Below are 57,671 nucleotides of genomic sequence, written 5' to 3'. Positions count from 1 at the left end.
ATCAAGAAGGCAATAGGGTCGGCCTTCCCTGGCTCCGAAGTCAAGGAGATGGAAGTCAAGGGCCGCAACCTGTCGGAAGGCATCCCGCGTTCCTTCACCATCTCGTCCAACGAGATCCTGGAAGCGCTGACCGACCCGCTGAACAACATCGTCTCGGCCGTCAAGAACGCCCTCGAGCAGACCCCGCCGGAACTGGGCGCGGACATCGCCGAGAAGGGCATGATGCTGACCGGCGGCGGCGCACTGCTGCGCGACCTGGACCGCCTGCTGATGGAAGAGACCGGCCTGCCGGTGCTGGTGGCCGAGGATCCGCTGACCTGCGTCGTGCGCGGTTCGGGCATGGCGCTCGAGCGCATGGACAAGCTGGGCTCGATCTTCTCGTACGAGTAACCCGGCCGTGGCTGCGCGGATAGGGCGTGTGACCGTTCCGGCGATCCTGCGGGGACGCTCCACGTTGCACGCGCTGCCCGCGTTTGGTGTCGCCCGTCTGCCGCAACCCCGCGCCGGGCGTCTGGATTGACGCGGGCGCCGGTCGCCCGCATTATTGGAAGTCATGGAATACAGTCCTCCGCCGCTGTTCAAGCAAGGCGCCCCCGCAAGGGTCAAGGTGACCGTGTTCGCTCTCCTGTCGATCGCGCTGCTCGTGGTCGACGCCCGCCTGCACGCGCTCACCGCCGTGCGCCAGGTGGCGGCAACGGTCCTGTACCCGTTCCAGATGGCTGCCCTGGCCCCGCGTGACGCGCTGGCCAACATGGGCACGTATTTTTCCTCGATCTCCGCGCTGCAGAAGGAAGTGCGCGACCTGAAGAGCCAGCAGGTCGCGATGGCCCAGGCCATGCAGCAGGCGCAGCTCCAGATGGCCGAGAACACGCAGCTGCGCCGCCTGATGGATGCGCGCGAGCACCTGCCCGTGCATTCGATGATGAGCGAGATCCTGTACGACGCGCGCGATCCGTCCACGCGCCGCGTGGTGCTCGACCGCGGCACCCGCAACGGCGTCAAGCTCGGCCTGCCCGTGATCGACAACGCCGGCGTCGTCGGCCAGGTCACGCGCGTGTTCCCGTTCACGTCCGAAGTCACGCTCCTCACCGACAAGGAGCAGGCGATCCCCGTGCAGGTGCTGCGCAACGGCCTGCGCAGCGTCGCGTATGGCCGCGGCCAGTCGGGTCTTCTCGACCTGCGCTTCGTCGCGCCGAACGCCGACATCCAGGTCGGCGACGTGCTCGTGACGTCCGGCCTGGACGGCGTCTACCCGGCCGGCCTCGCGGTGGCCAAGGTGATCCAGGTCGAGAACGTGGCGCAGGGCGCCTTCGGCCGCGTCGTGTGCCAGCCGCTGGCCGGCATCGACCGCCACCGCCAACTGCTGATCGTGATGTCCGACCAGCCGCTGCCGCCGCGCCCGGCCACGGATGCGCCGAAGGCCAACGCCGGCACCACGTCGAAGAAGAACCTGCCGCGCATGGAACCCGTGCCGCCGCTGCCGCTGCCGCCGCAACCGCTGGCACCGGCCGTCGCGCCGGCCGCGAACGGCGCCGCGCCCGCGCGCCCGAATCCGGCCGCTGCTGCGCGTACGCCGGCTGCAACGCAGGCCGCCGCGCCGGCCACAACGCCAGCCGTGCGGGCGCCGGCGACGACGCCCGCCGCCGGCGCGCCGGCCGCGGCAGCGCCCGCACGTAATCCAGCCACCGTCGCGCCGACCCAGCCTGCACCGGCTGCGCCGAAGGAGGGGACCTGATGCCGACGACAAACCGTCCGCACTACATCCTGTTGCCGGTCAGCCCGCTGTTCATCGCGTTCAGCCTGGTCTGCGCATTCATGCTCAACCTGCTGCCGTGGGGCCGCTGGGTCGGCGCGCCGGACTTCGTCGCGCTGGTGCTCGTGTTCTGGGGCATCCATCAGCCGCGCAAGGTCGGCATCGGCATCGCGTTCTGCATGGGCCTCCTGATGGACGTGCACGACGCCACGCTGCTGGGCGAGAACGCCCTCGCGTACACCTTGCTGTCGTACCTGGCGATCATGATCCACCGCCGCGTGCTGTGGTTCCCGCTCGTCACGCAGGCGATGCACGTGTTCCCGCTGCTGCTGCTCACGCAGGCGATCCAGGTGATGGTGCGCTTCTTCGTCACGGGCCGCTTCCCCGGCGCGCTCGTGTTCATCGAAAGCGTGATCGCCGTCGCGCTGTGGCCCGTGATCACGTGGCTGCTGCTGGCGCCGCAGCGCCGCGCGGTCGACAAGGACCATACGCGTCCGATCTGAAGACTTTTGATCGCATTCCCGAATGACCGAGATTAAAGACAGTGATCGCGAGATCCACCTGTTCCGCATGCGCCTGACGGCGATGGTGTTGTTCGTCTTCATCTGCTTCGGCCTGCTCGTCGCACGCTTCGTCTGGCTGCAGGTCGTCAAGCACAGCCAGTACATGGCACAGGCCGAGGACAACCGCATCGCACTGGTCCCCATCGTGCCGAACCGCGGCCTGATCGTCGACCGCAACGGCGTCGTCCTGGCCAGCAACTACTCCGCCTACACCCTCGAGATCACGCCGTCGAAGCTGGAAGCGAACCTCGATTCCGTCATCGACGAACTGGCGAAGCTCGTCACGATCGAACCGAAGGACAGGAAACGTTTTAAACGCCTGATGGAAGAGTCGAAGAATTTTTCCAGCGTCCCGATCCGCACCCGCCTGACCGACGACGAAGTGGCGCGCTTCACCGCGCAGCGCTTCCGCTTCCCCGGCGTGGAAGTGCAGGCGCGGCTGTTCCGCCAGTATCCGCTGGGCGAAGTCGCCTCGCACGTGCTGGGCTACATCGGCCGCATCAACCAGGCCGAGGCCAAGGTGCTCGATGCCAGCGACGATGCCGCCAACTACAACGGCACGGACCACATCGGCAAGGAAGGCCTGGAAAAGAGCTACGAGCGCCAGCTGCACGGCCAGACAGGCTACGAGGAAGTGGAGCGCTCGGCCGGCGGCCGCGCGATCCGCACCCTGTCGCGCACGCCGCCGACGCCGGGCAACAACCTGATCCTGTCGATCGACATCGAGCTGCAGAAGGTCGTCGAGGAGGCGTTCGGCAATTACCGCGGGGCGCTGGTCGCCATCGAACCGGCGACGGGCGACGTGCTCGCGTACGTGTCGCGGCCCGGCTTCGACCCGAACCTGTTCGTCGACGGCATCGACAGCCAGAGCTGGACGGAACTGAATACGTCGCTCGACAAGCCGCTGATGAACCGTCCGCTGTCCGGCACCTACCCGCCCGGTTCGACGTTCAAGCCGTTCATGGCGCTGGCCGCGCTGGAGCTGGGCCTGCGCCGTCCCGAGTACGGCATCAGCGACCCCGGCTTCTTCGTGCTGGGCGGCCACCGCTTCAACGACGACAAGAAGGGCGGCCACGGCTACGTCGACATGTACCGCTCGATCGTGATGTCGTGCGACACGTATTACTACCAGCTCGGCAACGAGATGGGCATCGACCGCCTGCACGACTTCATGCAGCCGTTCGGCTTCGGCGACAAGACCGGCATCGACCTCGAACACGAGAAGACGGGCGTGCTGCCGTCGCAGCAATGGAAGCGCGACCGGTTCAAGAAGAACCGCGCGGCGCAGAAGTGGGTCGGCGGCGACACGATCTCGATCTCGATCGGCAACGGCTTCAACAGCTATACGCCGCTGCAGATGGCGCACGCCGTGGCGACGCTCGCCAACGACGGCGTCATCATGAAGCCACACCTCGTCAAGCTGCTCGAGGACGGCGGCAATCATGCGCGCACGCCGACCGTGGCAAAGGAATCCGGCCGCATCGCGCTCAAGCAGCAGAACATCGACGTCATCAAGCGCGCCATGGTCGGCGTGACGGCGGACCAGAGCGGCACGGCGTTCATCCCATTCCGCAACGTGCAGTACACGGTGGCCGGCAAAACGGGTACGGCGCAGGTCGTGGGCCTGCGAGGCCAGAAATACAATGCCGCCGCGACGCCGGAACGCCTGCGCGACAACGCGTTGTTCGTCGCGTTCGCCCCGGCCGATCATCCGCGCATCGCGCTCGCGATCGTCGTGGAAAACGCCGGCTTCGGCGCGACCGTGGCGGCGCCGATCGCGCGCAAGGCGCTCGATTACTACCTGCTCGGCAAGCGTCCGGGCGACGCGGACAAGCCGGCGCCGAAGCCCGTCGACCCGGTCCCGGCCGACGAAGACCAGGTGGCGCCCACGGCCGGTGCCGATTTCAGGCCGGGCGGCGAGACCCCCGGCAACAAGGACTGAACCATGGCGCATTTCCCCGAACGCCGCTCGCTCAGCCGGCGCCTCAAACCGTATTTCACCGTCTTCGATCCGGCCCTGTCGCTGATCCTGTTCCTGCTGCTGTGCACGGGCCTCGTCACGCTGTCCTCGGCCGGCCACGACTTCCCCGGCCGCCTGGAAGGCCAGATCCGCAACATCATCGCGGCCTTCGTGTTCATGTGGGCGGCCGCCGTCGTGCCCCCGCAGACCCTGCTGCGCCTCGCCGTGCCGATCTATACGTTCGGCGTCGCGCTGCTGCTCGCCGTGGCCACCGTCGGCATCATCAAGAAGGGCGCGCGGCGCTGGCTGCACGTGGGCGTGGACATCCAGCCGTCCGAGATCATGAAGATCGCCACGCCGCTGATGCTGGCCTGGTATTTCCAGACCCGGGCCGGCATCCTCAACTGGAAGTCGTTCGCGGTGGCGGCGCTGCTGCTCCTGATCCCCTTCGGCCTCATCGCCAAGCAGCCCGACCTCGGCACGGCGCTGCTGGTGGGCGGCTCCGGCTTCTTCGTGATCTTCCTGGCCGGCCTGTCGTGGAAGGCGCTCGGCGCGCTGTTCGCGGCCGGCTGCGCGGGCCTCCCGGTGGCGTGGTCGATGATGCACGACTACCAGCGCGAACGCGTGATGACGCTGATCGATCCCACGTCCGATCCGCTCGGCAAGGGCTTCCACATCATCCAGTCGACCATCGCGATCGGCTCGGGCGGCGTGACCGGCAAAGGCTATATGAAGGGCACGCAGGCTTACCTGGAGTTCATTCCGGAACGCACCACCGACTTCATTTTTTCGGTATATTCCGAAGAGTTTGGTCTGGTCGGCAACCTCGTGTTGCTGTTCCTGTACCTGCTGCTGATCGGGCGCGCGATGATGATCGCGGCCAATGCGCCGAACCTGTTCACGCGCCTGCTGGCCGGATCGGTCGCGATGATGTTTTTTGTGTATGCCTTTGTCAACATGGGCATGGTCAGCGGCATCCTGCCCGTGGTCGGAGTTCCGCTTCCTTTCATGAGCTATGGCGGCACCGCGCTGATTACTTTGGGGCTCTGCAGTGGTATATTGATGAGTATTCAACGACACCGCAAACTGGTGCAGACCTGATATGCAAGAGAACGCGATGGCCGTTCCGAGGTTGCTCCCAGCGGTCATTGCGATGTTGGCAATGATGGCGGGGTGCAGTACCACGGACCAGAACGGCGAACACAAAAGCCTGATTCCCCTGCCGTGGAAGCACAAGGTCACCCGCGTGGACCCGAAGCTTCCGAACCTGCCGGCGGCCGGCTCCGGTCGCGGCGGCTACTACCAGGACGACGGCCCCGGCGCGAATCCGCCGCCGGGCCTGCTGGACACCCCGGACGCCGTCGTCAAGTACGAACCCTACGCCAAGTTCGCCAACAGGCCGTACGCCGTGTTCGGCCAGACCTACACACCGCTCATCAACGACGAACCGTTCACCCAGCGCGGTGTGGCCAGCTGGTACGGCGTCAAGTTCCACGGCCAGCGCACGTCGTCGGGCGAGGCCTACGACATGTACAAGATGACGGCCGCGCACCCGACGCTGCCGATTCCCTCGTACGCGCGCATCACGAGCCTGGAGAGCGGCAAGTCCGTCGTCGTGCGCATCAACGACCGTGGACCGTTCCATTCCGACCGCGTCATCGACGTCTCGTACACGGCGGCCCTCAAGCTGGGGCTGCTGGGCAAGGGCAGCCACCAGGTCCAGGTCGAGCGCCTGTTCCCGGGTGACGTGATGCAGCTCGCGTCCGCGCGCCGCGCCGCCGCATCCGAGGCGCAGGCGTTGCCGGCACCGCCCGCCATCGCCGCCCTGATGCTGGAAGACCGCGTCGACATGGACAGCGCCGCCGTCGCGCGCGCACAGGCGCCCGCTGCCTCGACTTCGGCCTTGGCCTCGGCTGACAAGGCCGCACTGGCGCCGGGTTTCTATCTGCAACTGGGCGCCTATGGTCGCGACGGCAAGGCCGAGGAGATGGGCGAGAAACTGAAACAGGCAGGCGTCGACCTGACTGTCGAAGTCGTCCGTTCCGGCAACGTCAACCGCCTGTATGGCGGCCCCTTCGAAACCCGCGCACTGGCGCAGGAAGCGGCGCGTGCGCTGCCGGCCGGACTCGGCCTGAAACCCATCGTCGTGCGGCGCTGAGCGGGCAGGGACCTTGCCGTCCCGTGCCGCTTTCCAGCCTGTTCCAGCTCCCCTCCCATAGCGCGCCCGGCGGACCGGCCGGGTTTTGCCTGTTCCTGTCCAGACATCAGATGTCTGACCAACTCGGCGGCATTTCAGTATCCGCGCATGACAATGTGCGATGTCAATTGCATTAAAACCACAGAAATATGGCTGAAATTGCGGCTTTCCTTAAATGTTATCGTCAGATGTCAGACATCTACAACGATTTTTGATTTGCTATACGCTACCATTTGTTGTACTGTATATGTGCTACTTCATTAAATTTAATTTGGGTTTTTGACCGAAATTCCAGAATAAACACCAGGCCTAACGCTATGGTTGCGCAAAACATTTATGTTTGCTCAATTGACACTCATAACATTGAGCTCCTACACTGATTTTGCCTAGTCATAAGACCATGCCTACCGGTATGTCCAGGCCCAGATAAAAATACAGGAGACAGCAAATGATCGAGAAGTCCGTAGCGCGGCGTCGTCACCAGGGCCGCCAAGTTGTGCTTGGCCTGAGCGTAATCGCCGGCCTCATCCAGCAGGTGTATGCCCAGGAAGCCCCGGCCGCAACTGCCGACGCGGCCGTGGTGACCGTGACCGGCTACCGCGCCAGTCTGCTGTCGTCCGCCAAGGACAAGAAAGAAGCCGTCGGTTTCCAGGACACCATCAGTGCCGAAGACATCGGTAAATTCCCCGACAAGAACATCGCCGAATCGCTGAGCCGTATTCCCGGCGTGCAGATTGCGCGCGACGTGACGGGCGAGGGTGTCAACGTGCAGATCCGCGGCCTCGGTTCCAGCTTCACCAAGGTGCTGCTGAACAATGCGCAGATCGCCGTGGCATCGTCCGGCCCGATCGACGGCGCGAACACGAATCGCGAGATCGACCTCGACATGCTGCCGACCGATCTGTTCACCAAACTGACCGTCAGCAAGAGCCCGACGGCCGACATGATCGAAGGCGGCGCGGCCGGCGTCGTCAACCTGCGCAGCGCGCGTCCGTTCGACAATCCGGGCACGCACGTCTCGTACGGTGCCACCGCGCAGAAGCAGAAGATCGCCGATGGCGTCGGCGGCCGCGCTTCCATCCTCGCCAGCAAGACCTGGGGCGACACCTTCGGTATCCTGGCCGGCTTCGCCGTCAACCGCCAGAAGGCACGCACGACCGGCTACGAGACGGTGGGTCTCACCAACGCCAACCTGTCGGCCACGCAGAATACGACGGGCACCCGCAACCCGACCGGTGGCGGCAACTGGACCATCCCGGCCACCGTGCCGGCCGGCGCCGGCGCGGGCCTGGTGGCAGGCACCCCGATCAACCAGGCATTCCTGCTGGCGAACAACCCGGGCCTGAACATCGGACAGATCGACAACGCGATCCTGCCGCGCCTCGGCCGCTACATGGATTACTTCGGCACGCGCGACAAGGGCGCGGCGATCATCAGTGCCGAATGGCGTCCGCTCGACAACCTGCATTTCTATGTCGACACCATGTACAGCAAGAAGGACGACGACATGTCGCGCATCGGCTATACCTGGGCCGTGCGCAACAACTTCGAGATCCCGCTGAACATGCAGGTCGACAAGAGCGATTGCGCCGCCGGCTGCACCGTCACGCAGGGCACGTTCGCCAACTCGCGCTACTTCATCGAATACGGTCCGCGCCGCGACAAGACGACCTTGAAGGGCATCAACCCGGGCATGGAATGGAAGATCAGCCCGACCCTGAAACTGGAAGCGCAGGCCAACGCGACCAAGTCGTCGTTCTCGCACGAAGCGCCCACCATCATGCCGATCACGGCCGATGGCAGCGGCCTCGTCGCGACGTTCAACGGCAACGGCGGCGCCATGCCGAGCATCACGTTCAACCAGGACGTGAACAACCCGGCCAACTTCGTCTGGGCCGGCGGCCGCGTCAACATCCAGAACGAGCTGCGCGAAACGAGTACCAAGGGTTTCCACTCCGACCTGACCTGGGGCGACGCCAAGCTGAACGTGCGCGCCGGTATCGCCTATGACGATATCGACCGCCGCATCCGCGGCCAGGACAACTCGGCCGCCTGGCAGGCTGCCGTGTGCGGCAACAATCCGAGCGTGTTCCTGCAGGGCCCGAACGGCGCGCCGACCTGCGACGGCGCCTCGACGCCGGGTGCCAGCGCCAGCGCCCTGTACCCGGGCTACGGCACCGGCTATACGGCCGGCCAGACGGCACCGCTCACGTACCAGGGTTCGCTGATCCCCGTGAACAAGCTGGGCAGCTACCTGGTGCCGGGTCCGTACGGCCGCCTCGTGATCGACTGGGACCGCTTCCGCAAGGATTCGAACTACGACGCCTACAACTCGTCGGCGCCGGATTCCACCAGCTCGTCGACGGGCGCCAGCTCGGGCTACGTGCGCGAACGCAGCACGGGCTTCTACACGGAAGTCAACGGCCAGACGAACGTCGCCGGCTTCCCGCTGCGCTACAACGCCGGCGTGCGCTACGTCCGTACGAAGCAGGAAGTGGGTTCCCTCAACTCGTTCAGCGATCCGCGCAACGCCACGCTGACCCAGAACGGTTCGAAGTACCCGAACCAGACCGAGTGGGTGTACCAGAACACCACCTACAACAACACGCTGCCGTCGGCCACCGCGGCCCTGTCGCTGCGCAGCGACGTCGTGGCCCGCCTCGCGCTGTCGAAGACGATGACCCGCGCGAACCCGAACTCGCTGCGCCCGGGCATCAACTTCAGCTCGCCGTCCGCCGACATCGGCACCATCGGCAGCCCGGAACTGAAGCCCTACCTGTCGAACAACATCGACCTGGGCCTGGACTGGTACACGGGCCGTGAAGGCTACGTCAGCCTGACCGTGTTCCAGAAGCAGGTGAAAGGCTTCACCGTCATCGACAACCGCACGCTGCCGTTCTCCGCGCTGGCCGCCTACGGCATCACCTACAACAACCTGATCCCGACTCAGCAGGTGGCCATCAATTCGCGCGGCGGTCCGGACGCCGCCACGGTCGTGATGAGCCAGGAGCGCAACGCAGGTGGCATCCTGCGCGTGCGCGGCCTGGAGATCGGCTGGGTCCAGCCGCTCGACAAGCTCCTGCCGATCAAGGGCTTCGGTTTCAACGAAACCGCGACCTTCATCAACCAGAGCGCGACCGGCGAAGGCACCAGCGGCTTCGTGGCCCTGAACGTGCCGAAGAAGAGCAACAACTTCGGCATCTACTACGAAAACCACGGCTACATGGCGCGCATCTCGCACCAGTACCAGCAGGGCAGCCAGGCCAGCACGGCCAACCAGAACGGCATCACCCTGGCGTCGCTGTACGGCCGCTCGTACAAGCAGGCCGACTTCTCGTCCAGCGTGGACCTGGAAAAGGTCTTCGACCGCGACGGCTGGCCGACGGTCACGTTCGACATCGTCAACCTGAACAAGGCCAAGCGCGAAGCGTACTTCCAGTTCCCGAACGCGGCGTTCTCGTCGTACGACCCGGGCCGCACCTTCCAGCTGGGCGTGCGCGGCAAGTTCTGATCACATAGCAGTACCCTTTACGTCCCCTGTCCCCGCTTTCGACCGGCATGCAACGCGCCGGTTGCGAGCGGGGCTTTTTCTTTTGCGTTAGCTCACACCGCTTCCGTTTCCCCTTCAGGATCCGGAACTGTCGGCCTGGCGTTCGTGTCGAACCGCATATCGACGCAACGATGCGACAGGAGGCAGGGGATGGGGGCACGACTCGTGGAGCTGGTCACGCGCTTCGGCGGCCGGCTGGAAGGCGACCCGGACATCGAAGTAGCGCGCATCGCCCCGCTGGACCGCGCGGGCGCCACGGACATCAGCTTTCTCAGCAACAGCCGGCTGCGCGCCGTTGCTGCGCACAGCCGCGCGGCGGCGCTGATCCTGGCGCCGCTCGACGAGCCGGAGGTCGCGGCCACGTACGCGGGCGCGCGCATCGTGACGAACAACCCGTACGCGTATTTCGCCCGCACGGCGCAATACCTGTGTGCGCCCGAACATGCGCCCGCGCCGGGCATCCACCCGACAGCCGCCGTGCACCCGGGCGCGCGCGTGCACCCGACTGCCGTCATCGGTCCGCACGTCACGGTGGAGGAGGGCGCGGCCATCGGACCCGGCGCCGTGATCGACGCGGGCTGCTACATCGGCCGCGACGCCAGCGTGGGCGAGGGCACGCATTTCTTCGCCAACGTGACCTTCCACGCGCGCTGCGTCATCGGCGCGCGCGGCATCATCCACTCCGGCGCCGTGATCGGCGGCGACGGCTTCGGCTTCGCGGTGGACGGCGGCGTCTACATCAAGATCCCGCAGACAGGCCGCGTCGTCATCGGCGACGACGTCGACATCGGCTCGAACACGGCGGTCGACCGCGGGGCGCTGGACGACACGGTCATCGAGGACGGCGTCAAACTCGACAACCTGATCCAGATCGGCCACAACTGCCGCATCGGCGCGCACACGGCGATGGCCGGTTGCGTGGGCGTCGCGGGCAGCGCGAACATCGGCCGGCACTGCACGTTCGGCGGCGCCGCGATGATCAACGGGCACATCGACATCGTCGACAACGTCCACGTCACGGCCGGTACGCTGGTGCCGAATTCGATCACGGCACCGGGCCGCTACACGGGCTTTTATCCGATGGCGCCGAACGCGGAGTGGGAACGCAACGCGGCGCTGCTGCGCAACCTGTCGGCGATGCGGGAAAAGATCAAGGTGCTCGAGCGGGCGGTGAAGGTGCTGGGTGGCGAGCAGGCGGGGCAGCAATCCCGCGACGCGTCAGCGCTCACCCGCAGCTCTTGACGTCCGCACCTTCATAGCGCTCCGCATAGCCTTCGATGCGCTTGCGGGTCGCGGCATCGATGCTGCGTACGCGGTAGACGTAATGGTTGGTCTGCGGCCCACGCGGCGCGATGCGGGCCGAGTGTACGCCCTGCTTGCCCAGTTGCGCGAGCATCGCCTGGGCGCCGCTTTCGGTCTTGAACACGCCCAGCGAGATCGCGTATTTCAAAGGGGTGTCGTTGTTGATGACGTAGAAATTGGTCACGCCCAGGTTGCGCAGTTCGGCGGCCTTCTTGTCGGCGGCTTCCTTGGTGCCTTGCGACGGGATGTGCACGAGCCAGCTGCTGACGTCCTGGGCCTGGATCGTCTGGCGCGACTGGCGGTCGCCGAGGTCGAGCGCGGCCAGGCGCGCTTCGAAGCGGCGGGCGTCGGCCGAATCGAACGGGCCGATTTCCGTGCAGGCGAAGGCGGGTGCCGGCGCAGGGGTGGGCACGGCACCGGTGGCCACGACGGCAGGCGCGCTTGCGGCCGCGCTTGCCGACGCTGCGCTTTCCACCGCATCGCCACCCGCCGGCGGCGCGGCAGCCTTCGCGGCGGCCTCGGCCTGGTCGCGCGTCAACAAGGTCATCTTGGCCGTGTTGAACTGGCGCTTCAGGCGCGCCGGTTCGTGCTCATTGCTCCTGGCGGTGCCGAGCAGGCCCTGGGCGTACGCGAACAGGGCGGCGTTCAGGAACAGCAGGGACCAGAAGGCGAGTCGTAGCACGAGTGTCCTCAAGTAGACGCGGGGTTGGAATCGAGCGAAGGTGCGGCCGCGTGCAGGCCCACCAGGACAATATTATCCAGCATCCAGTGCGGGACGGACAGCAGCGGGGCCACGCTGGCCGCCGCGCCGCCGGAGACGATGCACAGGTCGGCCGGCAGTGCCGCGCAGGCGCGTTCGATCGCGCCCGCCTGCGCGGCCAGGCAGCCGGACAGGATGGCGTCGCTCGTGTGGTCGGCGAACGTCGGCGGGGCTGCAAAACCATTCGCGCCCGGTCCCACCTGCGGCAGCTGGGCCGTGCCGCGTGCCAGCGCGCCCAGCATCAGGCCCAGGCCCGGCAGGATCATCCCCCCGAGAAAGTCGCCTGCGGCGCTGACGGCATCCACCGTCGTCGCCGTGCCGCACGTGGCCACGACGAGGTTCTTGCCGGGTGCGAGGCTGCGTGCGCCGAGGGCGGCGGCGAAGCGGTCGCTGCCCAGTTGCGTGGGATTGCGGTAGCGGTTGCGCAGGCCTGCCAGCCCGGCGCGCGACGTAAACCATGCCGGCGGTGCGGGCAGCAGCGGCGCGAGCAGGGCGGTCAGCTGGGCCTGCATCGCAGGGCCCGCCACGTTCGAGACGATTGCGCGCGTGAGACCCTGGCCCGCCCAGGCGGCCTGCAGACGCTCCAGTTCCGCATGCGGCACGGCGCCGTGCGCGGTCCAGTCGCCCGGCGCGGCGTCAGGCGCCGCGATCGCCCATTTGATTCTCGTGTTCCCTGCATCGACGAGCAATAGCATCACGTTCTCCCGCAGATCAATCCCTGGTGCGCAGCGACACGTCGCCCGCGACGATCGTCACGCGTCCCGCCGCCGTGTCGAGCAGCAGGCGGCCCGTGTCGTCGACGCCGGCAGCGAGACCCTCGTGCTGGACCTCGCCGCGGTCGAGCAGGACGACCGGCCGGCCCTGCCACGCGTGCAGCACGTTCCAGCGCGCGACGAAGGCGCTGAAGCCGTCGCGTGCGAACAGCGCCAGGGTCTCGGCCAGGCCGTCGAGCAGCGCGGCCATCAGCTCGTCGCGGTCCATGCGCGCGAGCCACGGCATCGCGGCGGCGCTGCGACCGATCCTGTCTTCGAGTGCGTCCGGCATCACGAGGTTCACGCCGATGCCGACGATGGTCCACGCGGCGCCGTCCGCCGCCACCTGCGTTTCGACGAGAATGCCGGCCAGTTTGTCGCCATCCTTGAGCACGTCGTTCGGCCACTTCAGCTGCACGGGTTGGCCAAGCTTGCCGAGCGTCTCCGCCAGCGCAACGCCGATCGCGAGCGGCAGGCCGGCCAAGCCGCGCAGGCCGCCGGCGAAACGCCACGCGAGCGAGAACGTCAGCGAGTGGCCGGGTTCGGACAGCCAGCTGCGGCCCGCGCGGCCGCGCCCCGCCGTCTGGTGTTCGGCAACGAGCAGCACGGGTGCCGTCAACTGCGGCGCGCGCGCCAGCAGGTCGGCGTTCGTCGATCCCGTTTGCGCCACCACTTCGACGGCGACGCCGGTCCGCGACAGCGCCATGATGCGATCGGCGTTCATGGCGCCACCTTGCCGGATTTGGTCGGCGCGTGCGTGAACAGCGCATCGAACAGGACGTTGGGCAGCAGGCGCAGGATCTTGGCGACGACGCCCATCGGCCACGGGATCACGCGGTAGCTCGTGCCGGCGTCGATGGCGCGGGCGGCCGCGGCCGCGAAGCGGTCCACGGGCATCAGGAAGGGCATGGGAAAACGGTTCAGGCGGGTCATCGGGGTGTCGATGTAGCCGGGCGCGATGGTCACGACCCGGATACCGTGGGGTTGCAGTTCGAGGCGGAGCGATTCCGCATAGGCGTGTATGGCGGACTTCGACGCGCAATAGGCGCCGGCGCCTTTCATGCCGCGGATGCCGGCCACGCTGCCGATGGCGACGAGGCGGCGCGGCCCGGTGTCGTTTTTCATGGCATCGACGAACGGCGCGAACGTGGCGACGGTGGCCGTCACGTTGATGGCGAAGATCTCGGCGAACTGGGACAAATCGCCGGGCCGTTCCGTCAGCGTGCCGGCCGACACGCCGGCGCTGGCGATGACGACGTCGGCGCCGCCTTCACGCGCGATGAAGTCGGCGGCGGCCGCGGCCAGTGCAGCATGGTCCGTCACGTCGACGGTGTAGATGTGATGATCGCCGAAGGCGGGCAGAGAAGCGGCCAGCGCGCGCAGGGCATCCTCGCGGCGGCCGAGCAGGCCGAGGACGGCGCCGCGCGCCGCATACTCGCGCGCCAGGGCGGCACCGATGCCGCTGGACGCGCCCGTGATGAATACGCGCAGCCGGCGGCTCCGCGCAGCGGTCATTTCTTGTCCGCTTTCGCTTTCGCGACGAGGAAGTCCATCACTTGCAGGGCCGTCTGCTGTTGCTGGGCTTCGGTCGTGCCCTCGGGCGCGCCCGCGCCCGCGTGCGACGGCGACGTGACGAAGCGGCCGTCGACGACGACGAGCGGCCAGCGGTCCACGCCGTACGCATCCATCATCGCGGCGGCTCGGCGCAGCCTGGCCTGGATGCCGAACGAGCGGTACGTGTCGACGAACTTCGCGCGGTCGATGCCGTTTTGCGCCACCCAGTCGAACACCTGCTCGTCGCTGGACAGGCGCAGATGCTGCTGGTGCATGGCGTCGAACACCTTCTGGTGGTACTGGTTCAGCAGGCCCATCGCGTCCAGCGTGTAGAACAGGCGCTGCTGCGGCAGCACGCTGGCGCCGCCCTGGATGTGCACGCGCTTGAACACGATGTTGTCGCCCTGTTTTTTCACCCACGCTTCGAGCGTGGGCTCGAACGCGTAGCAGTGCGGGCAGTAATAGGCGAAGAACTCGATGACTTCGACTTTTGCGCCGGTATCGGTCGGCTGCACGGAAGGCAGCACGAGGTATTGCGACCCGGCCTGCGGGTCGGCGGCCGATGCGGACAGCGTGGTGAATCCGGCCGCTAGGCCGAGGAGGGCGGTGCAGAACAGACGGCGCGTCAGAGACATCGCGACCCCTTAACGTTGGTTACGCACGATGGCGACGTCGACGCCGCTGTCGAGCAGCTTGGCGCGCGCCTTGTTCATGGCTTCGACCTGGTTGTACGGGCCGATGCGCACGCGGTGCAGCACGCCGCTGTCGCTCGTGCGGTCGCTGATCGCCGCTTCGAAGCCGAGCAGCGCGAGCTTGGCGCGGGTCGCTTCCGCATCCGACAGGTCGCGGAACGCGCCCGCCTGCAGGTAATAGATGTACTCACCGGCGGCAGCAGCCGGTGCCGGCGTGGCCGCAGGCGCAGCTGCTGCAACGCGCGTCTCCGGCTTCGGTTCGACCTTTGCGGGGGCCGGTGCCGGCTCCTTCATCGCGGCGATGGCCTTGCCCAGAGGATCGGCGTCAGCCGGCCTGGCGGCCGGTGCCGGCGCCGGCTCCGGCGCGGCGTCGTTGCCGCCGGAACGCGCGGCGGCCTTTTCCGCGATCTCCTTGTTCGCCACGCGCGCGGCGTCGCGGTTGGCGTACATCGGCTTGTTCGGGTCCTGGGCCTGGCCCGGCGCGGGATCGGCCGGGCGGCCCGCTTTCACCGTCTTGTCGGTGAACGGCGAGGCGCCCTTGGTGATGGTCAGCGCGACCGCGACCGCGATGCCCAGGCCGACGATCAGGCCGATGATGAGGCCAGTGAGCGTGCTGCCCCGCTGGCGCGTGAAGGATGATTGCGAGCGATTACGGAAAGCGGTCATGTAGTACGGGTGTGTAGATAAAACGCTTACATCTTCTCCGGCGCCGAGACGCCGATCAGGGCCAGGCCGTTGCGCAGCACCTGGCGGATGGCGGCTGCCAGCGCGAGGCGCGCGAGCTTGGTCGGCTCGTCGTCGTCGAGCAGCCACTTGTGCGCGAAGTAATAGCTGTGCAGTTCGCCGGCCAGTTCGCGCAGGTAGAACGCGACCTGGTGCGGGCCCAGCTCGACGAGCGCGCGCTGCAGCATCTCCGGGTACGTCGACAGCTTCGCCAGCAGGCCGGATTCGTGCGCATTCGTCAGCGGGGACAGGTCGACGTTGGCCAGCTGGGCGACATCGCCGCCCCAGTTCGCGAGGGCCGAGCAGATGCGCGCGTGGGCGTACTGCACGTAGTACACGGGGTTCTCGTCGTTGGTGGCGAGGGCGACGTCGACGTCGAACACGAATTCCGTGTCGGCCTTGCGCGAGATGAGGAAGAAGCGCACGGCGTCGCGGCCGCGGGTCACGTCGCCGTTGCCCGACCATTCGATCAGGTCGCGCACCGTCACGTACGAACCGGCGCGCTTGGAGATCTTGACCTCCTCGCCGTTCTTCATGACGGTGACCATCTTGTGCAGCACGTAGTCGGGATAGCCCTGCGGGATGCCGATGTTCACGGCCTGCAGGCCGGCGCGCACGCGGGCGATGGTGCCGTGGTGGTCGCTGCCCTGGATGTTGATGGCCTGGTCGAAGCCGCGCTTGAATTTCTGGATGTGGTACGCCACGTCCGGCACGAAGTACGTGTACGTGCCGTCGGACTTGCGCATCACGCGGTCCTTGTCGTCGCCGTAGTCCGTCGTCTTGAGCCACAGGGCGCCGTCCTGCTCGTAGGTCACGCCGGCGTCGACCAGGGCCTGCACGGCCGCCTCGACCTTGCCGTCGGTGTACAGCGAGGACTCGAGATAATAGTTGTCGAACCTGACCCCGAACGCCTGCAGATCCTGGTCCTGCTCGTTGCGCAGGTACGTGACGGCGAAGCGGCGGATCGATTCGATGTCGTTCGTGTCGCCGCTGCCGGTGGCGGGCTGGCCGTCGCTGGCCGACACGGTCTTCCTGGCGAGGAAGTCGTCGGCGATGTCCTGGATGTAATCGCCGTTGTAGGCCGATTCCGGCCATTCGATGTCGCCCGGACGGAAACCGCGCGCACGGGCCTGGACCGAGTTGGCCAGGGTCAGGATCTGCACGCCGGCGTCGTTGTAATAGAACTCGCGCGTGACCTGGTGGCCCTGCGATTCGAACAGCGACGACAGCGCGTCGCCCAGCGCCGCCTGGCGGCCGTGGCCGACGTGCAGGGGGCCGGTCGGGTTGGCCGACACGAATTCGATGATCACGTGGTGGTCATGGCCCGACTCGCCGCGGCCGAAGGCGTCGCCCTGCTGCAGCACGGAGCGCACGACGGACTGCTTGGCGGCGGCTGCCACGCGCAGGTTGATGAAGCCCGGGCCGGCCACGTCGGCCGATTCCACGAGGCCCGCTGCCTTCGGATCGGCCAGCAGCGCGGCGACGAGGCGGGTGGCCAGTTCGCGCGGGTTCGTTTTCAGCGGCTTGGCCAGCTGCATGGCGATGTTGCAGGCGATGTCGCCGTGCGACGGATCGCGCGGGCGCTCCAGGACGACGTTTGGAGAGAGGTCGCTGCCGGCGACGATGGGGGCCAATGCGGCCTGGAACAGGGCAACGATCTCTTGTTTTTGTTGGGCGAGCATGAACTGTGGTCGAAAATATAATGGACGGTGCGGCGCGGTGGCAGTGCCACTGGCAGGCTAAGCGATCATTATACTGGTTTGCCGGACCGCGCAAACCATCCGGGGACGCGGGCACAAGCCTCGCTTAAGCCTGCGCAACGCGTAACCGTTACAATGTGCGTCTTTATGCATTGATCGATTTGCCATGACCGAAAAGCGCCCGACGCTCACTCTCAAACCCAAGGCCGGCGGCCGCAACGGCGGCAAAAAGGCCGGCCCGGCCCGGCCTGGTGGCGCACCTGGCAAGGGACAGACCGCCCCGCGCGGCCCTGGCGGCACGCCGCCGCGCGGTACGCAACCGGTCGAACCGGCCCCGCGCGACGCCGGCTATGCGCCGTCCCGTCCCAAGGACGAGGGCGCGCGCCTGCGTCACAGCCATGAGGTCAAGGCCCACGTCCAGCTCGATTACAGTCCCGACCTGCGCACCGATTCCCTCGCGTTCGCCCTGCTGGGCGCGGCGAGCAGCCTCGCGCGCGTGCGCGCCGGCACGGCGCTCCCGCAGGCGCTGGCCGAGGTGTTCCAGGCGTACGACGCCCCACCGCAGGCGCGCGGCGCCATCCAGGACATCGCCTACCGCGCCATGCGCCAGCTGGGCCGCAGCGGCATCCTGCTGGGCATGATGACGAGCAAGGCGCCCGAACCCGCCATGCTGGCCGGCCTGCTGGAATGCGCGCTGGCGCTGCTCGATCCGCCCGAAGGCAGCGAGCCGCCTTATGAAGCCTTCACAGTCGTCGACCAGGCGGTCTTCGCCAGCTCCGCCCACCCGGATTTCGCGCACGCGAGGGCGATGGTGAACGCCGTGCTGCGCCGCTTCCTGCGCGAGCGCGAGCAACTGGTCGCCGCCGCGCTGCGTGACCAGGTCGCCCAGTGGAATTATCCGCAGTGGTGGATCGACTCGGTGCGCACCGCGTACCCGGCCGACTGGCAGGCGATCCTCCAGGCGGGCAACCGCCAGCCGCCGCTGACCCTGCGCGTGAACCGCCGCAAGACGGACGTCGACACCTATCTGAAAACGCTGGCCGCGGCCGGCATGCGCGCGGAGCAGGTGGGGCCGAGCGCCGTGCGCCTGGCCCAGGCCGTTAACGTGGCGCAGATCCCCGGCTTTGCCGACGGCCTTGTCTCCGTGCAGGACGCGGGTGCCCAGCTGGCCGCGCCGCTGCTCGACCTGAAAGACGGCATGCGCGTGCTGGACGCCTGCGCGGCCCCGGGCGGCAAGAGCGGACACATCCTGGAGACGGCCGACGTCGACCTGACGGCGCTGGATGCCGACGCGCGCCGCCTCATGCGCGTGGACCAGAATCTGCAGCGCCTGGGCCTGTCCGCGACCGTCAAGGCGGGCGCGGCGGAAGCGACGGATTGGTGGGATGGTCGTCAATACGATCGTATCCTCGCCGACGTGCCGTGCACGGCCTCCGGCATCGTCCGCCGCCACCCGGATATCCGCTGGTTACGACGCAAGAGTGACACCCACCAACTTGCAACACTTTCCAGCAAAATACTCGACAATCTTTGGCAGATGCTGCGGCCCGATGGTAAATTGCTGTTCGTGACATGTTCGCTCTGGCCGCAGGAATCGGAAGCGCAGGCCGCCGCCTTCGCGGCGCGCCACGGTGCGGTCCGTCTCGATGCGCCGGGCCAACTGCTTCCTCGAAGTGGCGCCGGGCAGGATCATGACGGTCTGTTCTACGCCCTATTCCAGAAGGCCGGAGCGTGAGCAATCCCGACAACGCTTTTTAAGGCTCTGGCCCTAGTGACTGTACGATTTTTCCTCCTCCTCGCCTGCCAGCTGCTGCTGGCATTGACATGCGCCACGGCGCAGGCGGCCGAAGGGATCGAAATCACCCGCGCCAGTATCCAGGCTTCCGACGATGGCTACCGTCTCGACGCCAGGTATTCGTTCGACCTGACGCCCGGCCTCGAGCAGGCCATCCAGCACGGCGTGCCGCTGTCGTTCACCACCGAGATCGAGCTGACCCGGCCGCGCTGGTGGTGGACCGACGACCATGCCGTGTCCTCGCGCCGCACGCTCAAGCTGAACTACGACGTGCTGTTCCGGGTCTATCACGTCTCCGCCCCCGGCAGCATCCAGCAGAACTTCGACACGCTCGACGAAGCGCTGCTCGCGATCCGGGCGCCGGCCCGCTGGCTGATTGCCCGCAAGGGCGATCTCAAGCCGGGCGAGACCTACAATGCCACCGTGCGCATGTTCATGGACCGCGAATACCTGTTGAAGCCGCTCCAGGTCGATGCCCTGAATAACTCCGATTGGCGCCTGGCCTCGCACAAGAAGACCTTCACCTACCGTGCGGAGTAAGCCGTGATCCGGGCCCTGCGCTATGCCCTCGTGATCGGCAGCGCGATCGCGTCGATCCTCGTTTTCCTTCTCGCCTCCGCCTCCAGCAACACGGGCTTCTTCGCCCGCAATTTCGCCTGGCTGTTCGGCCTGATCATCGTCGTAGCCGGCGCGCTGTTCGTGCTGGTGATGGTCGCGTTCTGGCGTCTCTATTCGCGCTACAAGGCGGGCAAGTTCGGCTCGCGGCTGATGGTGCGGTTGATGGTGCTGTTCGGGGGGATCGGTATCCTGCCCGGGCTCGTCGTCTTCATGGTGTCAGTGCAGTTCGTCTCGCACTCCATCGAGTCGTGGTTCGACGTCAAGATCGAAGCCGCGCTCGACTCAGGCCTCAATCTCTCCCGCGCCGCGCTCGACGAAGCCCTGGCCGACCTGAGCGCCAACGCCGGCACCGTCGCCGCCACCCTGGCGGGGCAGGGCGAACAGGATGCGCAGACGATCCTCGCGCGCGCGCTCGACGACGGCAACGGCATGCAGAGCGCGCTGCTGCTGAATGCGGCCGGCAAGCCCGTTGCCAGCGCCACCGAGGACCGCCGCGCCGTCGTCGGCCCCTCCGACCTGCCCACGCCGCAGATGCTCAAGCAGGCCGCGATGCCGGGCGGTTACGCGCGCCCGGAAGGCGGCATCGACGACGACTTCCGCGAGGCGCACGACGAGGCGCCCACCGCCCTCGACGCCGCCACGGGCCTGCGCCTGCGCGTGGTCGTCGCCGTGCCCGAACCGCCCGGCATGGCGCCGCGCTACCTGCAGCTGACGCAGTCCGTGCCCGTCAACCTGGCGTCCAACGCCGCCGTGCTGTCGACCGCCTACCGCGAATACCAGGAACGCTTCGCGGCGCGCCGGGGCCTGAACAAGATGTATATCGGCGAGCTGACCTTGACCCTGCTGCTCGCGATCTTTTCCGCCATCGGCGCCTCGTTCCTCATCGCCGGCAATCTGGCGCAACCGCTGCTCGTGCTGGCCGAGGGCACGCGTGCGGTCGCGGAGGGCGATCTGTCGCCGCGCCCGATCGTCGAGACCAACGACGAACTGGGCACGCTCACGCAATCGTTCAACGCGATGACGGGCCAGTTGTTCGAAGCGCGCTCCGCCGTCGAACGCAACCGCGCGGCGCTGGAAAGCGCCAAGGCCCACCTGGAATCCGTGCTGGCCAACATGTCGGCCGGCGTGATCGTGATGGATGCCGACGGCGTCGTCGTCAACTCGAACGATGCCGTGCACCGCATCCTGCAGGTCGACGTCGCGTCGCTGGCCGGCCGCCCGCTCGACGAGATCGAGGGGCTGGAGGTGTTCGCCGGCGCCGTCACCCGCGCCTTCTCGGCGCAAAGCGCGCAATCGGCCGCTGGCCGCGGGCGGGGGCGCGCGCACTGGCAACAGCAGATCGAGATCCCGCGCCGTGCCGGCACCGGCGACGACCACGACCTCACGCTGCTCGCGCGCGGCTCGCGCCTGCCGGTGGGGGCGGGCAGCGGCTTCATCGTCGTGTTCGACGACATCTCCGACGTGATCTCGGCCCAGCGTTCCGTGGCCTGGGGCGAGGTCGCGCGCCGCCTCGCGCACGAGATCAAGAACCCGCTCACGCCGATCCAGCTGTCGGCCGAACGCCTGCAGATGAAGCTGGCGGACCGCGTCGACCCTGACGCCGCGGCCCTCCTCAACAAGGCCACCGACACCATCGTGAGTCAGGTGGCCGCGATGAAGCGCATGGTCGACGACTTCCGCGACTACGCGCGCACGCCGCCGGCCGTGCTGCACCCGCTGGACCTGAACGACCTGATCGACGAGATCCTGAACCTGTACCTGTCCGAGGACGGCTCGGACGTGATCCATCCGTCGCTCGCCCCCGGCCTGCCGCGCGTGATGGGCGACGCGACCCAGCTGCGCCAGGTGATCCACAACCTGCTGCAGAACGCGCAGGACGCGCTGGCCGACCGCCCGCCGCAGGACGACCCGCCCCGCATCGACATCGTGACGGAAGCCATCCACTACGTCGGCGCCGACGGCGGCACGGGCACCGCGGTGCGCCTGGCGATCGTGGACAACGGGCCCGGTTTCGCGCCGAAGATCCTGTCGCGGGCGTTCGAACCGTACGTCACGTCGAAGGCGCGTGGCACCGGCCTGGGCCTGCCGATGGTCAAGAAGATCGTCGACGAACATGGCGGCCGGATCGACGTCGCCAACCGCGCCGACGGAAGTGGCGCTTCGGTATCGATTTTGCTGTTAAAGTTAGCGCCAGAGGCGAACTTGGCCGAAGCGTGAATCGCGCATAGAATCTTGGCTGTATAAAGGAGCGCGCGTCAGCGTTCGAACAGCGTCTCCGTAGAGAGAGTCAGATTAAAAAGGCATAACAAGATGGCGAACATACTCGTAGTTGACGATGAAATGGGCATCCGCGAGCTGCTCTCGGAAATCCTTGGCGACGAGGGACACGCGGTCCAGCTGGCGGAAAACGCGCAGCAGGCCCGCCAGGCGCGCCAGCAGGGCGCCCCCGACCTGGTGCTGCTCGACATCTGGATGCCCGATACCGACGGCGTCACCCTGCTCAAGGAGTGGCAGCGCGACGGCCTGTTGACGATGCCGGTCATCATGATGTCCGGCCACGCCACCATCGACACCGCCGTGGAAGCGACCCGCATCGGTGCCCTGAATTTCCTGGAAAAACCGATCGCCCTGCAAAAACTGCTGAAAGCGGTGCAGCAGGGCCTGCAGCGCGGCCAGGAAGTGGCGCGCGCCCCGGCGATCGCGCCGCGTCCGATGGCGACCGTCGCCTCGGTGTCCTCGCCCGTGCCCGAGCCGAGCGCCGCCGCGCAGCCGATGTATGCGCCGCAGCCGCAGGGCGGGTCGATGGGCGCGTCGATGGGCATGGCCCGTCCGGTCAGCAACGGCGAGGCGCATGCGCACGGCTACACGCTGTCGTTCGACCTGCCGCTGCGCGAGGCGCGCGACGCGTTCGAGCGCATGTACTTCGAACACCACCTGGGCCGCGAAGGCGGTTCCATGACCCGCGTGGCCGAAAAGACGGGCCTGGAACGTACCCACCTGTACCGCAAGCTCAAGCAGCTCGGCGTCGAACCGGGCAAGCTGGGCAAGAAGAGTGCACAGTAATCCCGGAGGTGGGGACGATGCGCGCACCGTCCTGACGCTCGTCACCGGTCCGGGCGCCGCTGCGCGCGAAGCGGCCATCGCCGCCCACCTTTCCGATCTGCATGAAGACCGCACGCAGGCCATCATCCTTGAAGGCCTCGCGTCCGGCAGCTCCCCCCTCGACGACCTTCCATCCGGCCAGACAGTTGCGCGGATCGCGCCCGGTTGCCTGTGCTGCACCGGTAATCTGGTTTTGCGTGTAACATTGAATCGCCTGCTGCGCCAACGACCCCGCCGTATCTTCATCGGTGTCGCGGACAGCGAGCATCTTGATCAGTTGCGATCGTGGCTGCAGTCCGAGCCATACGATCAGCTGTTACGGCTGACTTCCGACCTGAAGGCCTGAATCTCCCGCAGCGTGTTGATGGCATTCGTAACAAGTTGTAGAGGTTCTTGAATTCGGTTCCAGTGGCCCCACCTCTTAATCGAAGTGGAAAGAAAGTGGAAAGTGCGCCGTCCGCCGCCGGGCGGCCCTTGCACCCATCTGATCGAGTGAAGGAGTCATCATGAACATGATCTATAACAGCGAACAGTACAGCGTTGTCGAATTTGGCGTCGATCACAACCTCGAAGCCCTGCGCTTCGGCGGCTACGAGATCGTCGACAAGTCCGGCCGGCGCGAAGCTTTCATCGGCGGCAAACTGGCGCAAGCGTTCCGGCGTGATGTCAACAACCTGATCGCGAGCGAGCCGACCATGGAGGAAATCGACGATTTCCTGGGTTCGTACGATACCCTGATGAGCCAACCGGTCGTGCTGCACTGAGTCTCCCCCCGGGCCGGACATGCCGTCCGACCACCGCTCTGCGTGACGCAGCCTTGTTCGGGCCGGCGACGCAGGGCACCATCTTCCTTATTTCCAAACACTTTTTCCTCATACCGGCTTTGCGTTCGCGCATGGTAAGCTTGACCCATGTGTCAGCTACTCGCCATGAATTGCAATGTCCCGACGGACATTGTGTTTAGTTTCACCGGCTTCGCCCATCGGGGCGGACGCACGGACACGCATCACGACGGCTGGGGCATCGCGTTCTTCGAGGGATCCGGCGTGCGCCATTTCGTCGATCACCAGGCCGCCATCGCGTCGCCGATCGCGGAACTGATCAAGCATTACCCGATCAAGTCGCTGAACGTCATCGCCCATATCCGCAAGGCCACGCAAGGCCAGGTGGCGCTGGAAAACTGCCACCCGTTCGTGCGCGAGATGTGGGGCCGCTACTGGGTGTTCGCCCACAACGGCGACCTCAAGGGCTTCGATCCCATCCTCGACGGGCCGTACCGCCCGGTGGGCAATACCGACAGCGAACAGGCCTTCTGCTTCCTGCTGCAGCAATTGCGCGACCGCTTCGGCGACACGCCGCCCGCCATGCCCGTGCTGCGCGCCGCGATTGCCGACCTCGTCGCCATCATCGCCCGCTACGGCACGTTCAACATGATGCTGTCCGACGGCACGGCGCTGTTCGCGCACTGCTCCACGAAGCTGTGCTACGTGATCCGTCAGTACCCCTTCGACAAAGCCTGCCTGGCCGACGAGGACTTGTCCGTCGACTTTTCCCAGGTGACGACGCCGAACGACCGGGTCGCCATCATCGTCACGACGCCGCTCACGACCAACGAAACGTGGACGGAATTCGCGCCGGGTGAATTGAAGGTTTTCGTGGACGGCCTGCCGCAATCCTGACAAAGTTTTTTACAGGAAATCATTTTCACATAGTCACCGGGCGGCGGAATGCGTTAAAGTATCTACGTTCCCTTGCTACAAGAGTCCATGATGACCGATACCGCCGCGAGCCTGGACCACGCGAACTATCCCCTGCGCGTGCGTGACTTCTACCTGGGGCGTCAGCCGGTGCTCGACCGCAACCAGGCCCTGTATGGCTACGAACTCCTGTTCCGCAGCGCGCGCCAGGGCGAGGCCGACGAGACCGGCCTGTCCGCGACCGCCGCCGTGATCGCCCATGCGGCGCAACTGGGCCTCGCGCGCGCGATCGGCGACGCCACCTGCTTCCTGAACGTGGACGCCGAAGTCCTCGCAAGCGACATCTTCGCGTTCCTGCCGCGCGACCGGACGATCCTCGAGATCGTGTCCGACGTCGTGCCGGACGACGACCTGCTGGCGCGCATGCGCGCACTCGCGGGCCACGGTTTCCGCTTCGCGCTGGACGGTGTCGACGGCGACAGCCTGCGCCTGCAGCGCCTGCTGCCGCTGGCCGCCTTCGTCAAGCTGGACCTGCGCAGCGTGCCCCCCGCGCAGCTGCCGAACCTCGTGCGCCGCCTGCACGGCATGGAAAAGACCGTGGTCGCGGAAAAGGTCGAGACGCGCGACACCTACCAGGCCGCGATGAACCTCGGCTTCGACTACTTCCAGGGCTATTATTTCGCGCGTCCGTCCGTGCTGGGCGGCCGCAAGCTGTCGCCGTCGCAGCTGGCCGTCGTCGACCTCATGAACCTCGTGATGTCGGACGCGGACAATGCCGACATCGAAAAGGCCGTCAAGCGCGACGTGACGCTCGCGCTGAACCTGCTGCGCCTCGTGAACACGCCGGCCGTGGGCGCGACGCAGCGCATCGATTCCGTCAGCCAGGCCCTGCTCGTGCTGGGCCGGCGCCAGTTGCAGCGCTGGCTGCAGATCATGCTGTATGCCGAACCGGCCACGCGCGGCCACAACCAGACGCCGCTGCTGATGCTGGCCACCACGCGCGGCCGCCTGATGGAGCTGCTGGCCCAGCGCCTGCGTCCCGGCCAGCGTGCCGTCGCGGACATCGCGTTCACGGTCGGCATCATGTCGCTGATGGACGTCCTGTTCGGCATTCCGATGGGCGACATCGTCGAACAGATCCCCGTCAGCGACGAAGTGCGGCAAGCCCTCGTGGGCCGCGCCGGCTTCTTCGGCGAGCTGCTCAAGCTGTCCGAGAGCATCGAGCAGGCCGACGAGAACACGGAACTCGTGCTGCCCACCTTGAAGGAGCTCCAGATCTCGGGCGACGACATGATCGAGCTGGAGATGTCCGCATTCCAGTGGTCCGACTCCGTGGTGCGTTACGCCATCTGAAGGGGGCTCGCCTGACCAGCTGCGCGTTGCAGCTGCGGTCTGCGATGCTCGCCGTACGCAAGTACGGCTGCGCTTCTCGACCGCATCTGCCGCCGCTCGCTATGGTCATGCGATGCCCCGACACGTTCCGTGTCTTCATCGATTGCGAGTGTCGTGTCCGCGTCCTTAATGTAGCCGCACCGTCGCCCTCGCGGCCTCGTCGCGGATCGGCATGGCGGCATCGTCGAACGACGGCGGACCGAAACGCCCGCGCGCGTCGCGGCTGAATCCATAGTTCTCGCTCGGGATGCCGATCAGGTTGCGGTCCAGTTCACCGTTGCTGTTCTCGTCCTGGTAGGCCAGCACGGCCCACGTCCCCGCCGGCACCCCTTTGATCGTCACGACCGTCTCGCCGTCGCGGGCGGGCACGGAGCCCGTGTACGCGCACTGCTTGAGGAAGCGCTCGCGGTCGCACACGGCCACGTTGACGTTGCCCTTGCCGCCGGCTGTGTTGGTGACGTGGACGTCGATCGTCGCGGCGCGGACGATCGCGGGCAGGGAGAAGAGCAGGAGGGCGGCGATACGAAGTGTCATGGGGTCCTCGCGGGAATTATGTTAGGCTCGGCGCATCTTCAATGAGGTGCGCGCCATGCTGTGGAATACCGTCATCGTCGTACTGACCGTCATCGCGATGGAAGTGTTTTCCATCGTCGCGCACAAGTACGTGATGCACGGCTTCGGCTGGGGATGGCACCGCTCGCACCACGAACCCCGCACGGGCTGGTTCGAGAAGAACGACCTGTATGCCGTCGTGTTCGCGGGCGTGGCCATCGCGCTCATCTACGCGGGCACCGAGGGAAGACATCCGCTCGAATGGATCGGCGCCGGCATGACGGCCTACGGCGCGCTGTACTTCGTCGCGCACGACGGCCTCGTGCACCAGCGCTGGCCGTTCCGGTACGTGCCGCGCCAGGGCTATCTGAAGCGGCTGTACCAGGCGCACCGGATGCATCATGCGGTGGCGGGCAAGGACGGCGCCGTGTCGTTCGGCTTCCTGTATGCGCCGCCCGTCGCCACCCTCAAGCGCCGGCTGCATGCGCTGCACGGTGGTGCGCCGCGCGCCACAGTCCGGCCGGACGAGACGCCGGCTTCCTGAACCGCGACGCGAGCGCGTCGATCCCGCCCAGTGCCAGCAGGCGCAGCTTCGTCGCGCGCGACGTGCCCGCGCGCGTGTCCCAGGCGCGTGCGCCGCGGCGCTTCACTTCGATGCCGATCTGGCGATACACGCGGCGCGCCGTCGCGATGGCCCAGGCCGAGCGTAGCGGCAGGGCGGCGACGCCGTCCATCGCCGAATCGTAGTAGGGCTCCGCATGGTCGACGAGGCGCGCGGCCACGCGCGCGAGCGCCTCGCGGTGCCGTTCGTGCGCGACGTCGGCGACGGGGATGTTCGCCTCGCGCAGCCACGCCGCGGGCAGGTAGACGCGGCCGATACGCGCATCCTCGACGATGTCGCGCGCGATGTTCGTCAGCTGGAACGCGAGGCCGAGGTCGCACGCGCGGTCCAGCACCGCAGCATCGCGCGCGCCCATGATGGATGCCATCATCAGCCCGACGACGCCGGCCACGTGGTAGCAATAGCGCAGGGTGTCGTCGATGGTCTCGTAGCGCACGTCCGCCGCATCCATCGCGAAGCCGGCCAGGTGGTCGAACGCGTGGTGCGGCGAAATCGCGTGGCGCAGCGCGACGTCCTGGAACGCGGCGAACGCCGGGTCGGATTGCGGCTCGCCCGCGTAGGCACTGAGCGTCAGGTCGCGCAGGCGCCCGACCTGGGACGTGGCATCGACGGGTGCCGTCGTGTTGTGGCCCAGTTCCTGGCCGTCGACGACGTCGTCGCAATGGCGGCACCACGCGTACAGCATCAGCACGCTGCGGCGCGTGTCCTTGTCGAACAGCTTCGCCGCGGCGGCAAAGCTTTTCGAGCCGACGCGGATGGTTTCTGTCGCGTGATCCAGCAGCGCTTCACTCATGCCTGCGCCTCCAGCATCAGGCCAGCCGTCGCCTTCGCGGAGCCGATCACGCCGGGCACGCCCGCGCCAGGATGCGTGCCTGCCCCCACGAGGTACAGGTTAGCCAGGTCCGCGTCGCGGTTGTGCGGCCGGAACCACGCGCTTTGCGTGAGGATCGGCTCGAGCGAGAACGCGGAGCCGAGGTGCGCGTTCAGCTCGTCGCGGAAGTCGAGCGGCGTGAAGATGCGGCTCGTGACGAGCTGGCTGCGCAGGCCGGGCATGTAGCGCTGCTCGAGATAGTCGAAGATGCGGTCGCGGTAGCGCGGCCCTTCGACCGTCCAGTCGATCGGCGCATTGCCCAGGTGCGGCACGGGCGCCAGCACGTAATGGCTGCCGCAGCCGGGCGGCGCCAGCGACGGGTCCGTGATGCACGGCGCGTGCAGGTACAGCGAAAAATCGTCGGCGAGGGCGTTGCCGCCGAAGATGTCCGTAATCAGCTCGCGGTAGCGTGGGCCGAAGCAGACCGTGTGGTGGCGCAGCTGGTCGTGGTGCCGGTCGAGGCCGAAGTACAGCACGAACAGCGAATTCGAAAAGCGCTTCTTGCGCAGCGTATCGGCCTGCGCCGCGCCGCGGGGATGTGCGCCCAGGAGATGCGCGTACGTGTGCACGACGTCCGCATTCGACGCGATGGCATCCGCCTTGAACAGCCGGCCGTCCTCCAGCCGCACCCCGGTCGCGCGCGCGCCGCTCGTTTCGATCGCGGCGACGGGCGCATTGAGTTCGATGCGCCCGCCCAGGTCTTCGAACAGTTTTACCAGGCCGCGCACGAGCGCGCCCGTGCCGCCGCGCGGGAACCACACGCCCCACTGGCGCTCCAGCGCGTGGATCAAGGTGTAGATCGACGACGTGGCAAACGGATTACCGCCCACGAGCAGCGAGTGGAACGAAAACGCCTGTCGCAGGTGCTCGTCCTGGATGAAGCGCGACACGATCCCGTACACGCTGCGCCACGCCTGCAGGCGCGCCAGTTGCGGCCCGGCCGCGATCATGTCGCGGAACGACAGGAACGGCACGGCGCCCAGTTTCAGGTAGCCTTCCGCGAACACGGCCTGCGAGTACGCGAGGAAGCGCCGGTAGCCAGCGACGTCGGCCGGGTTGCGCGCGTGAATCTGGCGGTCCAGCGCTTCCTGGTCGTTCGCGTAATCGAAATAACTGCCGTCTTCCCAGCACAGGCGATAGAACGGAGAAACGGGCAGCATCTCCACGTAGTCGGCCATGCGCCGGCCCGCGGCCGTGAACAGTTCTTCCAGCGCGGACGGATCCGTGATCACGGTGGGGCCGGCGTCGAACACGAAGCCTTCGTCTTCGTACACGTAGGCGCGGCCGCCCGGCTTGTCGCGCTTTTCCAGCAGCGTGGTCTGCACGCCCTGCGCCTGCAGGCGGATGGCCAGTGCCAGGCCGCCGAAGCCGGCGCCCACGACCACGGCGGTATTCGATGCGTTCATGCGGATGTCCCGATCTGGTGAGGGTGGATGCGGCGCGCCGCGTCCAGTGCCTGCAGCACGGGGACGGGCGGCTTGCCGGACAGGATGCGCGCCTTGTCAAGCAGGGTCGTGCTGCCCGCGTAGAAGCGGGCGATCAGCGGCGCGGGCAGGCGGTAGAAGCGCTGCATCACGCGCCAGCGCGCGTCCGGGCTGCCGGCCAAAAACAGCATGCGGTTCAGCAGGCGATAGAAACCTTGCTCCCGCCACGTGGCGCGCGCATCGGCGCGGATGGCACCGAACAGCGCGGGCGCGTCCACGGTGAACAGGCCGGCGAGACGCCGCGCCAGCCGCACCGCGTGCGGCAGCGAGTAGCCGGTCGTGAAATGGAACAATCCGGCTCGCAGGCCGGATACCGGCTGGCCGCGCAGGTTGTCCCAGTAGCGCTCGACGTCGCCCGCCAGCACGATCGGCAGCGCGCCGTGTTCTTCGCGCAGCACCTCCGTGATGCGCCAGCCACGCTGCGCTGCATACGCCGCGATGTTGGCGCGCAGGCGGTCGGCGTCGCGCGCGGCGGCGTCGACGTAGTGCGTGTCCTCGATCAGCAGGCGGTCGCGTGCGAATGGGAGCACGTAGACGAAACGGTAGCCGCCCTGCTGCGCGACGCTCGCGTCCATGATGACCGGCGCCACCAGCCCGTGCGGTTCGGCGAGGCGCACTTCCTGGCCGAGGAACGTCTGCCAGCCCAGCGCGAGCCCCGCATCGGGCAGGGGACCGCGGCCGTCGATCACGGCGCGCGCGTGCAGACGCACGCCGCCGGCCAGCTCGACGTGCGTCGGCGCCAGCGCGGCGATGCGCGTATTCGTGCGCAGGGCGGGGCCCAGCGCCCCTTCGATGACGCGCGCGAAATCGCGCGAGGCGATGCTGCAATAAGCGCCGGTCAGCGTGCGCGCATGGTCGGGAAAGAGCACGTCGTAGCGTGGCCAGCGCTGCGTCACGAGCGGCGCGATCCAGTCCCGTTCGTCCGCATCGAGGTCGCTCGCATGGAACGACCACGTGTGGTTGCCGCCGATGTGCGCGTCCTGTTCCAGCAGCAGGATGCGCAGGTCGGGACGGTGCGTGCGCAGGCGCCACGCGATCAGGCCATTGGCGAGGCCGCCGCCCGCGAGGATCAGGTCGTAGTCGCTCATCGCAGCGCCGCTTCGACGATGTCGGCCGCGCGTGCCGTGCCGCCGGCTTGCGCCACCTTGGCGGCCAGCGGTTCCAGGCGCTGTGTGAACGTCGGGTCGTCCAGCAGGCGGACGAGGTGGCGCGCGAGCCGGCTCGCGCCGGTAAAACGCGCCGACGCCTGGATGCCCACGCCGGCGTGGCGCATGCGCGCGGCGCCGCCCGGGTGGTCGAACGCGATGGGCAGCGCCAGCATCGGCGTCTGCGCGGCGACGGCGTCCATCACGGTGTTCCAGCCCGCATGCGAGATGACGGCATCCGCGCGCGCGAGCGCGGCCTGCTGCGGCGCGAAGTCCGTGACCCAGGTCGCGCCGGCAGTCTTCAGCGCGTCCGCCTGGCGCGCATCGAGGCCACCGCAATGCGCGAGCAGCAGCTGCACGTCGGCGGCGCGGCACGCCTGCGCGATGCGCCGGAACAGGCCGAAGCGCCCGCCCTGCATCGTGCCCAGCGACGCGAACACGAACGGCCGGTCGGCGGCGATGGCCGGCAGCGTACGCGTATCCGGACGGTCCGTCACGGGCCGCAGCGGCCCCACGTGATGGAAATGCGACGGGAGCGCGCGGCGCGGGAACTCGAACGCCTCGACCGTCTGGCTGATCTGCGCGTGCGGCGACAGGAACTCGTGCAGCATGCCGCGCACCGGCACGCCGAGGCGGCGCGCCTGCGCTTCGACGGCGCGGCGGTGCGGCCGCATCATCCAGTCGTACACGCGGGTGCTCTCTTCGACGATCTTCAACGACTTCGCATCGGTGCCGGGACCGAAGGGCATCACGGGCAGCGGGATGCCGGGCTCGCGGTTCACGGGCAGGGCGCAGGCGATCGAGATGAAGGGCAGGCACAGGGCCTCCGCCACGAGGCCGCCCGCCGCTTCCATCTGGTCGGCGAGGAGGACGTCGACGCGCAGCCGTCCGACGGCGGCCGGCAGCGCCTCGCACAGCATCGTCGTCGAGCGGGCCATGTCGCCGATCACGCGGGACACGCCCAGCGGGCCGCCGGGATTCGCCGCGAGGCGCATGGACGCCGCCAGCGATCCCGGGGGATGCGTGGCCGTGCCGACGGCGTGGAAGCCGATGCGCGGGTCGCGCACGAACATGGCCGCGTCGGGCCGGTGGATGAACGTCACCTTGTGGCCGCGGTCGACGAGCGCGCCCGCCAGCGCACCCAGGGTCGTGAAGTGGCTGAGGAAGGCGGGAGCGACGACGCCGAAGTGGGCCACGTCAGTTGGGCGCGCCCGCCGGCACGCGGCCGAACAGGCCTTCCACGAAGCGGCGCGTGTCCGGGCGGGTGCCGAGGGCGTCGGCCAGGTGGCGCTCGGCGTCGTGCAGGTGCAGCGCGAGCCGGCGCCGCGCCTCGTCCTGGCCGACGGCGTTGATGAGCGTCGCCTTGGCGACGTCCTTGCCGGTGTCCTTGCCGGTGACGGCGCTGTCGTTGCCCGCCACGTCGAGGAAGTCGTCGCGCAGCTGGAACGCGTGGCCGGCCGCAAGGGCGAACGCGCGCAGCGACGCGGCGACGGTATCCCCGGCCTGGGCGATGATGGCGGCCATGTCGACGGCGACGCCCAGCAGCACGCCCGTCTTGAGTTCATTGGTGACGGCGATGTCGTCTTCCGTGCCGCGGTTCCCGCGCAGGTCGAGGAACTGGCCTTGCACGAGGCCCTGCGTGCCGACGGTCTCGGCCAGCCGCGCGACGAGGCGCGCACGCACGGCCGGCGGGACGTCCTGCGCGGCGGCGAGGATGCCGAATGCGCGGCTGAGCAGGGCGATGGCGGCAAGGATCGTCACGTCCTCGCCGAACTGCACGTGGATCGTGGGACGGCCGCGGCGCAGCAGCGCATTGTCCATGCACGGCATGTCGTCCAGGATCAGCGAGGCGGCGTGCACCAGCTCGACGGCGCAGGCCACGTCGACGAGGGCCGGCGACGTGCAACCGAGGTCGCGCGCCACGAGCATCACGAGAAGGGGGCGCATGCGCTTGCCGGCGCCGAGGGCGGCCGCGCGCATGGCGGAGGTGAGCAGGTCGGCGCGCGCGGCATCGTGGTTCAGCCAGTGGCCGAGGCGGTGCTCGATCGCCTGGCGCAGCGTGTCGAGCTCGTTGGGCGGCTGGACCGGGAATCCGTCAAAAATGCCGAAGTCCTCATGCCGCCTTGCTTGTATGGACATCTCCACCCCCTCCCGCGCGCGCTGAATCGCCAGAATTGACGAATCCAGCCGATCATACCTGAACAATCTTGGCGAATCGCCAAGTATTTCAAGCGTGCGCGGGACAAAGGCGGGTCAGACTTCCCTTACGACAGGTTCGGCGCCAGATACCGTTCCAGCTCGTCCTTGGCCAGGCCCCGACGCCTGGCCATGTCCTCGAGCTGGTCCTGGCCGATCTTGCCGACCACGAAATACTTCGACTCCGGATGCGAGAAGTAAAAGCCCGACACGGCGGCGCCCGGATACATCGCGAACGATTCCGTCAGCTGCATCCCGATCTCGTCGGCCTGCAGCGTCTTGAACACATCGGCCTTGACGGTGTGTTCCGGGCATGCCGGATAGCCCGGCGCCGGACGGATGCCGACGTATTCTTCCTTGATCAGCGCCTCGTTCGACAGCTTCTCGTCCGCGACATAACCCCACAGGTCCGTGCGGACGCGCTCGTGCATGTATTCGGCGAAGGCTTCGGCCAGGCGGTCGGCCAGGGCCTTGACCATGATCGACGAGTAGTCGTCGCCCGCGGCCTCGAAGCGTTTCTCGATCTTGTCGGCGCCGATGCCGGCCGTCACGGCGAACATGCCGATGTAGTCGGCGATGCCGGACGATTTCGGCGCGATGAAATCGGCCAGGCACTGGTTCGGGCGCTGCACGCCGTCGACCACGGGCTTGACGCCCTGCTGGCGCAGGCCGTAGTACGTGAAGGCGACTTCGCTGCGGGTGTCGTCCGTGTAGATCTCGATGTCGTCGTCGTTGACGGTGTTCGCGGGCAGCAGGGCGATGGCGCCGTTCGCGGTGAGCCAGCGGCCGTCGATGATCTTCTTCAGCATCGCCTGGCCTTCCTCGAACACCTTGGTCGCCGCTTCGCCCACCACCTCGTCCGTCAGGATCGCGGGTACGGGCCGGCCAGGTCCCACGTCTGGAAGAACGGGCCCCAGTCGATGTAGCGGGCGAGGGTGCCCAGGTCGACGTTCTTGAAGACGCGGCGGCCGACGAACTTCGGTTTCACCGGCGAAAACGCGAGCTGCGCCTTGTTGGCGCGCGCCTGCTCCAGGCTCACCATCGGCAGCGCCTTCTTGTTCGCGTGCTGTTCGCGGATGCGCACGTAGTCCTCGGCGATCTCGGCGACGTAGCCGTCGCGGGTCTCGGCCGTCACGAGCGACTGGCCGACGGAAACGGAGCGCGACGCGTCCGGCACGTACACGACCGGGCCTTCGTAATGCGGCGCGATCTTGACCGCGGTGTGCGCGCGGCTCGTCGTCGCGCCGCCGATCAGCAGCGGAATGCGGCGGTCGCGGAACCACGGGTCGCGCTGCATCTCGCGCGCGACGTGGGCCATCTCTTCGAGCGACGGCGTGATCAGGCCGGACAGGCCGATGATGTCCGCGTTCTCCGCCTTGGCCTTCGCGAGGATCTCGGACGCGGGCACCATCACGCCCATGTTGACGATCTCGAAGTTATTGCATTGCAGGACGACGGAGACGATGTTCTTGCCGATGTCGTGCACGTCGCCTTTCACGGTGGCGATGACCATCTTGCCCTTCGGTTTCGCGACGATGCCCGTGCGCGCTTCTTCCGCCGCCTTTTCTTCCTCGATGAACGGGATCAGGTGGGCCACGGCCTGCTTCATCACGCGCGCCGATTTCACGACCTGCGGCAGGAACATCTTGCCCTGGCCGAACAGGTCGCCGACGACGTTCATGCCGTCCATCAGCGGGCCTTCGATCACCTGGATCGGGCGGCCGCCTTCGGCAGCGATCTGCTGGCGCGCTTCCTCGGTGTCCTCGACGATCCACTGCGTGATGCCGTGCACGAGCGCGTGCGACAGGCGCTTGCCGACGGGGGCGTTGCGCCACTCGAGATTCTGTTCCTGCTTCGCGCCGCCGGCCTTCAGGGTGCCGGCGAATTCGATCATGCGCTCGGTGGCGTCGGCGCGGCGGTTCAGCACCACGTCTTCCACGCGCTCGCGCAGTTCCGGATCGAGGTCGTCGTACACGCCGACCATGCCCGCGTTGACGATACCCATCGTCATGCCGGCCTTGATGGCGTGGTACAGGAACACGGTGTGGATCGCTTCACGGGCCGGGTCGTTGCCGCGGAACGAGAACGACACGTTGGAGACGCCGCCCGACACCTTCGCATACGGCAGGTGCTCGCGGATCCAGCGCGTGGCGTTGATGAAGTCGACGGCGTAGTTGTCGTGCTCCTCGATGCCGGTGGCGATCGCGAAGATGTTCGGGTCGAAGATGATGTCTTCCGGCGGGAAGCCGACCTTCTGCACGAGGGTGTCGTAGGCGCGCTTGCAGATCTCGATCTTGCGCTCGAACGTGTCGGCCTGGCCCTTCTCGTCGAAGGCCATCACGATCACGGCGGCGCCGTAGCGGCGGCACAGCGAGGCCTGGCGCAGGAATTCCTCTTCGCCTTCCTTCATCGAGATCGAGTTGACGATGGCCTTGCCCTGCACGCATTTCAGGCCCGCCTCGATCACGGACCACTTCGACGAGTCGATCATGATCGGTACGCGCGAGATGTCCGGTTCCGATGCGATCAGGTTCAGGAAGCGCGTCATGGCGGCTTGCGAATCCAGCATCGCCTCGTCCATGTTGATGTCGATGACCTGCGCGCCGTTCTCGACCTGCTGGCGCGCGACGGACAGCGCCTCGTCGAACTGCTCGTTCAGGATCATGCGCGCGAATGCCTTCGAGCCCGTGACGTTGGTGCGCTCGCCGACGTTGACGAACAGCGAGGTGTCGTCGACGACGAACGGCTCCAGGCCGGACAGGCGCAGCGCGACCGGGATGTCCGGGATGACGCGCGGCGGGCAGTCTTTCAGCAGTTCGCCGATGGCCTGGATGTGTTCCGGCGTCGTGCCGCAGCAGCCGCCGGCGATGTTGACGAAGCCGGCGTCGGCGAATTCGCGCAGCAGGGCGGACGTGTCGGACGGCAGCTCGTCGAAGCCCGTGTCGCTCATCGGGTTGGGCAGGCCGGCGTTCGGGTAGATGCAGACGAACGTCTCCGCGATTTGGGAGAGTTCTTCGGCGTACGGACGCATCAGGGCAGCGCCCAGTGCGCAGTTCAGGCCGATCGTCAGCGGCTTCGCGTGGCGCACGGAGTTCCAGAAGGCCGACACGGTCTGGCCGGACAGGATGCGGCCCGACGCGTCGGTGACGGTGCCGGAGATCATCAGCGGCAGGCGCGGCGTGTCCGGGTGCTCGTCGAAATACTGGTCGATGGCGAACAGGGCGGCCTTGCAGTTCAGGGTGTCGAAGATGGTCTCGACGAGCAGCAGGTCGATGCCGCCCTCGACGAGCGCATCGACCTGTTCGTAATACGCCGCCACGAGCTGGTCGAACGTCACGTTGCGCGCGGCCGGGTCGTTCACGTCCGGCGAGATGGATGCCGTCTTCGGCGTCGGGCCGAGGGCGCCGGCGGCGTAGCGGGGCTTGTCCGGCGTCGAGTATTTCACGCAGGCGGCGCGCGCGAGCTTCGCCGCTTGCACGTTCATCTCGCGCACGAGATGGGCCATGTGGTAGTCGTCCTGGGCGACGCTGGTGGCGCCGAACGTGTTCGTCTCGATGATGTCGGCGCCGGCCGCCAGGTAACGCTCGTGGATTTCCTGGATGATCTGCGGCTGCGTCAGGTTCAGCAATTCGTTGTTGCCCTTGACGAACAGTTCACGTGCTCCGCTGTCGGCCGGTGCGGCGAAATCGATGAAGCGGCCCGTCGGACCGCCGCGGTAGGCCTGCTCGTCCAGTTTGTATTGCTGGATGATCGTTCCCATCGCGCCGTCCAGGATCAAGATGCGACGGGCGAGGGCCTCGCGCAGCTGGGCTTCGACGGGGGACATGGCGTGGACGGCGGTGTTCATCGTAGGGCTTTCCTGAGAGCGGCTGGATAAATATGAGGCGGGTCTGTGATTATACCGTTACTGGCCGAGTTTGTTCTCGATGCGGCCGAGAGCTACGGTTCGCTCGAAATCGGACGCGAATGTAAAGACGTTTGTAACGTATTGTTTCAACCGGTCTATTGTTACATTGAGATACAAATTGCCCCATATTAGCAATTTCCCGGATACATACAGAGGTGACAATAAATCCCATAGACCGCCGCTGGCGCGGTTTTATTGATGTGTATCAGTCCAATCAACGGAAAGTGCGGACCGTCGCTCCGCCGCCAAAATGGGAAGAATTGCAATGAACAAAGAATACGTGCCTGAGTGGGACCAGCCGGCAGTCCGCAACGACGACAACACCCCGGCCAAGGCCCACGCCGTCGCCGGTGTGAAACAAATCGTCACCATCCGCCTGGATGTCGACATGCTGGAATGGTTCAAGTCGGCAGGCCCCGGCTACCAGACCCGCATCAACCAGGTCCTGCGTGAATACATGGAAGCGAATCGCGTGCGTGCTCAGGGCGAGCAGCACTGATTCCTTGCATCGCTTGATGGTCGGGGCACAGCGCCCCGCGGTCGCGCAGACCCGATGCCGGAACGGCATGCCAGTCAACGTAAAATAGAAGGGCATCACCCGGCGCGAACCGGCTGATGCCCTTCTTTATTGTTGTTACAGGTTGTTACGCGAATGCCAGGCCGTCGAACGAAAAGCCTTTCAGGAACTCGCCCGCCGCCAGGCGCTTGCCGCCCGGCTTTTGCAATTCCGTCAGTCGGAGTGCCCTGGTGCCGCACGCGACGACGATGCCGTGCGCATCCGCCTGCAGCACCTGGCCCGGCTGGCCCCGGCCGTCGGCCGGTTGGGCGTTCCAGATCTTGATCGTGGTCGCGCCTGCCTGGCCATGGGCGCCCGGGAACGGGTTGAACGCGCGCACCTTGCGCGCCAGGTCGACGGCCGGCAGCGTCCAGTCCAGCTTCGCTTCTTCCTTGCCGATCTTCGCGGCATAGGTCACGCCGTCATCCGGCTGGGGTACGGCTTCCAATTGTCCCTGCGCCATTTTCCCCAGAGCCTCGACAATCATGCGGCCACCGAGGGCCGCCAGCTTGTCGTGCAGGCTGCCGGTCGTGTCCGTGTCGTCGATGGCGATGCGCTCGAGCAGCAGCATCGGGCCCGTGTCCAGGCCTTCTTCCATTTCCATGATCGTGACGCCCGTCTCGGCGTCGCCCGCTTCGATCGCGCGATGGATCGGCGCGGCGCCGCGCCAGCGGGGCAGGATGGAGCCGTGGATATTGATGCAGGGTTTGATGTCCAGGGTCGAGCGCGGCAGGATCAGGCCGTAAGCCGCGACGACCATCACGTCGTACTCCGTCGCCAGCAGGCGCTCGTGCGCGGTCTTCGCTTCGGCCGCACGCTGCGGATCCTTCGCATCCATCCGCAGCGACAGCGGTTGCAGCACCTCGATACCGTGCGCGGCCGCGACCTGTTTCACGGCGGACGCCTGCAACTGCATGCCGCGGCCGGCCGGGCGGTCCGGCTGGGTCAGCACGAGCGGGACCGTAAAGCCCGCGTCGAGCAGGGCGCGCAGGGCGACGGCGGCGAAGTCCGGCGTGCCGGCAAAGACGACGTTCATCGTCATGCGCGGCGCGCGGACGAACGCTGCATGTCGCGCTCTTCCTTCTGCAGCTTCGTCTTGATGCGGTTGCGCTTCAGCGGCGACAGGTATTCCACGAAGACCTTGCCCATCAAGTGGTCCATCTCGTGCTGGATACACACGGCCAGCAGGCCGTCGGCCTCGAGCTCGAACGGCTTGTTGAACTGGTCGACGGCGCGCACTTTCACGCGCGAGGGACGCTCGACGCCGTCATAGATGCCCGGCACCGACAGGCAGCCTTCGTCGTAGACCTGCTTGTCCGGGCTGGACCAGACGATTTCCGGGTTGACGAAGACGAGCAGGTTGTCCTTGGTCTCGGTCACGTCGATGACGACGACGCGCTCGTGCACGTCGACCTGCGTGGCGGCCAGGCCCACGCCCGGCGCGTCGTACATGGTCTCGGCCATGTCCGCCACCAGCTTGTGGAGGCGGTCGCCGAATTCGGTAACCGGCTTGGCAACCTTGTGCAGGCGCGGGTCGGGGTAGCGGAGAATGTTCAGTAAGGCCATGGCTGTGTATTCGAAATCAATCAGTAATCGGTATATTGGGCCGCGCGGGCATAAACGCAACACGCCGCCCCCGCTCCCGGGTGCGGTTTGTCTTGCTAGTTCAGGGATTTCTCGGCAGAATTTGATTCAGTAAGGCAACTATTGCGACCCTTCATGATCCGCTGCGCGGTCGAAGAGTCGTCTGGTTCCTGCGTTGTTGCCGGCCGAGGTGGCGTAGCACCCGTGTCGATACGGCACTTTACGGACTCTCCAATGAAAAATTTTAGCACAGGCGTTGCCCGGTCGCTCGCGCTCCGCGCCGCCGCCGCGGCCGTCTTCGTCTCCTGCGCCGCCGTTTCCGCCCATGCGGCTACGAACTGCGCGTTCCGCCCGAACGCCCCCGACCAGCACGTCGTCGTGAAGGGCGATACCTTGTGGGATATTTCCGGCGCCTTCCTCGAGCACCCATGGTGCTGGCCCCAGGTGTGGGGCATGAACCGCGACGAGATCCGCAATCCGCACTGGATCTATCCGGGCCAGATCGTCTATTTCGACCGTGCCCGCGGCCGCCTCACGTTGAATAAGCCGGGCACCGGGTCCGATGCGGGCGAGCCGCCGCTCGTGCGTCTCTCTCCGCAACTGCGCACGGAAAACCTCGACCAGGGCAATGCCGTGCCCGCGATTCCCGCCAGCGCGATCGAACCGTTCCTGACCCAGCCGCTCGTCGTCGAGGCACAGGCGCTGGCGAATGCCGCACGCATCGTCGCCGCCCAGGAAGACCGGCTGTACCTGGGCGAGGGCGACCGCATCTACGTGCGCGGCGCGCTCGACGGGGCGACGAGTTTCCAGGTATTCCGGCCGGGCAAGGAACTGGTCGATCCGGACACTGGCAAGGTCGTTGCCCACGAGGCGGCCTACGTCGGCACGGCGCGGCTCGTGAAGGAAGCGGGGCCGGGCACGGACGTCCACACGTTCGTCGTCGGGCGCTCCGTGAAGGAAATGGGAGTTGGCGACCGTTTATTGCCGACGCCGCCGACTCCGGTGCGCAACTACGTCCCGCACGCGCCCGTGCGGCCCGTGGCGGCGCGCGTGATGGCGCTCGCGTCCGAATCGAATTACGCGTCGCAGAACCAGGTCGTGACTGTCAACCGGGGCACGCTTGACGGACTCGATGTCGGCTCCGTGCTGCAGCTTTATCATCTTGGGCAGACCGTGACGGACCCGGAAAGCAAAGGCTTCCTCGGGTTCGGCAAGGCGAAACTGAGGCTCCCGGACGAGCAATACGGCGACCTGTTCATCTTCCGGGTTTTCGACCGCGTCTCTTACGGACTGGTCATGCAGGTGACGAAACCGGTGCAGGTCGGCGACGTCGCCCGATCACCGGAGTAAATCCACCGTGCAGGACACGGACCTTTCCGCAGCGCCTGCACGATCGACCTCCCTGGCAGCCTGGCTCCGCCTGGAGCGGGCGGCCGGCATCGGACCGCGCACGGCCGCCGCGCTGCTGGCGGCGTTCGGCAGCCCGGACGCCGTGTTCGCCGCCGACTTTCCGGCACTCGCCGCCCACGTGAGCCCGGCCCAGGCGCACGCGCTGCTGCAGCCGCCGTCCGACGCGACCCGCCGCCTGCTCGATGCGACGCTGGACTGGCTCGCCCGGCCCGGCCACCACGTCGTCGCGCTGGGCGAGCCCGGCTATCCCGAACTGCTGGCCCGGATCCCCGATCCGCCTTTGCTTCTTTATATTAGAGGACACGCCCATGTGCTGGACGGGCCGTGCCTGGCCATCGTCGGCAGCCGCAATGCCAGTGCGCAGGGCAGGGCGAATGCGCAGGCGTTCGCGGAGGCGTTGTCCGGTGCCGGCCTGTGCATCGTGTCCGGTCTCGCGCTCGGGATCGACGCGGCCGCGCACGAGGGGGCGCTGCGTCGTTGCGGCGGCACGGTCGCCGTCGTCGGCACGGGCCCCGACCTCGTTTATCCCGCCCGCAACCGGGCGCTGGGCGAGCGCATCGCGCAGGAAGGCTGCATCGTCAGCGAATATCCGGTCGGCACGCCTCCACTGCCGGGCAATTTCCCCAAACGGAACCGGATCATCAGCGGCCTCGCGGCCGGGGTGCTCGTCGTCGAGGCGGCGGCGCAGTCCGGCTCGCTGATCACGGCGCGCCAGGCGGCCGAGCAGGGGCGCGACGTGTTCGCGATTCCAGGCTCGATCCACGCCGCGCTGGCCAAGGGCTGCCACATGTTGATCCGCGACGGCGCGAAGCTCGTCGACACCGCGCGGGACGTGCTGGAAGCGCTCGGGCTGTCCCCCCTGCTGGCGCAGCAAGCGGCCCGCCTACCCTCGGCAGATATTTCGTTAATAGATACCAAGATCGATAACAGTGCCGCCGGGCACTTCAGCGCGCCGGCTGACGCCGCGCTGCTGGATGCCATCGGCCACGACCCCGTCGACCCCGACACATTGCTGCCACGCCTCGGCTGTAGCCCCGGAGAACTGGCCGCGCGCCTGCTCGTGCTGGAGTTGTCGGGGCATCTCGAACGGCTGCCGGGAGGCCTCATCCAGAGGATAATGCACGGAAAATAGGGTGGCGAAGGCGATAAGGCCGATAAACAACGCTGATGTTTCCGCGCGGCATTGGAGCACGTGACGCACTTGTGCCGCACGGAGCTTAGCTGCTACAGTAGCGTCACCATGTTCGACATCCTAGTCTATCTTTACGAGACGTATTACCGTCCCGATGCCTGCCCCGAGCCGGCCGCCCTGGCACGCAAGCTGTCTGCCGTCGGTTTCGACGATGTCGAAATTTCCGAAGCGCTGGACTGGCTGAATGGCCTGACGGAAATGGCCGGGACCACCAACCCTGCCCTCGAATCGAGCGGCACGCGCTTCTACATCGCCCAGGAAGTCGATACGCTCGGCAGCGCCGCCGTGGGTTTCATCCAGTTCCTGGAACTGGCCGGCCTGTTGACCGCGTCGCAGCGCGAGATCGTCATCGAACGCGCGCTGGCGCTGGACGAATCGCCCGTCACGCTGGGCAAGCTGAAGATCATCGTCCTGATGCTCCTGTGGAGCCAGGGCAAGGAGCCGGACGCGCTGATGTTCGACGACCTGTTCGGATCGGACGAGGAAGATGCCGCGCCGCGCCTGCTGCATTGACGACGCCACTATATGAATACGTGAAACGGGGCTGCGGCCCCGTTTTTTCTTGCGGTAGAGCAAGATCAAGCGTATTTTTCAAGGCAGCATGGCCGGGTTGCATCAAGGCGCACGCAGGCAGAGTCTACTTGCGGATTGCGCGGCAACCCGCTTATCATTGGCCGCTATCTGCCAGTTGTTACTAATAAGCTATCAAATGGCCGGCTTACACAGCCGACCGATCTAGGAACCCTATGACCAAAGCCCTCATCATTGCCGAAAAGCCCTCCGTGGCGAATGACATCGCCAAGGCGCTCGGCGGCTTTACCAAGCACGATGAGTATTTCGAATCCGACGAATACGTCCTGTCGTCCGCCGTCGGCCACCTGCTCGAGATCGCGGTGCCCGAGGAATACGACGTCAAGCGCGGCAAATGGAGTTTTACGCACCTGCCGATGATTCCGCCGTACTTCGCGCTGAATCCGATCGCGAAGACCGAGTCGCGCCTCAAAGTGCTGAACAAGCTGATCAAGCGCAAGGATGTCGATACCCTGATCAACGCATGCGACGCGGGCCGCGAAGGTGAACTGATCTTCCGCCTGATCGCCCAGAACGCCAAGGCCAAGCAGACCGTCAAGCGCCTGTGGCTGCAGTCGATGACGGCGAACGCGATCCGCGACGGCTTCGCCCATCTGCGCACCGACCAGGAAATGCTGCCGCTGGCCGACGCCGCGCGCTGCCGCTCGGAAGCCGATTGGCTGATCGGCATCAACGGCACCCGCGCGATGACCGCGTTCAACTCGAAGGAAGGCGGTTTCTACCTGACGACCGTGGGCCGCGTGCAGACGCCGACCCTGTCGATCGTCGTCGAGCGCGAAGAGAAGATCAAGAAATTCGTGCCGCGCGATTACTGGGAAGTGCGCGCGGAATTCCGCGCCGAGGCCGGCATGTACGAAGGCCGCTGGCTCGACACGAAGTTCAAGAAGGACGACGCCGACCCGGAAAAACGCGCCGAGCGCCTGTGGGCTAAGGTCGACGCGGAAGCGATCGTCGCCGCCTGCATGGGCAAGCAAGGTAACGTCACCGAGGAGTCGAAACCGACGACGTCGATGGCGCCCGCGCTGTTCGACCTGACGTCGCTGCAGCGCGAGGCCAACGGCCGCTTCGGCTTCTCCGCGAAGAACACGCTGGGCCTGGCCCAGGCGCTGTACGAAAAGCACAAGGTGCTGACCTATCCCCGTACCGATTCGCGCGCGCTGCCGGAAGACTACCTGAGCACCGTCCAGTCGACCTTGGAAGTCTTGAAGGGCAACCCGAACTACCACCAGTTCGCCAAGCAGATCCTGGACAAGGGCTGGGTCAAGCCGAACAAGCGCATCTTCGACAACAGCAAGATCTCGGACCACTTCGCGATCATCCCGACCGGCGTCGTGCCGAAGAACCTGTCCGAGCCGGAACAGAAGCTGTACGACCTCGTCACCCGCCGCTTCATGGCCGTGTTCTTCCCGGCCGCGGAATTCCTCGTCACGACCCGTTATACGGAAGTGGAAGGGCACCAGTTCAAGACCGAAGGCAAGGTCATGACGAACCCCGGCTGGCTGGCCGTGTACGGCAAGGACACGACGGGCGACGACAAGGACGGCGCCAGCCTCGTGCCGGTGGCGAAGGGCGAGAAGGTGCGCACTGAAAAGGTCAACGCCAACGGCCTCGTCACGAAACCGCCCGCACGCTACAACGAAGCGACCCTGCTGTCGGCGATGGAAGGTGCCGGCAAGCTGGTCGATTCCGACGAACTGCGCGACGCGATGGCCGGCAAGGGCCTTGGCACGCCGGCCACGCGCGCGGCAATCATCGAAGGCCTGCTGACGGAAAAATACCTGCTGCGCGAAGGGCGCGAGCTGATCCCGACCGCCAAGGCGTTCCAGCTGATGACCCTGCTGCGCGGCCTGGGCGTGAACGAACTGACGGCGCCGGAACTGACGGGCGAGTGGGAATACAAGCTGTCGCAGATGGAAAAGGGCCAGATTTCGCGTGAAGAATTCATGCGCGAGATCGCCGAGATGACCGAGATCATCGTCAAGCGCGCCAAGGAATACAACAACGACACGATCCCGGGCGAGTACGCGACGTTGCGCACGCCGTGCCCGAACTGCGGCGGCGTCGTCAAGGAAAACTACCGCCGCTTTGCCTGCACCAAGTGCGATTTCTCGATGAGCAAGGTGCCCGGCAGCCGCCAGTTCGAGATCGAGGAAGTCGAGGAATTGCTGGCGAACCGCACGATCGGCCCGCTGCAGGGCTTCCGCTCGAAGATGGGCCGGCCGTTTGCCGCGATCCTGCGCATCGTGCGCGACGAGGACATCCACAACTACAAGCTGGAATTCGACTTCGGCCAGGACCAGGACGAGGGCGAGGACGGCGAGGGCGTCGACTTCACCGGCCAGACGCCGCTCGGCCCGTGCCCGAAATGCACCGGCAACGTCTACGAGATGGGCCTCGCGTACGTCTGCGAGCACACGGTGGCCAAGCCGAAGACCTGCGATTTCCGCAGCAGCCGCATCATCCTGCAGCAGGAAATCCTGCCCGAGCAGATGGCCAAGCTGCTGAACGAGGGCAAGACGGATCTGCTGCCGGGCTTCGTCTCGCAGCGTACCCGCCGGTCGTTCAAGGCCTTCCTCGTGCGCGGCAAGGATGGCAAGATCAGCTTCGAGTTCGAGGAGCGCAAGGCCAAGCCGGGCGCGAAACCGAAGGACGAGGGTGACGGTGCCGACAGCGGCGCGGAGACGGCGGCCGCCAAGCCGGCCGCGCGCAAAGCTGCGGCGACGAAGGCCCCGGCCAAGGCTGCTGCGACCAAAGCCCCGGCCAAGACGGCCGCGGCCCGCAAGGCCCCGGCGAAGCGCGCGACGGCAACCAAGAAGGCGGTCGCGGGCGAATAAGAACCTGGGCCCCCGCCTGCGCGGGGGCGACGTCCATAAAAAAACCGCGACCCGTCCGGCATCGCGGTTTTTTTACTTTCAGCGCCAGCGTTACTCGCGCCAGTCTTCCTGCAACGCCCGAATGGCCGCCTCGCCGTTGCGGATCGCCTTCACGCGGCGCACGATTTCGTTGCGCCAGGCTTCGTCGGCATCCTGGTCGCCGTCGTCGCTGTCCACCATCAGCAGACGCAACAGCTCGTGCCTGTCCTGGGCGGACAGTTGCTGGATCTGGGCGGCCAGTTCGGCGACGATAGGCATGGGGATCTCCTAGCAGGATATTGTGACCAGATCATAACGTGAAGTTCAGTGCATGTCGACAGGCTGCATGTTGTCTGTCGGTTTCCTGTCAATCAGCTTGTTGTCGGGGTCGATACCGGCCCGCGCCGGACGGCCGCTGACCACGAGGACGACGCGCTGGTCGGCCTGCGTCACGAGCCGGCGCTCGCGCGCGAGCGGGTTGCCGGCCTCGTCGTCGACGCCGAATTCGATGTAGTCGCGCAGCTGTTGCGGCTTTTCCTCGCCCTGGTCGCCGGCGCGCACCTTGCCGGCGGTGGCGCGGATCTCGACCTCGTACTTGCCGTCCGGCCGGCGGCGCGCCGTCGCACCGTCGACGTGGTTTTCGTACAGGACGATGGACTCGAACAGGTCGTCGATCAGGTAGGCCTTGTCCGGCGGCGTGATGCCGCGCAGGCGCTCGACGAGCGTTGCCACGGTCGGATATGGCGGCCCCTTGTACGCGTACTCCAGCAGCAGGCCGTGCAGCACGCCGTTCACCGCATCCTCGCCGACCAGGTCCTGCAGCAGATACATCGCCAGGCTGCCCTTGTGGTAGTGGATGTAGCTCTGGTTCTCGTTCTGCGCGAGCGGCAGCTCCTTCTTGTTTTCGCGCGCGCGGCCCATCAGGTATTCCTCGAGGTCGTAGCGCAGGAAGCGCCGCATCTTGCTGGAGCCCAGCGTGTTCTTCATCGTCATCAGCGCCGTGTATTCGGCCAGGCTTTCCGACAGGACGGTCGCACCGCGCATGTCGGCGCCGACGATCTGGTGTGCCCACCACTGGTGGCCCACCTCGTGCGCGCTCACGTAGTACGGGTAGTCGATGTCCTTGCGCGAGTCCGGATCCACCTTGGCGATGAAGCCGACGCTTTCCGAGAACGGGATCGTGCCCGGCGCCGCCTGCGCGTACGATGCGTAGCGGGGGAACTCCGCGATGCGCAGTTCGCGGTTCTGGTAGGGGCTGAAGTGCTTCGTGCCGTATTCCAGGGCCGCCTTGGCGCCGCGGATCATGCGGTCCACATTGAACTCGTGGCCGGGGTGGTAGTAGACGTCGATCGTCACGTCCTGCCAGCGGTCGTGGCGGACTTCGTAGCGGGCCGACTGGAACGTATAAAAATTCAGGACGGGCTTGTCGGCCTTGTAATGGAACCAGCGCCGGCCGCCGCTCATCCACTCCTGTTCCAGCGTGCCCAGCGCGACCACGGTCTGGTCGGGGCTCGTGCTGACGACGGCGTCGAAGCGGATCCAGTCGGCGTCGTTGGCGACATAGCTGTTCGCGCGCGCCGCTTCGTTCTCGTGCGCGGCCATGCGTTCGCGCGGCGCGAGGCCGTGGCGCTTGCGGTCGCGGTCGTCCTCCAGTTCGACCGTGCGCTGGTAGCCCACGTGCGGCAGGACCTCGTTGCTGAAGAAGGTGCCGTTGCCGACGACGGCCGTGTCGCGGCCCAGGCCCAGCACGCCGCCCGGTGCGTCCAGCAGGTCGAACTCCAGTGCCGTGCGCGCGCCCGGCTGCAGGGGCATTGCGAGCTGGTAGTGATAGAAGCCGTGCTGCGGATCGGCGCGCAGCAGCCGCGCCGCCTGTGCGAAGCGTGGACGGAAGTCGGGGCCGGGCTTCTGGAACAGGACGACGTCGCGGATCGGGGCCGCGGTCCGGTTTTCCAGCTGGTAGAAGCCGTGGACCTTCAGCGTACGCGTGTCGGGATGGATGTCGACCTGCAGGCCGACGTCGGTGATGCGCGGCTGCGGCAGCTTTGCATAGCGCTTGTAGCGCAGCTCGTAGTCGGCGCGTACCTGTTCCTTGTGCCACGCCGTCTGGTAGGTGCCGAGGTGGACGAGGTTGTACCACAGCAGGCCGCCGCTGGCCGCGAACACGAGGATGCCGGCCGCGAAGCCGCCCAGTACACCCGGTGTCAGGCGCCGGCGCGCCAGTTGCAGGCGTTCGGCGAAGCTGTCGCTCACGCCGCGCGGCCACAGCACGAGCGCGATGGTGAACAGGACGATCGCCGCGCCGCCCCAGTAGATTTGCAGGGTGCGCTGCAGCGGCAGGGAGTGGCCGAAGCCGTTCATGGCGGAATACGTGATGTCCGGCAGCGCGCCGTACACGAGCATCGGGTGATCGAGGCCGAAGCCGCCGAGGAACAGCGTGATGACGTACCAGGTGACCAGCGCGAAGTAGGCGAGGTATTTGTGGTTCAGGATGGCCTGGGCGGCGATCGCCAGCACGGCCAGCAGCACGTAGCGGGGCAGCAGGATGCCGAACAGCGTCGCCAGGTACAGGCCCGGTTCCAGGGTCAGGTAGCCGTGCGCCAGCTGGATGCCCATGCCGCACACCATCGCGGCCACCAGCAGCAGGACCTGCAGGCCGACGAGGGCGATGGTCTTGGCGGCCAGCGGCAGCCAGCTCGGGACGGGCAGCGCATCCATCATCTGCGCCATGCGCGCCTCGCGCTCGCGCCACACCATCTCGCCCGCATAGAACGTCGTCACGATCAGCACGAACAGTGCGAACACGTCGCGTATGAGTTCCAGCACCATGTACGTGACGGGGTAGGTCTTCGTGCCGTAGATCGCGCCCAGGTCGAGGGAGCTGACGATGAGGGTCAGCATGCCGGCCAGGACGATCACGGCGAAGTAGACGTTCTTGACCGCCTCGCGCAGATTCATCCAGCTCGACCTGGCCAGCAGCACGGCGAGGCTGCGCGCGGCGAAGTCGGGCGGCTCGTGCAGGTCGGCCATGCCGGCCGGCGTCTGCGGCGCGCTTTCCGGTTCGGGCCGCGCCTGGCCGCGCTTGCCGGCCGGCGTCGACACGAAGCTGAAGCGCCAGTAGCCGAGCAGCAGGGCGACGAGCGAGAACAGCGACCAGATGGCGCGATTGATCAGGTAGACGCCCGCGAACGGAACCTGCAGCGTGTTGCGCTCCGTGAGGTTCCAGTACTCGGTGAGGCGGATCAGCGCCGTCGTGCCGAACGGGTCGATCAGCGCGGCAAGCGTCTTGTAATCGAGGTCGCGCGCGAGCGACGGGGCGACGATGTAACCGATCAGCATGACGACGCTGGCGACGTACACGGGCAGCATGCGCCGCGTGAGCGCCGCGAGCACGAAGAAGATGGCGCCGAAGATGAACAGGTTCGGCAGCAGGGTGAGGAAGTACGGCAGCAGGTAGCCCATGACCGAATACGGCCCGAGGCGGGCGGGATCGATGCCGGGCAGCGCGGTCCCCAGCAGGGTGCCGAACAGGATGGCCGAGAACACGACGGCGAGCGTCGCCAGCGCGCCGAGGAAGCGTCCGAACACGTACGCGTATTTCGGGATCGGGGCGCTGAAGAAGAAGTGGTGCATCTCGTATTCGAAGTCCTGCTGCACCGAGCGGCCCATCATCGCGGCGACGACGATGACGCCGAGGGAGCCGAGGAACGCCGCGCTCAGGGCGATCTGGCGCGGCGCGTTGATCAGCACGCGGCCGCCGAACGACACGAAGGCTTCCTTGAAGACGCCGCCCGCGGCGGCCATCCACAGCAGGGCCAGCGCGAAGAAGGCAAAGAAATACACCCAGGTCGACAGCAGCTTCAGGCGCTGCCGGGCCTCGAAGCCGGCGATGGCGAGGAGCGCACCCATGAATCAGCAGTTCCCGGCCATGTCGTTGTGGCGGCCGGCGATGGTGGCGAAGTAGACGTCTTCCAGGGTCGGATGGATCGGCTCGAAGTCGTCGCCGGGGTAGCGGTCGGCGTACACGTGGATCAGCGTCCGGCCGGAGAGGAGGCGCGTGGAGATGACGGTGTGGCGCTTCTGGTAGGCGGGCAGGTCCGCCTTGCTCACGACCCGCGCCCAGATCTTGCCCTCGATGCCTTCGATGAGGCGCACCGGCTCGCCGCACAGCAGCACGTGGCCCTTGTTGATGATGGCCATGTTGGCGCACAGGTCGGCCACGTCGGACACGATGTGCGTGGACAGGATCACGGTCTTGTCCTCGCCGATGTCGGACAGCAGGTTGTGGAACCGCACCCGCTCCTGCGGGTCGAGGCCGGCCGTCGGCTCGTCGACGATGATCAGTTGCGGGTCGCCGAGCAGCGCCTGGGCGATGCCGAAGCGCTGGCGCATGCCGCCGGAAAAGGTGCCCATCTTCTGGTTGCGCACTTCGAACAGATTGGTCTGCTGCAGCAGCGCGTCGACGACTTCGCGCCGGCGGTGGCGCTGCGACAGGCCTTTCAGTTGCGCGAAATGGTCGAGCAGCTCGTACGCGCTCACTTTCGGGTACACGCCGAAGTCCTGCGGCAGATAGCCCAGCAGGCGGCGCACCTCATCCTTTTCGTCCAGCACGTCGATGTCGTCCAGGAAGACGGAGCCGCTGTCGCATTCCTGCAGGGTGGCGAGGATCCGCATCAGGGTCGACTTGCCGGCGCCGTTGGGGCCGAGCAGCCCGAACATCCCGGGCGGGATGCTCAGCGAGACCCTGTCCAGCGCGACCACGCCATTGGCATAGGTCTTGGACAAGTTGCGGATTTGTAATTCCATGGAGACTCCATTGCTCGTGACAATGCACGCATTTCATGACTGTTGCATTGTATTAAAAAGGAGCCGACCCGGCAGCAGCGGTGCGACACACGGCATTTTCACAAGTCCAGAGTGCAGAAAAGCGGGAGCAGGATGCAGGCCAGCATACAGCGTGGAATGAATTATGTCTATTCTGGCAACATTGCCAGTGATATCCGGGCGGGGCAAGAACATGCATAATGGTCCTATGGATACTCTCATCAACAAGGACAATATCCTGGCCGTTACGCGCCAGGGCCGCACCCGGGCCGAGTCGACGGACTGGTTCCGCGTCGCCGTCGGCCTGTACTACCTGGCCAACCTGATGACGAAGGAAACCATCGATTTCAAGACCGTGGACCGCGAGTTCAACCGGTTCATCTATCACACGCTCGGCGGCGGCCACACGATCACGAGCATCCTGCAATTCATGAGTGGCAAGAACGTATTGCCCGTCGTGCAATCCGAGCGGTTCATGACGGCCTTTACGAGCACGTGCACCGACGTGCCGCCGGATTCGATCCCGTTCCTGCTCGAACTGAACCTGGGCGTTGCGAAAAACATTTCGAAGCTGGAGGTGGACGGGCCCGTGCACGACTGGCTGGAGGCGCAGAAGCGTGCCCGGAAGACACGTGAGGGAGGGGCGGTGGACGAGGGCATATAATTCGGCTTATCGAACAACAAGCTGAAGGTTTCTCATGACAACCCGCACCATCAATCCCCTTGACCACCTGATCGTCGGTTTCGACAAGGCCTTGCGTGTCGTGGGCGGCGTGGCGAAGGCCGCGCGGCCGAATCCGGGCGTCTCGGCGCCAGACTGCGAACTGAATGCCCAGGAACAGCGCCACAGCGCCGGCCTGATGCGCGTGAACCACGTGGGCGAAGTGTGCGCCCAGGCGCTGTACGATGCCCAGGGCCGGCGCGCGTCGACGCAGGCCATGCGCACGCAGTTCGCCAAATCCGGCCGCGAGGAAGAAGACCATCTTGCATGGACGGCCGAACGCCTGGCCGAGCTGGGCTCGCAGCCGAGCCTGTTGAATCCGCTGTGGTATGCCGGCGCCTATGCGCTGGGCACGGTCGCGTCGCGCCTGGGCGACGCGATCAGCCTCGGTTTCGTCGTGGAGACGGAGCGCCAGGTCGAGGCGCACCTGAACAGCCACCTCGACCAGCTGCCGCCGCACGACGCGAAGTCGCGCGCGATCGTCACGCAGATGCGCGACGACGAGATCGAACATGGTGCGAAGGCCCAGGAAATGGGCGCGGCCGAGATGCCGTTGCCGGTCAAGGCCGCGATGCGCGGCATGGCCAAGGTCATGACCACGACGGCGTATTACATCTGAGGCTGAGGCTTAGCCTTCGACGATCTCGAACGAGTGCGTGATCTCGGCCGTCTTGGCCAGCATGATCGACGCCGAGCAGTATTTGTCGTGCGACAGGTTGACCGCGCGTTCGACCGTCGCTTCCTTCAGGTTGCGGCCCGTGACGGTGAAGTGGAAGTGGATCTTCGTGAACACCTTCGGATCCGTCTCGGCGCGTTCGGCCTTCAGCGTGACGTCGCAACCGCGCACGTCTTCCCGGCTGCGCTTGAGGATCAGCACGACGTCGTAGGCGGTGCAGCCGCCGGTACCCAGCAGCACCATTTCCATCGGGCGCGGTGCCAGGTTGTGGCCGCCGCCTTCGGGGGCGCCATCCATGTTCACCAGGTGGCCGGAGCCGGTTTCGGCCCGGAAGCTCATCCCGGAGGGTCCGTTCCAGCTGACTTTGACTTCCATCGATTTCTCCGCTTTGTTGACAGGTAAAGACGTTCATTCTAAGCCAGCGCGGCGCACCGTGCTGATAACGCCTCATACGGCCAGCACGTAGCGCTCGCTCTTCATGCGCCACGCGGCGAATGCGACGGCCGCCCACGCGGCGAGCGCGGAGCACAGGAACGTCGACACGAACGGCAGCAGGCCGATATCGCCGCCCTTCGCGGTCTCGCGGAGCAGAGTCTGGTTCGACAGCATCGGCACGAGGTACATCCAGGATGCCGTCTTCAGTTCCAGCATCGACACGGCGAGCCCCGGCAGCATCGGCACGAGCATCACGATCGACAGCACGCTCTGGGCCTCCTTGAACGAGCGGGCATTCATCGCCACCGCGATCTGCATGGCGGCCGCGAACAGCGACAGCGGCACGGATGCCAGGCAGACGAGCAGCAGCCGTCCCCAGCCCACGCGCCAGCTCATGCCGATTTCTTCCAGCGGCATCCACGACAGGATCGCATGCGCAAGCATCAGTTCCAGCGTGATGCCGATGACGGCCAGCGCCGCGGCAGCGAGCCATTTGCCGCCGACGAGTTCCGACGTGCGCACGGGCTGCGCCATCAGCACTTCGAGCGAACGGCGTTCCCGTTCGCCCGCCGTGGAATCCACGGCCGCGGACAGGCCGCAGATGAATGCGGGGAAGAACAGGAAGCCAAGGATGCCGCCAATGACGCCGGCGGAACGCGCGGCCGTCGTGCCCGTGTCGTAGCGCTGCACCTGCACGGGCGACAGCGCGGCCGGCGACACGCCGTGCGCCAGCAGGCGCGCGCTGGCGATGTTCGAACCGTAGGCGTTCAGCACCTCCTCGACGTCGCGCCGGCCGTCCTGCTCCGTCGACGAGTCGAACCACAGCTCGATGCGTGCGGGCCGCATCGCGGCGTAGTCGCTCGCGTACTTGCCGGGCAGGCGCAGCACGGCGGCGGCCTTGTGGGCGCGCAGCAGGTCGCCGATCGCGGCTTCGTCCAGCGGCGGCGTGTCGTGTACGGTGATGTTCTTCTGCTTCAGCTGGGCCATCAGGGTGGGTGCCTGCGCGCCGCCGATCACGGCCAGCACGATGCCTTCGCGCTCGGGCTTCGTCGCGCGGTCGATCCACTGGTGCAGCAGGACGCCCAGCAGCACCGGATACATCAGGGTGAACAGGGCGAGGAGACCGAGAGAGCGCTTGTCGCGCAGCGATTCGCGGAACTCTTTTTTGAAGACGACGAGGAACTTTGAAGTCATGCGACGATCCCCTCGTCGGTGCCGACCAGGCGGACGAACGCGTCTTCCAGGTTGGCGATGCCGGTGCGCCGGCACAGCTCGTCCGGCGTGCCCTGCGCCACCGTATGGCCCTTGGCGATGACGATCACGTCGTCGCAGAGATGACTGACTTCCTGCATCACGTGCGTGGCCATCACGACGCAGCATCCTTCCTTGCGCAGCGTGGACAGCGCATGGCGCACCGCGCGCGTGCTCATCACGTCGAGGCCGCGCGTGGGTTCGTCCAGCAGCAGGTGGCGCGGGCGGTGCAGCAGCGCGCGCGCCAGGGCCACCTTGATGCGCTGGCCCTGCGAGAAGCCTTTGCTGCGGCGTTCCAGGATGTCGTCCATCGCGAGCATTTCCGAGACCTCGTCGATGCGCTCGCGCAGGGCGCGTTTTTCCATGCCGTTCAACTCGCCGAAATACGTGAGGTATTCGCGCGTGGACAGGCGCTCGTACAGCCCGAACTGGTCGGTCAGGAAGCCGATGTTGGCGCGCACGGCGAGCGGATCGCGTTCGGGGTCGATGCCGTCGACGGCAATCGTCCCGTGGTCGCGCCTGAGCATGCCGACGAGGGTGCGTAGCAAGGTCGTCTTGCCGGCGCCGTTGGGGCCCAGCAGCGCGGTGATCTGGCCGTCGCGCGCCGTGAAGCTGACGCCTCCCAGCGCCTGCACGGTGCCGAACTGTTTGCGGACTTCTTGTGCTTCGATCATGGGGAGCCTGTGTTCAGGGTTGCGGTCCGGCGCTGCCGAGCTGGAAGGTCGGGGCCGGGATCTCGTTCAGGCAGGCGCCGTCGATTTTCGCGTCGGGCCGGTCGAGGAAGGCGCGCAGCAGGCGCGGCGCGCATCCCAGTTGCGACACGCCGTGGCCGACGTTCAGCGCCGTCAGCAGCTGCGCGTGATCCATGAAGCGGGCGGCGTCCTGGGCACGGCGCGGCGGCGTGACGGGGTCCAGGGCCCCGGACAGCAGCAGTACCGGTGCCGCGATGCGCGTGGGAGGCGCGTAGGGAACGGCCGGCACGTTCATGGCGCGGCACAGGCCACGCAGGCGGTCGGCCAGCGTGCGCGTGAGCGGGCTCGCATCGTTCGCGGCCAGCGCGGGCGTAAACCGCGGCATGTCCTCGGCGCAGACGACGGCCAGGTGCAGCAGGGTGGCCGGCGAGCCGTCGGGGGACAAGTCGGCGGCGAGGTTGCGGCGCGCGACGAACGGTTGCCAGCGGCCCGCGCTGGCGCTGTGCACGAGGAAAGGCAGGCGGCGTGCGTCGGCCGGCGCATACAGCATGTTGCGCACCGTATCGAGCAGGCGCGCGCTCGTCATCGTGACGTCGATCGGGCGCGCCGTGCGCGGGTCGGGCAGGTTCAGTGTCAGGGGGGCGGTATCGAGCCTGCCGACGAGGGCGTCGAATTCGCCGCGCAGGTTCGGGTAGGCGCGGGCGCAGGCAGCATCCTTTGCGCACTGGGCGAACAACTGGTCGAGCGCGGCCTGGCTGTCGCGGCCTCCAGCGGGAATCACCTGGTCGGGCGCTGCGACGGCGTCGAGCAGCAGGGCGCGCGTGCCCGCGGGGTAGGCGCGCGCATACGCCTGCGCGAGGCGCGTGCCGTACGAGCCACCCCACAGGTTGATCCGGTCATAGCCCAGCGCCCGGCGCACGGCCTCGATATCGCGCGCGGCGGCGGCCGTCGTGTACGCGGCGAACGGCGCCTTGCCGGCCGCGATGCAGCGGCGCAGGGCGGCGTCGGCATCGGCATCGCTCAGCTGCGCATCCGCGTCGGCGTCGGACGGGCATTCCAGCTTGCCGGACAACCCCGTGCCGCGCTGGTCGACGAACACGATGTCGCGCGTGGCGCGCACGCGCTTGAAGGCGGTGGAGAGCAGGGGGAGCACGTCGCTGCCCGCTTCGCCGGGACCGCCGGCCAGCACGAACAGCGGATCCGGCCGCGCGCCCTGGCGCAGGGCGGGGGCGATCGTCACGTGCAGGTTCAGGGTGGCCGGCTTGCCGGGTTCGAGCGGGACGGGCAGGGTCAGGCAGCGCAGGGCTTCCTCGACGCCGGGCAGGTGGCAGCTGCGCGTGGCCGCCATGGCCGGAACGTCAGTCGCCAATAATGCGCCCAGGAGCAGGATGGATTTTAACAAGCGGTCTCCTCTTCGATGCGGATCATACTAATTTGACATCGATTTCCTGGTCAATGAAAAGTTGCAAAATGGCATGACCCAGCACGGATGTCTTGCGTTGGCTCCAGCCCCGTGCGCGGACGCGGGCATCTTGACTGTCGGGTGAAGAATCGGCTATAGTCGTGGGCTTTCCATTTGCTCGGGAAAAGACAATAAGGCAGAGTCCGCGAAGTAGTATCGCCCGCGGAACCACCATTCGAGCATTACTACCCTATATATAGGAAGTCAACATGAAAACTTTTTCCGCTAAGGGCCATGAAGTCCAGCGCGATTGGTACGTGATTGACGCGACGGACAAAGTCCTCGGACGTGTTGCCAGCGAAGTGGCACTCCGACTGCGCGGCAAGCACAAGCCGGAATTTACTCCGCACGTCGATACCGGTGATTTCATCGTCGTCGTCAACGCAGGCAAACTGCGCGTGACCGGCACCAAGGCCAACGACAAGAAGTACTACCGTCACTCGGGCTACCCGGGCGGTATCTACGAAACCAACTTCCTGAAAATGCAACAGCGTTTCCCGGGCCGCGCCCTGGAAAAAGCCGTCAAAGGCATGCTGCCGAAGGGCCCGCTGGGCTACGCAATGATCAAGAAGCTGAAAGTGTATGCGGAAGCTACGCACCCGCACGCTGCCCAGCAACCCAAAGCACTCGAAATCTAAGTAAGGAACTGACATGATCGGTAACTACAACTACGGCACCGGCCGTCGCAAGAGTGCAGTGGCCCGTGTGTTCATCAAAGCTGGCACCGGCCAGATCATCGTGAACGGCAAACCGGCCGCCGAATACTTCTCGCGCGAAACCGGCCTGATGGTCATCCGTCAACCGCTGGAACTGACCGGCAACGTCGAGCGTTTCGACATCAAGGTCAACGTGCATGGCGGCGGCGAGTCCGGCCAGGCAGGTGCAGTGCGCCACGGCATCACCCGTGCACTGATCGACTACGACGCAGGCCTGAAGGGCGACCTGGCACGTGCCGGTTTCGTCACCCGTGACGCCCGTGAAGTCGAGCGTAAGAAAGTTGGTCTGCGCAAAGCACGTCGCGCAAAGCAATTCTCGAAGCGTTAATCGGATCTGCAGCGCTCATGCGCTGCTGCCGAAACGAAAAGCCGCCCGCTGCAAAGCCGGCGGTTTTTTTGTTGCCCAAATTCGGGGTCAGGTCCCTTTTTTCTTCAGATTCGGGGTCAGAGCACATTTTTTCGCCATGCTGGAACGACGTCTCCGCGCCTCGGCGAATGTCGTACCCTGGTCGTTCCTCCTCTACAGGAGAAAAATTCGTTATCTCTGATGCAATTGCTAGGAAATGTGCTCTGACCCCGAATCTTTGGAAAAATGTGCTCTGACCCCGAATGTAGACTTTAGCCATGCGGCAATGCAGCAGATGCAAGGACAGCCTGCTAAAATTGTGGGTTCTTACGAGAACTTATCTATTTACCAAGGGGAAACAGACATGATCAAAGTTGGCATCGTTGGCGGCACCGGCTACACGGGCGTGGAATTGCTGCGCCTGCTTGCTGCCCACCCCGAGGCGCAGCTGACCGCCATCACTTCGCGCAAGGAAGACGGCCTGCCCGTCGCCGACATGTTTCCCTCGCTGCGCGGCCATGTGGACATCGCGTTCTCGAGCCCGGACAAGGCCGACCTGAAGCAGTGCGACGTCGTGTTCTTCGCGACCCCGCACGGCGTCGCCATGGCCCAGGCGCCCGAGCTGATCGCCGCGGGCGTGAAAGTCATCGACCTCGCGGCCGACTTCCGCCTGAAGGACCAGGCCACGTTCGAGAAGTGGTACAAGATCCCGCACAGCGCGCCGGACCTGCTGGAAGAGGCCGTCTACGGCCTGCCGGAACTGAATCGTGACGACATCAAGAAGGCGCGTTTGATCGCCAACCCGGGCTGCTATCCGACCACGATGCAGCTGGGCTTTTATCCGCTGCTGAAGGCGGGCATCATCGATGCCGGCAACCTGATCGCCGACGCCAAGTCGGGCGTGTCCGGCGCCGGCCGCAAGGCCGAGATCGGCACGCTGTTCTCGGAAGCGAGCGACAACTTCAAGGCCTATGGCGTGCACGGCCACCGTCACACGCCGGAAACGTCGGCCCAGCTGCAGCGCTACACGGACCAGAAGGTCGGCCTGATCTTCACGCCGCACCTCGTGCCGATGATCCGCGGCATGCATTCGACCCTGTACGCGCGCCTCACGCAGGACATCACGAACGAAGCCCTGCAAGCCCTGTTCGAAGAGCAGTACAAGGATGCGGAATTCGTCGACGTGATGCCGTTCGGCTCGCACCCGGAAACCCGCTCGACGCGCGGTTCGAACATGCTGCGCATCGCGCTGCACCGTCCGGACAACGGCAACACGGTCGTCATCCTCGTCGTGCAGGACAACCTGGTCAAGGGCGCGTCCGGCCAGGCCGTGCAGTGCATGAACTTGATGTTTGGCCTGCCGGAAAGTACCGGTCTGAAGCAGATCGCGCTGCTGCCGTAACCGCTCGTCGCAGCGTCCCCTGGCAAGCCTCGGTCACAAGATACAGATCAAGGCGACCTGCATTGGCAACGGTACAT

At 66.5% G+C, this 57,671-nt stretch carries 49 protein-coding genes and 1 pseudogene (1 of these 50 cut by a window edge); 27 read left to right on the top strand and 23 right to left on the bottom strand.

The genetic code is table 11. The annotated features are described in order from the left end of the window. From P0M04_RS04615 to lpxD, 8 genes are all read left to right on the top strand, one after another. A protein-coding gene (locus P0M04_RS04615) for a rod shape-determining protein (protein WP_025511657.1) crosses the window boundary here: on the top strand, positions 1-390 show its 3' end. It extends 654 nt beyond the left edge of the window; only the last 390 of its 1,044 coding nucleotides appear in the window; its start codon lies off the left edge, out of view; its stop codon occupies positions 388-390. A 163-nt stretch (positions 391-553) separates the two neighbouring features. Next, complete coding sequence (mreC, locus tag P0M04_RS04610; protein WP_259448539.1) at positions 554-1,735, top strand: rod shape-determining protein MreC; 1,182 nt, start codon at positions 554-556, stop codon at positions 1,733-1,735. Next, positions 1,735-2,256 (top strand): rod shape-determining protein MreD, encoded by a 522-nt coding sequence (mreD, locus tag P0M04_RS04605; protein ID WP_025511654.1) that lies wholly within the window; start codon positions 1,735-1,737, stop codon positions 2,254-2,256. Before mreC ends, mreD begins: the two co-directional genes overlap by 1 nt. A 22-nt stretch (positions 2,257-2,278) precedes the next feature. Then, positions 2,279-4,258: a penicillin-binding protein 2 gene (mrdA, locus tag P0M04_RS04600; RefSeq protein WP_259448540.1), complete on the top strand. Its 1,980-nt coding sequence runs from the start codon at positions 2,279-2,281 to the stop codon at positions 4,256-4,258. A 3-nt stretch (positions 4,259-4,261) separates the two neighbouring features. Then, positions 4,262-5,377, top strand: a complete 1,116-nt coding sequence (gene rodA / locus P0M04_RS04595) for a rod shape-determining protein RodA (protein ID WP_259448541.1) — start codon at positions 4,262-4,264, stop codon at positions 5,375-5,377. Positions 5,378-5,429: 52 nt separating this feature from the next. Continuing rightward, positions 5,430-6,434, top strand: a complete 1,005-nt coding sequence (locus P0M04_RS04590; RefSeq protein ID WP_259448542.1) for a septal ring lytic transglycosylase RlpA family protein — start codon at positions 5,430-5,432, stop codon at positions 6,432-6,434. A gap of 487 nt (positions 6,435-6,921) precedes the next feature. Continuing rightward, complete coding sequence (locus P0M04_RS04585; protein WP_259448543.1) at positions 6,922-9,984, top strand: TonB-dependent receptor; 3,063 nt, start codon at positions 6,922-6,924, stop codon at positions 9,982-9,984. A 189-nt stretch (positions 9,985-10,173) separates the two neighbouring features. After that, the gene (gene lpxD, locus P0M04_RS04580) at positions 10,174-11,265 is read left to right on the top strand and encodes a UDP-3-O-(3-hydroxymyristoyl)glucosamine N-acyltransferase (protein ID WP_259448544.1); all 1,092 of its coding nucleotides are present in this window, start codon (positions 10,174-10,176) and stop codon (positions 11,263-11,265) included. On the opposite strand, the gene P0M04_RS04575 is transcribed toward lpxD, so the two are convergent. From P0M04_RS04575 to argS, 7 genes are read right to left on the bottom strand one after another with little or no spacing between them, the layout of a single operon-like run. Beyond that, entirely contained in the window at positions 11,249-12,007 is a 759-nt protein-coding gene (locus tag P0M04_RS04575) for an SPOR domain-containing protein (RefSeq protein WP_259448545.1), read from the bottom strand. The two genes, lpxD and P0M04_RS04575, sit on opposite strands and share 17 nt — an antisense overlap. 8 nt (positions 12,008-12,015) lie before the next feature. Continuing rightward, entirely contained in the window at positions 12,016-12,780 is a 765-nt protein-coding gene (locus P0M04_RS04570) for a type III pantothenate kinase (protein WP_259448546.1), read from the bottom strand. A 16-nt stretch (positions 12,781-12,796) separates the two neighbouring features. Continuing rightward, positions 12,797-13,561 carry a biotin--[acetyl-CoA-carboxylase] ligase gene (locus P0M04_RS04565; RefSeq protein ID WP_259448547.1) on the bottom strand — a complete coding sequence of 255 codons (765 nt, stop codon included), beginning with the start codon at positions 13,559-13,561 and terminating at the stop codon, positions 12,797-12,799. Beyond that, entirely contained in the window at positions 13,558-14,352 is a 795-nt protein-coding gene (locus tag P0M04_RS04560; RefSeq protein ID WP_259448548.1) for an SDR family oxidoreductase, read from the bottom strand. Before P0M04_RS04560 ends, P0M04_RS04565 begins: the two co-directional genes overlap by 4 nt. Then, on the bottom strand, positions 14,349-15,026 hold the full coding sequence (locus P0M04_RS04555) for a thiol:disulfide interchange protein DsbA/DsbL (protein WP_259448549.1): 678 nt from the start codon (positions 15,024-15,026) through the stop codon (positions 14,349-14,351). Before P0M04_RS04555 ends, P0M04_RS04560 begins: the two co-directional genes overlap by 4 nt. Before the next feature lie 9 nt (positions 15,027-15,035). Then, a complete protein-coding gene (locus P0M04_RS04550) occupies positions 15,036-15,749 on the bottom strand; it encodes an SPOR domain-containing protein (RefSeq protein ID WP_259448550.1) in 714 nt (237 codons plus the stop codon). Positions 15,750-15,775: 26 nt separating this feature from the next. After that, entirely contained in the window at positions 15,776-17,488 is a 1,713-nt protein-coding gene (gene argS, locus P0M04_RS04545; protein ID WP_259448551.1) for an arginine--tRNA ligase, read from the bottom strand. Between the two features lie 184 nt (positions 17,489-17,672). On the opposite strand from argS, the gene rsmB reads away from it, so the two are divergent. The 8 genes from rsmB (at position 17,673) to P0M04_RS04505 (ending at position 26,071) form a co-directional block, all read left to right on the top strand. Next, positions 17,673-19,241, top strand: a complete 1,569-nt coding sequence (rsmB, locus tag P0M04_RS04540; protein WP_259448552.1) for a 16S rRNA (cytosine(967)-C(5))-methyltransferase RsmB — start codon at positions 17,673-17,675, stop codon at positions 19,239-19,241. 36 nt (positions 19,242-19,277) lie between these two features. Beyond that, complete coding sequence (locus P0M04_RS04535; RefSeq protein WP_259448553.1) at positions 19,278-19,841, top strand: DUF4390 domain-containing protein; 564 nt, start codon at positions 19,278-19,280, stop codon at positions 19,839-19,841. Positions 19,842-19,844: 3 nt separating this feature from the next. Beyond that, the gene (locus P0M04_RS04530; protein ID WP_259448554.1) at positions 19,845-22,136 is read left to right on the top strand and encodes a sensor histidine kinase; all 2,292 of its coding nucleotides are present in this window, start codon (positions 19,845-19,847) and stop codon (positions 22,134-22,136) included. A 93-nt stretch (positions 22,137-22,229) separates the two neighbouring features. Next, positions 22,230-22,982, top strand: coding sequence for a response regulator (locus P0M04_RS04525; RefSeq protein ID WP_259448555.1), 753 nt, complete (start codon positions 22,230-22,232; stop codon positions 22,980-22,982). After that, entirely contained in the window at positions 22,972-23,367 is a 396-nt protein-coding gene (locus P0M04_RS04520) for a GTPase (RefSeq protein WP_259448556.1), read from the top strand. The genes P0M04_RS04525 and P0M04_RS04520 overlap by 11 nt, the downstream gene beginning before the upstream one ends. A 160-nt stretch (positions 23,368-23,527) precedes the next feature. Then, entirely contained in the window at positions 23,528-23,785 is a 258-nt protein-coding gene (locus P0M04_RS04515) for a BTH_I0359 family protein (RefSeq protein ID WP_036235350.1), read from the top strand. Positions 23,786-23,932: 147 nt separating this feature from the next. Further along, positions 23,933-24,700: a class II glutamine amidotransferase gene (locus P0M04_RS04510; protein WP_259448557.1), complete on the top strand. Its 768-nt coding sequence runs from the start codon at positions 23,933-23,935 to the stop codon at positions 24,698-24,700. A 90-nt stretch (positions 24,701-24,790) separates the two neighbouring features. Next, a complete protein-coding gene (locus P0M04_RS04505; protein WP_259449135.1) occupies positions 24,791-26,071 on the top strand; it encodes an EAL and HDOD domain-containing protein in 1,281 nt (426 codons plus the stop codon). A gap of 165 nt (positions 26,072-26,236) precedes the next feature. On the opposite strand, the gene P0M04_RS04500 is transcribed toward P0M04_RS04505, so the two are convergent. After that, positions 26,237-26,644, bottom strand: a complete 408-nt coding sequence (locus tag P0M04_RS04500) for a DUF2141 domain-containing protein (RefSeq protein WP_259448558.1) — start codon at positions 26,642-26,644, stop codon at positions 26,237-26,239. A 55-nt stretch (positions 26,645-26,699) separates the two neighbouring features. Here P0M04_RS04500 and P0M04_RS04495 point away from each other — a divergent pair, with 55 nt between their 5' ends. After that, positions 26,700-27,206: a sterol desaturase family protein gene (locus P0M04_RS04495; RefSeq protein WP_259448559.1), complete on the top strand. Its 507-nt coding sequence runs from the start codon at positions 26,700-26,702 to the stop codon at positions 27,204-27,206. On the opposite strand, the gene crtB is transcribed toward P0M04_RS04495, so the two are convergent. From crtB to metH, 6 genes and pseudogenes are all read right to left on the bottom strand, one after another. Further along, a complete protein-coding gene (gene crtB / locus P0M04_RS04490) occupies positions 27,130-28,077 on the bottom strand; it encodes a 15-cis-phytoene synthase CrtB (protein WP_259448560.1) in 948 nt (315 codons plus the stop codon). The genes P0M04_RS04495 and crtB overlap by 77 nt on opposite strands. Next, positions 28,074-29,561, bottom strand: a complete 1,488-nt coding sequence (locus tag P0M04_RS04485) for a phytoene desaturase (RefSeq protein WP_259448561.1) — start codon at positions 29,559-29,561, stop codon at positions 28,074-28,076. Before P0M04_RS04485 ends, crtB begins: the two co-directional genes overlap by 4 nt. After that, a complete protein-coding gene (gene crtY, locus P0M04_RS04480) occupies positions 29,558-30,727 on the bottom strand; it encodes a lycopene beta-cyclase CrtY (protein ID WP_259448562.1) in 1,170 nt (389 codons plus the stop codon). The genes P0M04_RS04485 and crtY overlap by 4 nt, the downstream gene beginning before the upstream one ends. Beyond that, a complete protein-coding gene (locus P0M04_RS04475; protein WP_259448563.1) occupies positions 30,724-31,980 on the bottom strand; it encodes a glycosyltransferase in 1,257 nt (418 codons plus the stop codon). Before P0M04_RS04475 ends, crtY begins: the two co-directional genes overlap by 4 nt. A 1-nt stretch (position 31,981) precedes the next feature. Next, positions 31,982-32,923, bottom strand: coding sequence for a polyprenyl synthetase family protein (locus tag P0M04_RS04470; protein ID WP_259448564.1), 942 nt, complete (start codon positions 32,921-32,923; stop codon positions 31,982-31,984). Between the two features lie 125 nt (positions 32,924-33,048). Continuing rightward, a pseudogene (gene metH, locus P0M04_RS04465) lies at positions 33,049-36,806 on the bottom strand (methionine synthase). 346 nt (positions 36,807-37,152) lie between these two features. On the opposite strand from metH, the gene P0M04_RS04460 reads away from it, so the two are divergent. Continuing rightward, positions 37,153-37,386: a BrnA antitoxin family protein gene (locus P0M04_RS04460; protein ID WP_259448566.1), complete on the top strand. Its 234-nt coding sequence runs from the start codon at positions 37,153-37,155 to the stop codon at positions 37,384-37,386. A gap of 145 nt (positions 37,387-37,531) precedes the next feature. Here the strand turns inward: P0M04_RS04460 and fmt are convergent, their stop codons facing one another. Both fmt and def read right to left on the bottom strand, forming a co-directional pair. After that, entirely contained in the window at positions 37,532-38,479 is a 948-nt protein-coding gene (gene fmt, locus P0M04_RS04455; RefSeq protein ID WP_259449136.1) for a methionyl-tRNA formyltransferase, read from the bottom strand. A 2-nt stretch (positions 38,480-38,481) separates the two neighbouring features. Continuing rightward, positions 38,482-39,009 carry a peptide deformylase gene (def, locus tag P0M04_RS04450; RefSeq protein ID WP_259448567.1) on the bottom strand — a complete coding sequence of 176 codons (528 nt, stop codon included), beginning with the start codon at positions 39,007-39,009 and terminating at the stop codon, positions 38,482-38,484. Between the two features lie 252 nt (positions 39,010-39,261). On the opposite strand from def, the gene P0M04_RS04445 reads away from it, so the two are divergent. The 4 genes from P0M04_RS04445 to P0M04_RS04430 all read left to right on the top strand — a co-directional run bounded on the left by P0M04_RS04445 (position 39,262) and on the right by P0M04_RS04430 (position 45,054). Then, positions 39,262-40,377: a LysM peptidoglycan-binding domain-containing protein gene (locus P0M04_RS04445; protein ID WP_259448568.1), complete on the top strand. Its 1,116-nt coding sequence runs from the start codon at positions 39,262-39,264 to the stop codon at positions 40,375-40,377. Positions 40,378-40,384: 7 nt separating this feature from the next. Beyond that, positions 40,385-41,569 carry a DNA-processing protein DprA gene (dprA, locus tag P0M04_RS04440; protein WP_259448569.1) on the top strand — a complete coding sequence of 395 codons (1,185 nt, stop codon included), beginning with the start codon at positions 40,385-40,387 and terminating at the stop codon, positions 41,567-41,569. Positions 41,570-41,677: 108 nt separating this feature from the next. After that, positions 41,678-42,142: a Smg family protein gene (locus tag P0M04_RS04435; protein ID WP_036235377.1), complete on the top strand. Its 465-nt coding sequence runs from the start codon at positions 41,678-41,680 to the stop codon at positions 42,140-42,142. Between the two features lie 233 nt (positions 42,143-42,375). Beyond that, positions 42,376-45,054, top strand: a complete 2,679-nt coding sequence (locus P0M04_RS04430) for a DNA topoisomerase III (protein WP_259448570.1) — start codon at positions 42,376-42,378, stop codon at positions 45,052-45,054. A gap of 90 nt (positions 45,055-45,144) precedes the next feature. On the opposite strand, the gene P0M04_RS04425 is transcribed toward P0M04_RS04430, so the two are convergent. Genes P0M04_RS04425 through P0M04_RS04415 form a run of 3 tightly spaced genes read right to left on the bottom strand, consistent with a single transcriptional unit; the run spans position 45,145 to position 49,875 of the window. Further along, complete coding sequence (locus P0M04_RS04425; RefSeq protein WP_259448571.1) at positions 45,145-45,351, bottom strand: addiction module protein; 207 nt, start codon at positions 45,349-45,351, stop codon at positions 45,145-45,147. 45 nt (positions 45,352-45,396) lie between these two features. After that, entirely contained in the window at positions 45,397-48,978 is a 3,582-nt protein-coding gene (locus tag P0M04_RS04420) for an ABC transporter permease/M1 family aminopeptidase (protein WP_259448572.1), read from the bottom strand. Positions 48,979-48,981: 3 nt separating this feature from the next. Continuing rightward, positions 48,982-49,875 carry an ABC transporter ATP-binding protein gene (locus P0M04_RS04415; RefSeq protein WP_258853104.1) on the bottom strand — a complete coding sequence of 298 codons (894 nt, stop codon included), beginning with the start codon at positions 49,873-49,875 and terminating at the stop codon, positions 48,982-48,984. Positions 49,876-50,101: 226 nt separating this feature from the next. On the opposite strand from P0M04_RS04415, the gene P0M04_RS04410 reads away from it, so the two are divergent. Both P0M04_RS04410 and coq7 read left to right on the top strand, forming a co-directional pair. After that, positions 50,102-50,557 carry a hypothetical protein gene (locus tag P0M04_RS04410; protein ID WP_259448573.1) on the top strand — a complete coding sequence of 152 codons (456 nt, stop codon included), beginning with the start codon at positions 50,102-50,104 and terminating at the stop codon, positions 50,555-50,557. A gap of 34 nt (positions 50,558-50,591) precedes the next feature. Then, positions 50,592-51,233 carry a 2-polyprenyl-3-methyl-6-methoxy-1,4-benzoquinone monooxygenase gene (gene coq7, locus P0M04_RS04405; RefSeq protein WP_259448574.1) on the top strand — a complete coding sequence of 214 codons (642 nt, stop codon included), beginning with the start codon at positions 50,592-50,594 and terminating at the stop codon, positions 51,231-51,233. Between the two features lie 9 nt (positions 51,234-51,242). On the opposite strand, the gene P0M04_RS04400 is transcribed toward coq7, so the two are convergent. From P0M04_RS04400 to P0M04_RS04385, 4 genes are all read right to left on the bottom strand, one after another. After that, positions 51,243-51,665 (bottom strand): OsmC family protein, encoded by a 423-nt coding sequence (locus tag P0M04_RS04400; protein ID WP_036235392.1) that lies wholly within the window; start codon positions 51,663-51,665, stop codon positions 51,243-51,245. 72 nt (positions 51,666-51,737) lie between these two features. Continuing rightward, positions 51,738-52,919, bottom strand: coding sequence for an ABC transporter permease (locus P0M04_RS04395; protein ID WP_259448575.1), 1,182 nt, complete (start codon positions 52,917-52,919; stop codon positions 51,738-51,740). Beyond that, positions 52,916-53,650 (bottom strand): ABC transporter ATP-binding protein, encoded by a 735-nt coding sequence (locus P0M04_RS04390; protein WP_259448576.1) that lies wholly within the window; start codon positions 53,648-53,650, stop codon positions 52,916-52,918. The genes P0M04_RS04395 and P0M04_RS04390 overlap by 4 nt, the downstream gene beginning before the upstream one ends. A 13-nt stretch (positions 53,651-53,663) precedes the next feature. Beyond that, positions 53,664-55,070, bottom strand: a complete 1,407-nt coding sequence (locus P0M04_RS04385) for an alpha/beta hydrolase (RefSeq protein ID WP_259448577.1) — start codon at positions 55,068-55,070, stop codon at positions 53,664-53,666. Between the two features lie 269 nt (positions 55,071-55,339). Between P0M04_RS04385 and rplM the strand changes: the two genes are divergently transcribed. From rplM to argC, 3 genes are all read left to right on the top strand, one after another. Next, positions 55,340-55,768, top strand: a complete 429-nt coding sequence (gene rplM, locus P0M04_RS04380) for a 50S ribosomal protein L13 (protein ID WP_036235400.1) — start codon at positions 55,340-55,342, stop codon at positions 55,766-55,768. Positions 55,769-55,781: 13 nt separating this feature from the next. After that, positions 55,782-56,174, top strand: a complete 393-nt coding sequence (rpsI, locus tag P0M04_RS04375; protein ID WP_028102305.1) for a 30S ribosomal protein S9 — start codon at positions 55,782-55,784, stop codon at positions 56,172-56,174. Between the two features lie 382 nt (positions 56,175-56,556). Then, positions 56,557-57,594, top strand: a complete 1,038-nt coding sequence (gene argC / locus P0M04_RS04370; RefSeq protein ID WP_036235405.1) for an N-acetyl-gamma-glutamyl-phosphate reductase — start codon at positions 56,557-56,559, stop codon at positions 57,592-57,594. Positions 57,595-57,671 lie beyond the last annotated feature (77 nt).

Source organism: Telluria mixta, from assembly GCF_029223865.1.
GTDB classification, from domain to species: domain Bacteria; phylum Pseudomonadota; class Gammaproteobacteria; order Burkholderiales; family Burkholderiaceae_D; genus Telluria; species Telluria mixta.
Note: the sequence above shows the minus strand (reverse complement) of the source record. Positions and strands in the feature narration are given on the sequence as shown.

Excerpts from the sequence above, each read along its gene's own strand:
- mreC (WP_259448539.1), top strand. The coding sequence starts at position 554 with ATGGAATACAGTCCTCCGCCGCTGTTCAAGCAAGGCGCCCCCGCAAGG.
- P0M04_RS04525 (WP_259448555.1), top strand. The coding sequence starts at position 22,230 with ATGGCGAACATACTCGTAGTTGACGATGAAATGGGCATCCGCGAGCTG.
- P0M04_RS04510 (WP_259448557.1), top strand. The coding sequence starts at position 23,933 with ATGTGTCAGCTACTCGCCATGAATTGCAATGTCCCGACGGACATTGTG.
- P0M04_RS04425 (WP_259448571.1), bottom strand. The coding sequence starts at position 45,351 with ATGCCTATCGTCGCCGAACTGGCCGCCCAGATCCAGCAACTGTCCGCC.
- P0M04_RS04590 (WP_259448542.1), top strand. The coding sequence starts at position 5,430 with ATGTTGGCAATGATGGCGGGGTGCAGTACCACGGACCAGAACGGCGAA.
- P0M04_RS04435 (WP_036235377.1), top strand. The coding sequence starts at position 41,678 with ATGTTCGACATCCTAGTCTATCTTTACGAGACGTATTACCGTCCCGAT.
- argS (WP_259448551.1), bottom strand. The coding sequence starts at position 17,488 with ATGCTCGCCCAACAAAAACAAGAGATCGTTGCCCTGTTCCAGGCCGCA.
- P0M04_RS04445 (WP_259448568.1), top strand. The coding sequence starts at position 39,262 with ATGAAAAATTTTAGCACAGGCGTTGCCCGGTCGCTCGCGCTCCGCGCC.
- argC (WP_036235405.1), top strand. The coding sequence starts at position 56,557 with ATGATCAAAGTTGGCATCGTTGGCGGCACCGGCTACACGGGCGTGGAA.
- crtY (WP_259448562.1), bottom strand. The coding sequence starts at position 30,727 with ATGAGCGACTACGACCTGATCCTCGCGGGCGGCGGCCTCGCCAATGGC.
- P0M04_RS04395 (WP_259448575.1), bottom strand. The coding sequence starts at position 52,919 with ATGACTTCAAAGTTCCTCGTCGTCTTCAAAAAAGAGTTCCGCGAATCG.
- P0M04_RS04410 (WP_259448573.1), top strand. The coding sequence starts at position 50,102 with ATGGATACTCTCATCAACAAGGACAATATCCTGGCCGTTACGCGCCAG.
- def (WP_259448567.1), bottom strand. The coding sequence starts at position 39,009 with ATGGCCTTACTGAACATTCTCCGCTACCCCGACCCGCGCCTGCACAAG.
- P0M04_RS04570 (WP_259448546.1), bottom strand. The coding sequence starts at position 12,780 with ATGCTATTGCTCGTCGATGCAGGGAACACGAGAATCAAATGGGCGATC.
- P0M04_RS04550 (WP_259448550.1), bottom strand. The coding sequence starts at position 15,749 with ATGACCGCTTTCCGTAATCGCTCGCAATCATCCTTCACGCGCCAGCGG.
- P0M04_RS04500 (WP_259448558.1), bottom strand. The coding sequence starts at position 26,644 with ATGACACTTCGTATCGCCGCCCTCCTGCTCTTCTCCCTGCCCGCGATC.
- P0M04_RS04460 (WP_259448566.1), top strand. The coding sequence starts at position 37,153 with ATGAACAAAGAATACGTGCCTGAGTGGGACCAGCCGGCAGTCCGCAAC.
- P0M04_RS04430 (WP_259448570.1), top strand. The coding sequence starts at position 42,376 with ATGACCAAAGCCCTCATCATTGCCGAAAAGCCCTCCGTGGCGAATGAC.
- crtB (WP_259448560.1), bottom strand. The coding sequence starts at position 28,077 with ATGAGTGAAGCGCTGCTGGATCACGCGACAGAAACCATCCGCGTCGGC.
- rplM (WP_036235400.1), top strand. The coding sequence starts at position 55,340 with ATGAAAACTTTTTCCGCTAAGGGCCATGAAGTCCAGCGCGATTGGTAC.
- rsmB (WP_259448552.1), top strand. The coding sequence starts at position 17,673 with ATGACCGAAAAGCGCCCGACGCTCACTCTCAAACCCAAGGCCGGCGGC.
- P0M04_RS04515 (WP_036235350.1), top strand. The coding sequence starts at position 23,528 with ATGAACATGATCTATAACAGCGAACAGTACAGCGTTGTCGAATTTGGC.
- P0M04_RS04505 (WP_259449135.1), top strand. The coding sequence starts at position 24,791 with ATGACCGATACCGCCGCGAGCCTGGACCACGCGAACTATCCCCTGCGC.
- mreD (WP_025511654.1), top strand. The coding sequence starts at position 1,735 with ATGCCGACGACAAACCGTCCGCACTACATCCTGTTGCCGGTCAGCCCG.
- P0M04_RS04400 (WP_036235392.1), bottom strand. The coding sequence starts at position 51,665 with ATGGAAGTCAAAGTCAGCTGGAACGGACCCTCCGGGATGAGCTTCCGG.
- P0M04_RS04565 (WP_259448547.1), bottom strand. The coding sequence starts at position 13,561 with ATGAACGCCGATCGCATCATGGCGCTGTCGCGGACCGGCGTCGCCGTC.
- P0M04_RS04415 (WP_258853104.1), bottom strand. The coding sequence starts at position 49,875 with ATGGAATTACAAATCCGCAACTTGTCCAAGACCTATGCCAATGGCGTG.
- P0M04_RS04555 (WP_259448549.1), bottom strand. The coding sequence starts at position 15,026 with ATGTCTCTGACGCGCCGTCTGTTCTGCACCGCCCTCCTCGGCCTAGCG.
- fmt (WP_259449136.1), bottom strand. The coding sequence starts at position 38,479 with ATGAACGTCGTCTTTGCCGGCACGCCGGACTTCGCCGCCGTCGCCCTG.
- P0M04_RS04495 (WP_259448559.1), top strand. The coding sequence starts at position 26,700 with ATGCTGTGGAATACCGTCATCGTCGTACTGACCGTCATCGCGATGGAA.
- P0M04_RS04390 (WP_259448576.1), bottom strand. The coding sequence starts at position 53,650 with ATGATCGAAGCACAAGAAGTCCGCAAACAGTTCGGCACCGTGCAGGCG.
- P0M04_RS04560 (WP_259448548.1), bottom strand. The coding sequence starts at position 14,352 with ATGACCGCTGCGCGGAGCCGCCGGCTGCGCGTATTCATCACGGGCGCG.
- P0M04_RS04420 (WP_259448572.1), bottom strand. The coding sequence starts at position 48,978 with ATGGGTGCGCTCCTCGCCATCGCCGGCTTCGAGGCCCGGCAGCGCCTG.
- coq7 (WP_259448574.1), top strand. The coding sequence starts at position 50,592 with ATGACAACCCGCACCATCAATCCCCTTGACCACCTGATCGTCGGTTTC.
- lpxD (WP_259448544.1), top strand. The coding sequence starts at position 10,174 with ATGGGGGCACGACTCGTGGAGCTGGTCACGCGCTTCGGCGGCCGGCTG.
- rpsI (WP_028102305.1), top strand. The coding sequence starts at position 55,782 with ATGATCGGTAACTACAACTACGGCACCGGCCGTCGCAAGAGTGCAGTG.
- P0M04_RS04470 (WP_259448564.1), bottom strand. The coding sequence starts at position 32,923 with ATGTCCATACAAGCAAGGCGGCATGAGGACTTCGGCATTTTTGACGGA.
- P0M04_RS04585 (WP_259448543.1), top strand. The coding sequence starts at position 6,922 with ATGATCGAGAAGTCCGTAGCGCGGCGTCGTCACCAGGGCCGCCAAGTT.
- mrdA (WP_259448540.1), top strand. The coding sequence starts at position 2,279 with ATGACCGAGATTAAAGACAGTGATCGCGAGATCCACCTGTTCCGCATG.
- rodA (WP_259448541.1), top strand. The coding sequence starts at position 4,262 with ATGGCGCATTTCCCCGAACGCCGCTCGCTCAGCCGGCGCCTCAAACCG.
- P0M04_RS04485 (WP_259448561.1), bottom strand. The coding sequence starts at position 29,561 with ATGAACGCATCGAATACCGCCGTGGTCGTGGGCGCCGGCTTCGGCGGC.